53 protein-coding genes and 3 tRNA genes (2 of these 56 running past the window's edge) are annotated in these 57,671 nt (G+C 38.2%); 36 read left to right on the top strand and 20 right to left on the bottom strand.

Features of this window, described 5'->3' with window-relative positions; translation table 11 throughout:
- The 8 genes from hisD to H3R33_RS08315 all read right to left on the bottom strand — a co-directional run.
- Positions 1-983 carry the 5' portion of a histidinol dehydrogenase gene (gene hisD, locus H3R33_RS08350; protein WP_198185387.1) on the bottom strand. Its footprint begins 316 nt before the window's first position, so the window shows 983 of its 1,299 coding nt (coding positions 1-983); its start codon is at positions 981-983; its stop codon lies beyond the left edge, outside the window.
- Positions 980-1,678, bottom strand: coding sequence for an ATP phosphoribosyltransferase (gene hisG / locus H3R33_RS08345; protein ID WP_155566318.1), 699 nt, complete (start codon positions 1,676-1,678; stop codon positions 980-982). Before hisG ends, hisD begins: the two co-directional genes overlap by 4 nt.
- Positions 1,679-1,793: 115 nt before the next feature.
- Positions 1,794-3,059: a UDP-N-acetylglucosamine 1-carboxyvinyltransferase gene (gene murA / locus H3R33_RS08340; protein ID WP_198185388.1), complete on the bottom strand. Its 1,266-nt coding sequence runs from the start codon at positions 3,057-3,059 to the stop codon at positions 1,794-1,796.
- A 14-nt stretch (positions 3,060-3,073) separates the two neighbouring features.
- Entirely contained in the window at positions 3,074-3,628 is a 555-nt protein-coding gene (gene dcd, locus H3R33_RS08335) for a dCTP deaminase (protein WP_198185389.1), read from the bottom strand.
- 96 nt (positions 3,629-3,724) lie between these two features.
- Positions 3,725-3,865: a hypothetical protein gene (locus H3R33_RS08330; RefSeq protein WP_162988518.1), complete on the bottom strand. Its 141-nt coding sequence runs from the start codon at positions 3,863-3,865 to the stop codon at positions 3,725-3,727.
- A gap of 42 nt (positions 3,866-3,907) precedes the next feature.
- Entirely contained in the window at positions 3,908-4,918 is a 1,011-nt protein-coding gene (gene glk, locus H3R33_RS08325; RefSeq protein ID WP_198185390.1) for a glucokinase, read from the bottom strand.
- 161 nt (positions 4,919-5,079) lie between these two features.
- The gene (locus H3R33_RS08320) at positions 5,080-5,643 is read right to left on the bottom strand and encodes a hypothetical protein (protein WP_198185391.1); all 564 of its coding nucleotides are present in this window, start codon (positions 5,641-5,643) and stop codon (positions 5,080-5,082) included.
- 92 nt (positions 5,644-5,735) lie between these two features.
- Complete coding sequence (locus H3R33_RS08315) at positions 5,736-6,644, bottom strand: hypothetical protein (protein ID WP_198185392.1); 909 nt, start codon at positions 6,642-6,644, stop codon at positions 5,736-5,738.
- A 184-nt stretch (positions 6,645-6,828) separates the two neighbouring features.
- Between H3R33_RS08315 and H3R33_RS08310 the strand changes: the two genes are divergently transcribed.
- Positions 6,829-7,938 carry a hypothetical protein gene (locus H3R33_RS08310; protein WP_122122968.1) on the top strand — a complete coding sequence of 370 codons (1,110 nt, stop codon included), beginning with the start codon at positions 6,829-6,831 and terminating at the stop codon, positions 7,936-7,938.
- Between the two features lie 76 nt (positions 7,939-8,014).
- Complete coding sequence (locus H3R33_RS08305) at positions 8,015-9,157, top strand: hypothetical protein (RefSeq protein WP_198185393.1); 1,143 nt, start codon at positions 8,015-8,017, stop codon at positions 9,155-9,157.
- 18 nt (positions 9,158-9,175) lie between these two features.
- On the opposite strand, the gene xth is transcribed toward H3R33_RS08305, so the two are convergent.
- Positions 9,176-9,943, bottom strand: coding sequence for an exodeoxyribonuclease III (gene xth / locus H3R33_RS08300; protein ID WP_110439356.1), 768 nt, complete (start codon positions 9,941-9,943; stop codon positions 9,176-9,178).
- A 337-nt stretch (positions 9,944-10,280) separates the two neighbouring features.
- Here xth and H3R33_RS08295 point away from each other — a divergent pair, with 337 nt between their 5' ends.
- From H3R33_RS08295 to serS, 8 genes are all read left to right on the top strand, one after another.
- Positions 10,281-11,456 (top strand): deoxyguanosinetriphosphate triphosphohydrolase, encoded by a 1,176-nt coding sequence (locus H3R33_RS08295; RefSeq protein ID WP_110439357.1) that lies wholly within the window; start codon positions 10,281-10,283, stop codon positions 11,454-11,456.
- A gap of 119 nt (positions 11,457-11,575) precedes the next feature.
- Positions 11,576-13,381: an arginine--tRNA ligase gene (gene argS / locus H3R33_RS08290; RefSeq protein ID WP_198185394.1), complete on the top strand. Its 1,806-nt coding sequence runs from the start codon at positions 11,576-11,578 to the stop codon at positions 13,379-13,381.
- Positions 13,378-14,535, top strand: coding sequence for an SPOR domain-containing protein (locus H3R33_RS08285; protein ID WP_198185395.1), 1,158 nt, complete (start codon positions 13,378-13,380; stop codon positions 14,533-14,535). The genes argS and H3R33_RS08285 overlap by 4 nt, the downstream gene beginning before the upstream one ends.
- A gap of 27 nt (positions 14,536-14,562) precedes the next feature.
- Complete coding sequence (locus H3R33_RS08280) at positions 14,563-15,420, top strand: ScpA family protein (protein WP_232342207.1); 858 nt, start codon at positions 14,563-14,565, stop codon at positions 15,418-15,420.
- Complete coding sequence (scpB, locus tag H3R33_RS08275) at positions 15,417-15,992, top strand: SMC-Scp complex subunit ScpB (RefSeq protein WP_198185396.1); 576 nt, start codon at positions 15,417-15,419, stop codon at positions 15,990-15,992. Before H3R33_RS08280 ends, scpB begins: the two co-directional genes overlap by 4 nt.
- Before the next feature lie 83 nt (positions 15,993-16,075).
- A complete protein-coding gene (gene tatB / locus H3R33_RS08270) occupies positions 16,076-16,618 on the top strand; it encodes a Sec-independent protein translocase protein TatB (protein ID WP_198185397.1) in 543 nt (180 codons plus the stop codon).
- Positions 16,615-17,397 (top strand): twin-arginine translocase subunit TatC, encoded by a 783-nt coding sequence (gene tatC, locus H3R33_RS08265; RefSeq protein WP_155564955.1) that lies wholly within the window; start codon positions 16,615-16,617, stop codon positions 17,395-17,397. The genes tatB and tatC overlap by 4 nt, the downstream gene beginning before the upstream one ends.
- Positions 17,397-18,677, top strand: coding sequence for a serine--tRNA ligase (serS, locus tag H3R33_RS08260; protein ID WP_198185398.1), 1,281 nt, complete (start codon positions 17,397-17,399; stop codon positions 18,675-18,677). Before tatC ends, serS begins: the two co-directional genes overlap by 1 nt.
- A 71-nt stretch (positions 18,678-18,748) precedes the next feature.
- Here the strand turns inward: serS and H3R33_RS08255 are convergent, their stop codons facing one another.
- The gene (locus H3R33_RS08255) at positions 18,749-19,606 is read right to left on the bottom strand and encodes an ATP-binding protein (RefSeq protein WP_198185399.1); all 858 of its coding nucleotides are present in this window, start codon (positions 19,604-19,606) and stop codon (positions 18,749-18,751) included.
- Positions 19,607-19,723: 117 nt separating this feature from the next.
- Between H3R33_RS08255 and yajC the strand changes: the two genes are divergently transcribed.
- Complete coding sequence (yajC, locus tag H3R33_RS08250; protein ID WP_370552701.1) at positions 19,724-20,170, top strand: preprotein translocase subunit YajC; 447 nt, start codon at positions 19,724-19,726, stop codon at positions 20,168-20,170.
- A 34-nt stretch (positions 20,171-20,204) separates the two neighbouring features.
- On the opposite strand, the gene H3R33_RS08245 is transcribed toward yajC, so the two are convergent.
- The gene (locus H3R33_RS08245) at positions 20,205-20,813 is read right to left on the bottom strand and encodes a superoxide dismutase (RefSeq protein WP_110439365.1); all 609 of its coding nucleotides are present in this window, start codon (positions 20,811-20,813) and stop codon (positions 20,205-20,207) included.
- Positions 20,814-20,968: 155 nt separating this feature from the next.
- On the opposite strand from H3R33_RS08245, the gene H3R33_RS08240 reads away from it, so the two are divergent.
- A complete protein-coding gene (locus tag H3R33_RS08240) occupies positions 20,969-21,820 on the top strand; it encodes a squalene/phytoene synthase family protein (RefSeq protein WP_110439366.1) in 852 nt (283 codons plus the stop codon).
- 93 nt (positions 21,821-21,913) lie between these two features.
- Here the strand turns inward: H3R33_RS08240 and H3R33_RS08235 are convergent, their stop codons facing one another.
- Entirely contained in the window at positions 21,914-22,957 is a 1,044-nt protein-coding gene (locus H3R33_RS08235; RefSeq protein ID WP_110439367.1) for an SDR family oxidoreductase, read from the bottom strand.
- A 284-nt stretch (positions 22,958-23,241) separates the two neighbouring features.
- Positions 23,242-23,739, bottom strand: a complete 498-nt coding sequence (locus H3R33_RS08230) for a hypothetical protein (RefSeq protein WP_110439368.1) — start codon at positions 23,737-23,739, stop codon at positions 23,242-23,244.
- Positions 23,740-24,234: 495 nt separating this feature from the next.
- Between H3R33_RS08230 and H3R33_RS08225 the strand changes: the two genes are divergently transcribed.
- The 4 genes from H3R33_RS08225 (at position 24,235) to H3R33_RS08210 (ending at position 29,436) form a co-directional block, all read left to right on the top strand.
- Positions 24,235-24,711: a hypothetical protein gene (locus H3R33_RS08225; protein WP_198185401.1), complete on the top strand. Its 477-nt coding sequence runs from the start codon at positions 24,235-24,237 to the stop codon at positions 24,709-24,711.
- 150 nt (positions 24,712-24,861) lie between these two features.
- On the top strand, positions 24,862-26,112 hold the full coding sequence (tyrS, locus tag H3R33_RS08220; RefSeq protein ID WP_110439370.1) for a tyrosine--tRNA ligase: 1,251 nt from the start codon (positions 24,862-24,864) through the stop codon (positions 26,110-26,112).
- Between the two features lie 234 nt (positions 26,113-26,346).
- Positions 26,347-28,059, top strand: coding sequence for an aminodeoxychorismate synthase component I (pabB, locus tag H3R33_RS08215; RefSeq protein WP_198185402.1), 1,713 nt, complete (start codon positions 26,347-26,349; stop codon positions 28,057-28,059).
- 117 nt (positions 28,060-28,176) lie between these two features.
- On the top strand, positions 28,177-29,436 hold the full coding sequence (locus H3R33_RS08210; RefSeq protein WP_198185403.1) for a mechanosensitive ion channel family protein: 1,260 nt from the start codon (positions 28,177-28,179) through the stop codon (positions 29,434-29,436).
- 71 nt (positions 29,437-29,507) lie between these two features.
- On the opposite strand, the gene H3R33_RS08205 is transcribed toward H3R33_RS08210, so the two are convergent.
- The 4 genes from H3R33_RS08205 to H3R33_RS08190 form a co-directional block, all read right to left on the bottom strand.
- On the bottom strand, positions 29,508-30,311 hold the full coding sequence (locus tag H3R33_RS08205; protein ID WP_198185404.1) for an energy transducer TonB: 804 nt from the start codon (positions 30,309-30,311) through the stop codon (positions 29,508-29,510).
- 4 nt (positions 30,312-30,315) lie between these two features.
- On the bottom strand, positions 30,316-30,732 hold the full coding sequence (locus tag H3R33_RS08200) for a biopolymer transporter ExbD (RefSeq protein WP_122122984.1): 417 nt from the start codon (positions 30,730-30,732) through the stop codon (positions 30,316-30,318).
- Complete coding sequence (gene exbB / locus H3R33_RS08195) at positions 30,729-31,457, bottom strand: tonB-system energizer ExbB (protein ID WP_110439375.1); 729 nt, start codon at positions 31,455-31,457, stop codon at positions 30,729-30,731. Before exbB ends, H3R33_RS08200 begins: the two co-directional genes overlap by 4 nt.
- Before the next feature lie 341 nt (positions 31,458-31,798).
- Positions 31,799-32,368 (bottom strand): biliverdin-producing heme oxygenase, encoded by a 570-nt coding sequence (locus H3R33_RS08190; protein ID WP_155564968.1) that lies wholly within the window; start codon positions 32,366-32,368, stop codon positions 31,799-31,801.
- 268 nt (positions 32,369-32,636) lie between these two features.
- On the opposite strand from H3R33_RS08190, the gene H3R33_RS08185 reads away from it, so the two are divergent.
- The 5 genes from H3R33_RS08185 (at position 32,637) to argC (ending at position 37,611) form a co-directional block, all read left to right on the top strand.
- The gene (locus H3R33_RS08185; RefSeq protein ID WP_198185405.1) at positions 32,637-34,931 is read left to right on the top strand and encodes a TonB-dependent hemoglobin/transferrin/lactoferrin family receptor; all 2,295 of its coding nucleotides are present in this window, start codon (positions 32,637-32,639) and stop codon (positions 34,929-34,931) included.
- 159 nt (positions 34,932-35,090) lie between these two features.
- A tRNA-His gene (locus H3R33_RS08180) sits at positions 35,091-35,166 on the top strand.
- A gap of 432 nt (positions 35,167-35,598) precedes the next feature.
- The gene (gene rplM / locus H3R33_RS08175) at positions 35,599-36,084 is read left to right on the top strand and encodes a 50S ribosomal protein L13 (protein WP_110439377.1); all 486 of its coding nucleotides are present in this window, start codon (positions 35,599-35,601) and stop codon (positions 36,082-36,084) included.
- A gap of 5 nt (positions 36,085-36,089) precedes the next feature.
- On the top strand, positions 36,090-36,587 hold the full coding sequence (rpsI, locus tag H3R33_RS08170) for a 30S ribosomal protein S9 (protein ID WP_110439378.1): 498 nt from the start codon (positions 36,090-36,092) through the stop codon (positions 36,585-36,587).
- A gap of 112 nt (positions 36,588-36,699) precedes the next feature.
- Positions 36,700-37,611, top strand: a complete 912-nt coding sequence (gene argC / locus H3R33_RS08165; RefSeq protein WP_198185407.1) for an N-acetyl-gamma-glutamyl-phosphate reductase — start codon at positions 36,700-36,702, stop codon at positions 37,609-37,611.
- A gap of 219 nt (positions 37,612-37,830) precedes the next feature.
- Here argC and H3R33_RS08160 read toward each other — a convergent pair whose 3' ends face one another.
- Positions 37,831-41,880, bottom strand: coding sequence for a Hint domain-containing protein (locus H3R33_RS08160; protein WP_198185408.1), 4,050 nt, complete (start codon positions 41,878-41,880; stop codon positions 37,831-37,833).
- A gap of 481 nt (positions 41,881-42,361) precedes the next feature.
- Here H3R33_RS08160 and H3R33_RS08155 point away from each other — a divergent pair.
- The 6 genes from H3R33_RS08155 (at position 42,362) to H3R33_RS08130 (ending at position 47,781) form a co-directional block, all read left to right on the top strand.
- Positions 42,362-42,445, top strand: a tRNA-Leu gene (locus H3R33_RS08155).
- Positions 42,446-42,489: 44 nt separating this feature from the next.
- A complete protein-coding gene (locus H3R33_RS08150) occupies positions 42,490-43,662 on the top strand; it encodes a phosphoserine transaminase (protein WP_198185409.1) in 1,173 nt (390 codons plus the stop codon).
- A gap of 42 nt (positions 43,663-43,704) precedes the next feature.
- On the top strand, positions 43,705-44,850 hold the full coding sequence (locus H3R33_RS08145; protein ID WP_155580038.1) for an ATP phosphoribosyltransferase regulatory subunit: 1,146 nt from the start codon (positions 43,705-43,707) through the stop codon (positions 44,848-44,850).
- A 73-nt stretch (positions 44,851-44,923) separates the two neighbouring features.
- A complete protein-coding gene (locus tag H3R33_RS08140; RefSeq protein ID WP_155566350.1) occupies positions 44,924-46,213 on the top strand; it encodes an adenylosuccinate synthase in 1,290 nt (429 codons plus the stop codon).
- Between the two features lie 472 nt (positions 46,214-46,685).
- Positions 46,686-47,480: an AzlC family ABC transporter permease gene (locus H3R33_RS08135; protein WP_155564977.1), complete on the top strand. Its 795-nt coding sequence runs from the start codon at positions 46,686-46,688 to the stop codon at positions 47,478-47,480.
- A complete protein-coding gene (locus H3R33_RS08130) occupies positions 47,473-47,781 on the top strand; it encodes an AzlD family protein (RefSeq protein ID WP_110439386.1) in 309 nt (102 codons plus the stop codon). Before H3R33_RS08135 ends, H3R33_RS08130 begins: the two co-directional genes overlap by 8 nt.
- Before the next feature lie 35 nt (positions 47,782-47,816).
- Here the strand turns inward: H3R33_RS08130 and rpoH are convergent, their stop codons facing one another.
- Both rpoH and H3R33_RS08120 read right to left on the bottom strand, forming a co-directional pair.
- Positions 47,817-48,725, bottom strand: coding sequence for an RNA polymerase sigma factor RpoH (gene rpoH / locus H3R33_RS08125; protein WP_122122994.1), 909 nt, complete (start codon positions 48,723-48,725; stop codon positions 47,817-47,819).
- Between the two features lie 373 nt (positions 48,726-49,098).
- Positions 49,099-50,088 (bottom strand): RluA family pseudouridine synthase, encoded by a 990-nt coding sequence (locus H3R33_RS08120; protein WP_198185410.1) that lies wholly within the window; start codon positions 50,086-50,088, stop codon positions 49,099-49,101.
- 21 nt (positions 50,089-50,109) lie between these two features.
- On the opposite strand from H3R33_RS08120, the gene H3R33_RS08115 reads away from it, so the two are divergent.
- The 9 genes from H3R33_RS08115 to holA all read left to right on the top strand — a co-directional run.
- Positions 50,110-50,481 carry a hypothetical protein gene (locus H3R33_RS08115; protein ID WP_155566354.1) on the top strand — a complete coding sequence of 124 codons (372 nt, stop codon included), beginning with the start codon at positions 50,110-50,112 and terminating at the stop codon, positions 50,479-50,481.
- Between the two features lie 223 nt (positions 50,482-50,704).
- Positions 50,705-50,839: a hypothetical protein gene (locus tag H3R33_RS09170; RefSeq protein WP_255412382.1), complete on the top strand. Its 135-nt coding sequence runs from the start codon at positions 50,705-50,707 to the stop codon at positions 50,837-50,839.
- Between the two features lie 188 nt (positions 50,840-51,027).
- Positions 51,028-51,103 (top strand) — tRNA-Glu (locus H3R33_RS08110).
- Positions 51,104-51,357: 254 nt separating this feature from the next.
- Positions 51,358-52,113 (top strand): aspartyl/asparaginyl beta-hydroxylase domain-containing protein, encoded by a 756-nt coding sequence (locus H3R33_RS08105; RefSeq protein ID WP_155566355.1) that lies wholly within the window; start codon positions 51,358-51,360, stop codon positions 52,111-52,113.
- A gap of 156 nt (positions 52,114-52,269) precedes the next feature.
- Positions 52,270-53,514 carry a LarC family nickel insertion protein gene (locus tag H3R33_RS08100; protein WP_198185411.1) on the top strand — a complete coding sequence of 415 codons (1,245 nt, stop codon included), beginning with the start codon at positions 52,270-52,272 and terminating at the stop codon, positions 53,512-53,514.
- Positions 53,515-53,667: 153 nt separating this feature from the next.
- Complete coding sequence (locus tag H3R33_RS08095; protein WP_198185412.1) at positions 53,668-54,162, top strand: DUF3576 domain-containing protein; 495 nt, start codon at positions 53,668-53,670, stop codon at positions 54,160-54,162.
- Between the two features lie 24 nt (positions 54,163-54,186).
- Positions 54,187-56,799, top strand: coding sequence for a leucine--tRNA ligase (gene leuS, locus H3R33_RS08090; RefSeq protein WP_198185413.1), 2,613 nt, complete (start codon positions 54,187-54,189; stop codon positions 56,797-56,799).
- Complete coding sequence (locus H3R33_RS08085; RefSeq protein WP_155566358.1) at positions 56,799-57,515, top strand: hypothetical protein; 717 nt, start codon at positions 56,799-56,801, stop codon at positions 57,513-57,515. Before leuS ends, H3R33_RS08085 begins: the two co-directional genes overlap by 1 nt.
- A gap of 34 nt (positions 57,516-57,549) precedes the next feature.
- Positions 57,550-57,671: the 5' end (the start) of a DNA polymerase III subunit delta gene (gene holA / locus H3R33_RS08080; RefSeq protein ID WP_198185414.1), read on the top strand. 943 nt of this gene lie beyond the right edge of the window; only the first 122 of its 1,065 coding nucleotides appear in the window; the start codon lies at positions 57,550-57,552; the stop codon falls past the right edge of the window.

The following is a 57,671-nucleotide window of genomic DNA, read 5'->3' as shown; positions in this document are numbered from 1 at the left end:
AGATGTTCAGGGGCAATCCGGTTGATAAGGGGAATGGCTTCTTCCCAGGATTTTACAACAAGAATAGCACCATGATTTTTCCAGCTTGTTTTCGCTATTTCTTTTCGTGAAAGACTTTTCAATTGTTCATTGACAGCTTGCGAAACTTGATGGGCAAATTCCTCATTATCAGTAATAAAGATTGATTGTGCCATGGTATCATGTTCCGCTTGTGCCAAAAGATCCAGGGCGATATGTGTTGGATTATTATGCCGGTCAGCAACAACCACAACCTCGGAGGGGCCTGCGACGCTATCAATACCGACCAAACCGAAAACCTGTCTTTTTGCTTCGGCGACATAGGCATTGCCAGGACCAACAATATAGTCAACGGATTCAATGGTTTGTGTCCCGAAGGTCAGGGCGGCAATGGCTTGTGCTCCACCAACACGGTAAATTTCGGTAACACCTGCCCTATAAGCCGCAGCCAAGACGAGAGGGTTTAAATGGCCATCCGGGGTCGGGACACACATTGCCAACCGTTTGACTCCAGCAACCTTGGCCGGGATAGCATTCATTAAAACGGATGAAGGATAGGCAGCGGTACCTCCTGGAACATATAATCCGGCGGAATCCATGGCATTCCAGCGATACCCAAGATTAAATCCACAATCATCCCGGTAATCAAGATCGGGAGGCAATTGTTTTTCATGGAATTTTTGAATTCGTTGGGCGGCTAGATCAAGTGCATCAAGCAATTCCGGATCAATTTTCTTGCAGGCTTGCTTTATTTCCTGTTCTGTGATCCGTAATTCCGTGGGAGACAGTAACAAACGGTCAAAGCGTTTGGTATATTCACAAAGTGCATCATCGCCATCATTTTTTACAGCCTGTAGAATCTCTGTTACGGGTTTTGTTGCTTGTGAAGTGTCTGCTGTTCGCGCGGCAAGAAGATTACAGAAAAATGTTTTAAAATCCGGTTGATTTGTTGATATGATTTTCATGATATATCTTCATTGTTTGGAAGGGTGACAAGTTGGCGAAACCGTTCAATTAATGCATTAACGCGGGCAGATTGTGTTTTTAAGGCGGTGCGATTGATGATGAGACGGCTGGAGATTTGTGTAATCGTTTTAATTTCCTGTAGACCATTGGCCCTTAGGGTTGATCCTGTATCGACAAGATCCACAATCAAGCTGGATAATTTCAAGACAGGCGCAAGTTCCATGGCACCATGCAAATTAATGATATCTGCTTGCACGCCTTTACTGGCAAAATAACGTTGGGTGATATTCGGATATTTGGTTGCAACACTTATCTGTGACCAACGCGCGGGGTCTTCCAGATTTTTATTTTTTGTATCCGCTAATTGCGCGATAGATAAACGACAGCGTCCTATATTGAGATCAAGAGGTGCATAAATATCCGAATAATCAAATTCCATCAGGACATCGGAACCACAAACACCCAGAGAAGCCGTGCCAAAAGCTACAAATGTTGCGACATCGAAAGAACGGACGCGGATAATGTCAAGTCCAGGGTCATTTGTCTTAAAGCGAAGAAGGCGGCTGTCTTTATCAAAGAAAGCGGGTTCTGGTATAATATTGGCTGTTTCAAGAAGAGGGAGACAATCCTTTAGTATCCTTCCTTTAGGAAGGGCTAAAATAAGAGGGTTTGATTTCACGCCAGGTACAGACATTTAAAGTGTAAGCAAAAGTGGATCTGATTATAATAAAATTGTTAAATAATTTAAGGTTTAACTATAATCAGATCATTAGTATAAAACAAGTTCTCTTCTATGAGGAATGAAAATATTATTTAGTCTTGATTCTTTCAATTTGAGCACCGCAGGCAGACAGTTTTTGATCGACTGCTTCATAACCGCGGTCTAGATGATAAATCCTGTTCAGGCTTGTTTCTCCGGCTGCGGCCAGACCGGCTAGGATTAACGAAAACGAAGCCCGTAGATCCGTTGCCATAACAGGCGCGCCGGATAGGGAATGAACACCACGAATAATTGCTGAAGAACCATGAACATTGATTCTTGCACCCATACGGTTCAGTTCTGGGACATGCATGAAACGGTTTTCAAAAATTGTTTCCGTAATCATGCTCGCTCCTTCAGAAATTGAGAGAAGGGCCATGAATTGGGCCTGCATATCCGTCGGAAAACCTGGATAGGGTTCTGTCATGATATCAATGCCTCTTAAATCACCCGTGCGCCGGACAAGAATGGCGTTTTTTTCCGGAAACACCTCTACCCCAGCCTCTTCCAACGCATGAATAACAGATCCCATGGCATGAATGTCGGCTCCGATCAGGCGCAGTTCTCCACCTGTAATACCGGCTGCACAGGCATAGGTACCGCATTCAATTCGATCAAACAGGATGGAATGTTCCGCGCCATGTAAATGATCCACGCCATCAATGATCAGATGACTTGTTCCTTTACCCTCTATTTTTGCACCCATCGCGATCAAACAGTCAATAAGATCGCAGATTTCAGGTTCACGGGCTGCATTCAACAGTTCCGTTCTGCCTTTGGCAAGGCAGGCAGCCATGATTGTATTTTCTGTAGCGCCAACAGAAACAAATGGAAATACAAAGCGACCTCCACGTAATCCCTTGGGTGCAGTTGCAATAACATATCCCTGATCAATTTCGATTTCAGCGCCCAAGGCTTTGAGTGCATCCAGATGAAGATTAACAGGACGGGTTCCGATTGCACATCCTCCCGGCAGGGAGACCTTGGCCTTACCACAACGTGCAAGAATGGGTCCTAGAACAAGGATAGAGGCTCGCATTTTCGAAACGATATTGTAGGGAGCTTCGGTGTTTGCAATATCCCCTTGAAAAGTGATATGATGTGGATCCTTGTCATTATAAGTGATAGTAAGACCATGTTGTTGCAGAAGTGCGCACATGGTACGTATATCAACAATACTTGGAATATTTCTTAGTGATAAAGGTTCAGGGGTAAGCAAGGCACATGCCATGATTGGCAAAGCTGCGTTTTTTGCCCCCCCAATGACGATATCACCATATAAGGGTCTGCCCCCACGGATTAAAAAGCGATCCATTCTTTTTTTTTCATTTATAAGCGAGGGGTAGCGACACCCATCTGTTTCATGTATTTGCCATTTTTATCGGCATAACTGACTTCACAAGGTTCACTGCCCTTGAGAAAAAGAAGCTGGCAGATTCCTTCATTCGCGTAAATTTTGGCAGGAAGGGGAGTGGTATTACTGATTTCAATCGTAACCTGCCCCTCCCATTCAGGTTCCAGGGGAGTGACATTTACAATTATGCCGCAGCGTGCATATGTTGATTTTCCCAGACAGATGACCAAGATATCTTTTGGAATACGAAAATATTCCACGGTTCTGGCCAGAGCAAAGCTGTTGGGCGGAATCACGCATACATCTGTTTTACGGGTTACAAAACTGCTTGGCGTAAAATTTTTAGGATCTACAATGGCATTGTCGACATCTGTAAAGATTTTGAACTCATCTGCAACACGGGCGTCATATCCGTAAGATGATACACCATAAGAAATTATTCCCAGACGATGCTGTTTATCAGCAAAAGGTTCAATCATTCCTTTTTCTTTAGCCATCTGTTTAATCCAGCGATCAGGCATAATTGGCATAAAGCTACTCCCTACCCTTTATATCTTTGCGTTTTAATTAAATAAATTTGAAATGATAAACAAGTATTTTGTAAACAAACCTTTACAAAAATTATTTTACGTCAGTGGTTCTCGCTCTTTTCTTTCACGCTGTTGCTGTTTTCTGCGTTTTAGATTCTCGCGTAACGCCGCGGCTTCCTTGTCGCGACGTTGAGTTATAGAATCTTTCAAAATTATTTTTTTTGGCTCACTATTCATAATGAATCAATTTACCTAATTTTTTGAAAGAATCAACAAAGCTTATTTTAAATGTTGGACTGCAAAAGCCGCAGCCGCTCCTAAAAGCCCTGGTTGTGGATAGGTAAGAATTTCAACAGGGATATCAGCCAGCATTCTTTCAAAGCGACCCTTATCAACAAACCGTTCTGCAAAACCCGAATGGGGAAGATAATCGGCTAGAAGAAGACCGATGCCACCACTAATTACAACACGGTTGGCCAATTGTACCAGAGCCATGTCGGAGCAGAAAGTTCCCAAATTCAGACAAAACCGTTCCAGTGCAGCCGTGGCAAGATGGTCGGTACCCTTTAATGCGGCCTCCCATAGATTGCTATCGCTGTGATGGGTAACAGGCAGTCCGGCATTTGCGCCAAGCGCATCATAGATATTGCCCAATCCGGGACCAGAAATGATCCGTTCTGCGGAAACCCTGCGATAATGTTGTTTCAGGTACCGTAAAATACTGATTTCGATATTGTCACAAGGGGCATAAGAGGAATGCCCGCCTTCACTTGGAATAACGGTATATTTGTCTGTATCAAATGCAAGAGAAGCCACTCCCAGTCCTGTTCCAGGACCGACAACTGTGGTTATTCCTTGAGGACTTTCTTTTCTTCTTGGGCCACAAACATGTTTAAGATGGTCCTCTTGACAGTTGGCGATCGCATGTCCAATTGCTTCAAAATCATTTATCAGAACAAGCTTTTCCAGATTTAGCTGTTGGGGAATAAGGGCGGGCCGAATGATCCATGGACTGTTTGAAAATTTGAGAATATCACCTCGAATCGGACAGGCAATTGCCATGGAGGCTTGTTTAGGCAAAGGACGGCCAACCTTTTGTCCAAAGGCATCCCATGCAAGTTGCAAAGTTGCATAATCTGCTGTTTTTAAAATGGTTTCGCTGTCAATGGTAACGACCTGTCCATTTTGTATCTTGGCAATTGCAAAACGTGCATTTGTCCCTCCGATATCTGCAACGACAATTTCAATGGGAGCATCAACAGGAGTGGAGTTATTCTTGGAGTTGGACATAATAAAAATCTCCATTTAAGAGGATTAAAACAAATAATATTAACAATATTTTTGTTCACATAAATTTGAATTTAATTTAAGGATTTTTAATATTTTTTTCAACTTTTTGTTAAATTCGTTAAGGCATTTTTTGGGTAAAGATTAAAAACAATCTCTTTAGACTATTGCGAAGCGGTTGTGCTCGGTAAGGTTAAGTTAATCTCTGGATGTGTTGTTATTATAAGCTGCATAGCTTGATTGACTTGTTTCAGGGATAAAGATTGCGATGAAATGGGTGTGATCAGACGAGCCTTACGTACAGTAACAAGATTATTCACAAATTTTTGTCGGTTTTCCAAATCTATTGTCGCGGAATAATAGCAGTTTTCCTGATCTCTTTTCTGAAGAATGAGATTGATGCCCTGTTTTTCTGTTTTATCATTCAGGTAGAAAATAATTCCCGTATTTGGCCAAAGTGGCGTTACGGCATTGAGCGTGATTTTTTCAGCTGAAAAGGAAATATATAAGATTGGTGCAGCTCGGGACATTCTCTCATTCCACCAAGCAAGTGTCGGTGGATTAGATTGGGGATAATATAACCATTCCCCAAATTTTATGTTTTCGCTGGTTTGCCGGGTTATTTTTTGTGTTTTCAGAGTTTCAGAATATGTTGTCACAGAATAGGATGTTGTAAATAAACTCACACCCAGAACAAATAATTGACATGTTTTTGATAAAGAAATCATGGAATACGTTACCCTTCATAAATTAATTCTAGAGTAAAGGTTTAAAACCGAAGTTTAAAGCAAAAACTATGATTTGTTCTGGTTTACATAAATTAAATTTGATCCTTCATCATGGATTGAGCCTTTTGCAAATCCTCCTGGACCTTTTCTTTCAACTTGGGAACGCTTCCTTTAGGACTCATGATGCATAGTCGCCAATTTTTATTTTTATCATGTTGGTCAGGGTCACCGCTTCCCCAGCACCAGCCTTTATCTTTCATCTTTTTTAAATAATCGTTACGTGTTGTACACACTGATTTTCTGGTTGGGCTATTTAATGGTTCTGAGGCGTGATCAATACATTTTTTGACATAATAATCAGCCTGTTGAAAAAGAGGCACTAAATCTGGAGACATCCCGTCAGGAGGGCTAACAGGTTCAGGATTTGTTTTTCTTGTGACTAGGGGAGGGGGGGCTTTCAGATTTTTTTCCTTGATTACATTCATGAAAGAATTCAATGCAGATCGTTCACCATTCATGTCAATTGGAATTGAGGTTGAAATCGAAAGATTCAAAATCATTGGTGAACTGTGTTGCAAAGCATTAATGAATTTTGTGATGTTATCTGTGTAGATAGCGGTAGAATAGGTTACCCAGCCATTATGATCCCTTGTCTTGTTTAGGGTCACGGAAACTTCCCTGATGTTCCAGGTTATATAAGAAAGCTTGAATTCCCGATAAGTATTTTTTTTGGCTGTTACATCAAGGGTTATTCTGTGTTCGGAAGGTGTAATATATAAATTTAAATTGGAAGTTGAATTTCTGTTCCAGTTAAGGGAGGCATGATTTTTACCGACAATCACATTCCAGTCATGAAAATCTTTTTCTTTAATGATGGAATGAATTTCCTCATTTTTTATTGTGGAAGGATAAGTTTTAGGATCAGGGGAGGATGAGGCCGTTGAAATATTGGCAAATGTTGAGAGTGGAAAAAAAGTTAAAAGGTAAAATAATTTACGCATTGGAATACCTGATTGCCTCGAAAAAGAATTAATTGCATTATAATATGAAAGTGGTAAAGCAAAGCAAAGAATATTTTTATTAAATAATGTTTTATAACTTCCATTATTTTATTACAAGTAAGGAACAGTAAGATATAATTCGTATTTTTTCTAAATTGTATTCTGTAAGGATGGTATTGTTAAAGTGAAAGCACAAAGTTTAAAAGATCTGGCGGCACGTTCCCCAGTGACTGAAAATTTATATAATCAGCATGGCTGTAATGATGTCATGACGGCATTTAATATCGCTAATCACTTACATTTATACGGTTTTTTAGAAGAGGCAGCAGCTTTTTATCAAGAGGCGATTAATTATCGTAAATTAGAAGCCGAAGCACATCCACGTGAAGCTATATTATTGCAGGTTAAACTGTTGTGTTTGGTAAAGGCCGGTATAGCTCTGGATGAAAAAGATTGCCAAAGGTTGCATGAGCTTTCCCCATCCTTGATGAATTATATTAGGGGTGTTGAAGAATATAGATGCGGAAAAATTGATGCTTTACAGGCGATAAAGAAAATTGATCATACTTTTGAACAATTTCATACAGGTGAAGAAATTGATGCTATTAATGTTGGTTTAATTCATGATGCATTGAAATCTGATATTTTCCCTGAGAGAATGGTTAAGAATAAGATTCCTCAATCTATTTTTTTTTACTGGGATCAGAATTTACCGGAGGATGTTAAGGAAAACATTGAGCATCATCAGAAGTTCCAGCATTTTAAAGTAGAGGTTTTTGACAGGGATAGGGCTTGTGAATGGTTATATGGCTATTACGGGCGTGATGCCAGGGAACTTTTTCTAAAATCCAGACATCCTGCAGAGGCTGCGGATATTTTGCGCGTTCATGTCATTAATCTATTGGGTGGGTTTTGGGTAGATGCGGATTTGAAAATTGTTTCTGAAAATCAGTTTATTGAAATGATTCCGGCAAATTATGATGCGGTTTTTTTTCTGACTGAGGGAAATTTTGTTCATAATGATCTTTTTGGAGCCCAACCGCATAACGTTTTTTTAGAAGATTGTTTGTTGTCTATCTATCACAATTGTTATAAATATGATGGTTTATTTATTTCTTATAAAACAGGTCCGGGTGTTTTTATGAGAGCATTAAATAGAATTTATTCGCGTTGTATAAAAGAAAGAAAATTGAAATATCCTTCTTTGAAAATTATGGATTCTTCATTTTTTTCCAAATTAACTGAACAATATCCAGTTGCATACAAACAAAAAGGGACCTGGAGTTCAGTTTGATAGTCAATAGTGGTCTCATATTTGAAATATTAAGCAATTTTAGAATTGAATATATAATTAAGGTAAAGTTAAAATTATGACTGATGATATGAATTTGGATGTTGGTTATGAGGAGATTTTATCTGTTTGTCCCCAAGCTTTGGATGTTTTCAAACATCATGGGGCAAAAGATTTAAATCCCTTGTTTGATATTGCAAACATTCTCTCGACAAATCATTTTTATTCCGAGGCAGCTTTTTTCTATAAAATAGCGTTTGATACCCACTCCAAAAGTCCAACCCAATATCCATTGGCTCATGTTTTACTTATGGCCCGTCAGGTTGCTTTACTGAAAGCAAGTCTGCCTTTAAAGCAGGAAGAACTTGAACAGTTAAAAAATCTATGTATTCCTTTATATAATTTTGTGGTTGGATGGAAACAATATAGAGAAAACAATGATGCTTTTAATGCCATTCGAATTATGCAAAATTGTTATGAGGAATTTCATACCGGTGAGGAAGCCGATACAATCTATCTTACAATTATGATGAATATCTTTAATCCCGCATCATCGATAGGAATTAAAAATAGAGAAGTGGGTAGGGCCGATTTTAGTGTTATTCCCAATAATTTATTTTTATATTGGGATCAGAATCCTCCGGAGGAAATAAGTAATAATTTTAAATTTCTAAAAGAACTTGGTCATTTTAACCTAAAAATTTTTGATAAGGCGGAAGCAACAGAGTGGTTATATCAAAATTACGGTGTAGAAGCACGGCAAATCTTTCTTTCTGCTCGTCATCCAGCTGAAGCAGCGGATTTTTTAAGAGTTCACGTTATTAACTATTATGGTGGCTGGTGGCTGGATGCTGATATTCAGATTCAATCTGTTGAAAAATTTTACTCAATAACTCCTGCTATTTATGATCATGTATTCTTTCTAACGCATAATAATGTAGTTCATAATGACTTTTTTGGTTCTGTTGCGAAAAGTCCTATTCTAGAAGAATGTATGTTGAGTCTTTACCGGAATAGTTATTTGCATCAGGGTTTATTCATTGCCTACAAGACAGGCCCAGGAGTGTTCGCGCGTGCACTGAACCGTCATTTTTATCGTGCTTTGCGTGGAGAGGCAAAATATCCATCCTGTATATTATTGGATCATCAAAAATTTGCCGAGGTTATAAGGGAGTTTGATACACCTTATAAAGGAACAACTACAAGCTGGATGGCTGTTTGAAGAATAGCTGATTGTTTATTAAAATTCAATGACAATGGGGGCGTGGTCAGAAGGTTGGGTTTTGGCTCGTTCCTCTTTATCAATCCAGCAATTTTTTAATTGTTCAGTTATTTTTGCTGACAATAGAACGTGGTCAATTCGAAGACCTGCATTTCGTTGCCATGCAGCTTTGGTGTAATCCCAAAAACTATATTCGATTGTATCAGGATGGAGAATGCGAAATGCATCCGACAGACCCAACCATAAAAGCGTATAAAAACCTTTTCGGCTTTCCGGACGGATCAATGCGTCATCGGAAGAAAGTATATTGGTGGTTAAATCACTGTCGGTGGGGCAAATGTTGAAATCACCTGCAAAAATACAGTTTTGTTTGTCGTTCAATAAGGATTGGGCATGTTTGATTAATGCATTGATAAAATCCATTTTGAATTGAAATCCCTCTTCGCCGCCGGAATTACCATTTGGCAAATATAGATTGCAGAGATGAATGTCTCGACTCTCAATCTCGAGATATCGAGCATGGTCTTTTGTATTCTGTAGATCAGGTAAATCCGTATGAAGCAATTTATAGGGATGGCGGCTTAAGGTGGCAACCCCGTTATAGGCTTTTTGTCCATGTACGATAACATGATAGCCTAAGGCTTTAAAACTTTCCGATGGAAACTGTGCGTTCTGGCATTTGATTTCCTGTAAAAAGAGCCAGTCAGGTTGTTCTTTTTGAAGCCATTTTTGAACATGGGAAAGTCTTTGGCGAATAGAGTTAACATTCCAGCTAGCAATCTTCATCAGGATAATCCTTGGTATGAAAAGATACAAATTGAATTCCAGTCAAATTAATCTCATTATATCTTGATGGCAAGGGTGGACAGATGATCCTTTTCGTCTCTAAGCTTTGATTTTTTGTGATTGGAAAAAATAAAATTCCGGATGATTGGATTATGTAAAATCGAGAGTGCTGTATTTTAATCTAATACATATATGATTGTAGTCATTGAATTTTGGTCGTATTTTAAAATAAATTGAGAGCTATATACCATTACAATTTTATAATGATATAATTAGAATAATAAATGATCAGGATAATTTAAATTGATTATGTTGGATAAATTTAGGCGTGGCAATCATGAATTTAGCACCTTATGCCGTTCAGGAAAAAACAGCTCGGGGACGATTTTATCCTGAAACGGAGGCACAAGGTCGTAACCCCTGGCAAAGAGATCGGGATCGTGTAATCCATTCTACAGCTTTCCGTGTATTGCAATATAAGACGCAGGTTTTTATCAATCACGAGGGTGATTTTTTTCGAACTCGTTTGACGCATTCGTTGGAGGTTGCGCAAATTGCCTGTTCTGTTGCTCGCGCTTTGAAATTAAATGTGGATTTGACAGAATGTTTGGCGCTGGCACATGATTTGGGACATTCACCCTTTGGACATGCTGGAGAAAGGGCTCTGGCAAAGATGATGCAGGATTATAACGGTTTCAGTCATAATGACCAGTCATTAAGACAGGTAACGTTATTGGAGCAACAATATATTGCCTTTAATGGACTCAATTTGACTTGGGAAAGTTTAGAGGGATTAGCCAAACATAATGGGCCGGTTGACAATCCCGACCCTTATTTAGAACGGATTAATCGGTCATATCCCTTGGATTTGTTCAATTATGCATCAGCGGAAGCCCAAATAGCATCAATTTCCGATGATATTGCCTATCATAGCCATGATTTGGATGATGGTTTACGTGCGGGATTGATAGAATTTAAAGATTTGGAAGATCTTCCCGTTGTTGGAGAGGCTTTATATGAAGCAAGAAAACAAATGGAGCAATGTAAATTTAAGGATAGTCTTCAAAAGCGTTTGAGATATGAAGTAATAAGACGGGTTATCGATTGTCTGGTTCGTGATTTGAAAAAACAGACTGCTGACAACTTAAGCGGTTTGAACCCGAAGACGCCAGAGGATATCAGAAATTGTACATATGGGATCGTGCAATTTAGTCCTAAAATTATGGAAGGCAATCAAAAAATTCGTAAATTCTTGTATCAGAATTTATATTCGCATTGGCGTGTCAATCGTATGAGTCGAAAGGGGGAATTGTTGGTTCAGCATTTATTCGAGATTTTATCTGAAAATGTTGATTTGTTACCCAAAAAATGGCAAATACGTGCCTTGGAGGCAGGAAAAAGAAAACAGAAATCAGGTATTTTACGGGTTATTACGGATTATATTGCTGGTATGACAGATCGTTATGCAATAGAAGAGTATCAAAGACTGACCGATTTATCTATTTTGTCGTAAAAATCTAAATAATTTGTTGGATGGTTCAAAGTCTTGTTTAGGGTATAATCAATTTTATTTTCAGGATTGCTGAATAATTGGGTATGGATAAGGTGTTTATAAAGAAAGATAATTTTTGTATGGCTGAGCAGAATTTATATGTTTCCTTTTATCATTGTGTTATAAAGGCCTTGCGACAAATTTTACCTGATTTGTCAGAAGATTTGATAAAAAGAATTGAATTGACACCTACACGTGATGTTTCACATGGGGATATGGCGACGAATGCAGCCTTGATTACGGCAAAAATTGCCAAGCGTCGGCCACAGGAAATTGCCAAGGAATTGGCTGAACGCCTTCAATCTGTTTCTGGTATTGAAAAGGCTGAACCTGCTGGGCCGGGATTCGTGAATTTGAAATTGGCCCCTTCTGTTTTTCAAAATCTCGTTTCAACGATTTTGCAGATACAGGAAGCGTATGGAAACAGTCAAATTGGAAATAATATCAAAACCAACATTGAATATGTATCTGCCAATCCGACAGGGCCAATGCATGTAGGTCACTGTCGTGGCGCGGTCGTTGGGGATGTGTTGGCCAATTTGATGGCTAAGGCTGGTTTTGACGTTACCAAGGAATATTATATCAATGATGCAGGTAATCAGGTTGTTGCATTAACATGGGCAGCCTATTGGCGTTATGTCCAGGTTCTTGAAGGAGATTGTTCCCCGACTGATTTTGAAGAGCGTTACAAGGCGTACATGCCAACCGGTTTACAATACCAAGGAGATTATCTTATTCCAGTTGGACAGGATCTTGCTCAGCAATATGGTAAGACATTATTGCAGGGCATAGAACAAAAACCGTTTCCAGCATGGTTTGAAAAAGTTAAACAGTGCGTTTTGACTCACATGATGCATGATATCCGCCAAGATCTGAAAGCTTTAGGTGTTTTGCAGGAAGAATTCATCTCAGAACGTGCAATTCTTGAATCTGGTATAGCCGATCAGGCAATTCGGATATTGGAAAAAAAGGGACTGGTGTATACAGGTATACTGGAGCCTCCCAAAGGGAAATTGCCAGATAACTGGGAGGCTCGTCCACAAACACTTTTTAAATCAACGGCTTATGGTGACGACGTGGATCGTCCCTTACGGAAATCTGATGGCAGTGCAACATATTTTGCTAATGATATAGGTTATCATTATGATAAAATAAAAAGAGGTTATCAGATTCTATTGGATGTATGGGGTGCAGATCACGGTGGGTATGTTTCCCGTATGAATGCGGCAGTAAAAGCTCTAAGTCCAGTGGATGTGTCAACTGATTTTGAAGTTATTTTATGTCAGATCGTTCGAGTTGTTCGTAATGGTGAGGTTGTAAGGATGTCCAAACGGGCAGGCACTTTTGTAACATTACGCGATCTGATCGATGAAGTTGGAAAAGACGCGGTGCGGTTTACCATGTTAACACGTAAATCTGATGCGCAAATGAATTTCGATCTTGAACAGGTTGTTGCTCAAACCCGTGACAATCCTGTTTTTTATGTTCAATATGCGCATGCAAGATGCCGTTCCGTTTTGCGTTCTGCTGAAGAGATTTTTGGTCAAGAACGATTAACGGCCTCCGATCTGGCAAATGCGGATCTGTCCAATATCAGAAATGAAGAGGAATTAGCGGTTATGCGGCGACTTGCACAATGGCCCCGTACAGTTGAAAGTGCCGCCTTGATGCGTGAACCACATCGTATTGCCTATTATTTGATGGAGCTTGCATCAGATTTTCATGCATTGTGGAATGCCGGACGGGATGATGCGACTTTACGCTTTATCCAAAAAGGTGATGTTCATGGCACGTTGGCCAGAATGGCGTTGATTGAAGCTATTGCAAGTGTAATTCGTTCTGCTATGCAGGTCTTGGGAATAGAACCAGTTGAGGAAATGAGATGATGGATCAAAATTCACCTGAACCCCCTAGAAAAAGATCATTTTTTGATGATGATTCCATGGAAGCCTCTCGTTCGGGTCAGGGTAGAGAGAATATGATACGTGGACAAGACCCGCGTATGAATCCTGCCCGTGAAGATGATGGACGATTGTCTCCACGTCAAAATCGTCCTGATCCAAATGGCAGGGAAAGAATGGCATCACGTTATCATGAAGAAGACGATGAAGAAGACGAATATGATGAGGATTATGATCGTCGCGGACAGCCACGTTTCGCATTTATGCAGAATTTATTTCATGGAGATTTCTCGACACGTCGATTAGCCTATGCCGCAGCGGGAATTGGCGGTATTTTATTGCTTTTCATTGGAGGGTGGATGATGTCTCATGCAGGACATCAGGGTATTCCCGTTTTTGAACCGCCTCAAATTGCTGCCAAGGAAAAACCTTTACCGGAAAACAACACAGAAACTATTGGTATGGATAAGGCTGAAGGTCAAATGGAAGCGAATGGAAAACCTGTTCTTGCGCCTGGACCTGAACAGGCTGACCCATCGGCATTAGCTGCACAATATGGAACAGGCAATTCAACAGCCTCTAATAATCGGACTCCCGCAATGACCAATATGAATGGCAATGTTATGGATAATGGAGTATCGTCTCCCAATAATGTACCTTCGGTTGCAGCTCCATCGACGGCAACGTCATCAATGGGTAATGACTTGCCAGAGAATAAAAACAAAAAGCAGGCACAATCAAAGGAAGATGAGGGTAATGTCTCTGATGAACAATCGGATGAGGCAGAAAAATCTGTTGTGCCTGTTCCTTCAAAAAAACCTATTCGGCATCATCGTCAAGATAACGGTAAAAAAGTCCCTTCTGTAAAATTGGAAGAAAAACGTGTAGGAAATGGTCATTTTATTGTGCAGCTGGCTGCATTAGGGTCAAATGCTGCAGCACAAAAACAATGGCAGGTCATGCGCAAAAAAGCCCCAGAGTTATTGGGGCAATATTCTCCCACCATTCAAAAGGCTAATGTTAAGGGTAATACGATTTATCGAATAAGAATTAAGGGTTTTACCTCCAAGACTCAGGCAAATAGTTTTTGTAGCCAATTGAAAACGAAAAGTCTTTCTTGCACGTTGGCCAATTTTTAATCTGGTTTTCATAAATCTGGTATAATAATGCGGCAATCGGATCTTGTTCATGAGACGGAAATGGAAAATCATTCTTCTTCATGGAATGATGAGACTTTCATTGTTCGGCTTGATGGATTTGAAGGGCCGTTGGATATGTTGTTGCAATTGGCTAAAACCCAAAAAGTTGATTTAACTCAGATATCAATTTTGCCACTGGTTGAGCAATATCTACAAATTATTGAATCTGCAAAAAAAATAAGATTGGAGTTGGCAGCCGACTGGTTGGTTATGGCGAGTTGGTTGGCATGGTTGAAATCATGTCTGTTATTGCCGCAAAAAACTGATCATTTTGGCGATACTGAACAGGCGGTTGATTTACTTCAAGAACGTTTGCAAGGACTGGAACAAATCAATAAAGCGGCATTGTGGATGCAGGAGCGACCTTTATTGGGGAGCGAGGTTTTTGCCAGGGGATATTATGAAGATCTTACTTCAGTGGATTCCTCTGGATTGATATTGGATAGTGCACGTTTTATTGACGCATATATTCGGATATTCCATCGTAAAAATAAAAAAAGGGAGTGGCGAATTCGATCGTTTCATTTTTGGACGGTCAAAGATGCTCTAAATCGTTTGAAACGTTTACTCAAATCTCATCATGTACCTGGATGGCATGCGTTGGATGCTTTTCTACCCCGTTGGGAGGCGGTTAATAAAAAGGATCAATCACCCGTCCAACAACAGCAACAATGGAAAGCTGCCTGGTGCGGAATGTTACTGGCCGGATTGGAACTGGCAAAGCTTGGTGAAATAAAGCTTGATCAGCAAGAGCAGTTTGGTCAAATTCTATTGCAATCACGAAATGACGGCCAATCCTATCATCAAAATTTGGAAGCGGAATGAGGACAGACTTGGAAGATTTAAAAGGGTTGATCGAAGCATATATATTTTCGCAAACGGAGCCTGTTTCAGAACAATCAATTGAATCTTTGCTGGAAAAAAATTCAATAAATTTAAATCCTGAAGGAAAGGCAACTGTTAGCATCCTTGACATTATTCATTCACTTCAAGAGGATTATGCGTATCGTGGCATTCGTCTATGTAAAGTTGCCGGTGGATGGCAATTTCGGACAGCTCAGGAATGGACGGCATATCTGGTAAAAATCATTGCCAGGCCAAAGCGTTTATCTCGTGCAACAATGGAAACCTTGGCCGTCGTTGCTTATCATCAGCCTTGCACTCGGACAGATATCGAAAAAATTCGAGGGGTCGGTTTAAGCCAAACTGTTTTGGAAACTTTATTGGGATATGGTCTTATCAAACCTTGTGGACATAAATCTGTACCAGGACGACCAACTTTATGGAAAACATCCAAAGAATTTTTAACTTATTTGGGGTTAAATGATTTAAATGATTTGCCAAAAAAAGAGGAGTTATTTGGAGATATTCCGTACCATTCTTTAAATGATGAATAAATAAGTGGTAATTCTTTGCTAAACAAATCATATAAAACCAAATCATGATGCATATTATGGAAATAAAGGGGGCAATATAAAGCATGTTTGATTTTTCTTGGGCAGAACTGATATTGATTGGGATTGTCAGCATGATATTTATAGGACCAAAAGATTTTCCAAAAATTGTCCATTGGTTTAGTGACGTAGTGAAAAAATGCAGGGGCATGGCACGTGAATTCCATAGTCAGGTGGATGAGATGGTTAAGGATCCAGACCTTAAGGAAGCCAAAGATCAGTTGATGAAATTACGTCGTATGAATATTAAAAGTGCAATATTGGATGTAATCGATCGAGATAGAACACTTCAGGAGAATTTGAATTCCCCCTTGAATCAAACATCTATTCAATCTTCGAAACCTTATGAAATTCCTTTTTCAAATAAAGAGCCTGAGATTATTCCCGAATATTCAGTGTCAACCGATCATAAGGAACCTGATCTGGAAGCTTTGGCAAAAAAAGATCCAGCTCCAATTTTTTTTCCTCCTGCAATTGCGCAGCGTTTACAGGTTAAAAGATCGGCTCCACCTGTTCCAGCGATGATTCCACCACAAATTGTCAATTACAGGGAACAGGGATGGCCATGAATATTCCCGAAGAAGAGTTGATCAATGATAAATCAATGTCTCTGATGGAACATTTTATTGAGTTACGTCGTCGAATGATTGTCTGTCTGGCAACTTTTTTGATTGCTTTTGGGTTTTGTTATTACTATTCGGAACAAATCTATATGTTCTTGGCCCACCCCTTGGCGCAAGCCATGCGACAACAGGGAGAACAACCCCATCTTATTTATACGGCCTTATATGAGGCATTTTTCACTTATATCAAGTTGGCATTTTTCGGTGCAATTTTTTGTTCATTTCCTATGTTTGCCATTCAAGCATGGATATATATCGCCCCGGGATTATATCGAAATGAAAAAAGGATATTTGCGCCTTTTTTGGTTGCAACACCGATTTTGTTTTTACTGGGTGCAGCGCTCGCTTATTTCTTTGTCTTTCCTTTTGCCTGGAAATTCTTTTTATCTTTTCAGGTTGGGGGGGATCATAATATGCATATTGAATTGCAAGCCAAGGTTTCCGAATATCTTTCGTTAGTTATGCGGTTAATCATGGCTTTTGGTATTGCATTTGAGCTTCCTGTCATGTTGACATTGATGGCAAAAATAGGTTTTGTGACTTCATTAAAGTTAAAGAAATTCAGAAGATATGCATATGTTATTGCTTTTGTAATTGCTGCAGTTCTTACACCTCCCGATGTAATTACACAAACTTCCTTGGCTATCCCTTTAATTATTTTATATGAGATTTCAATTTTATCTGCCCGAATGGTGGAACCCAAACCAGAAAAGGAATTATTATAATGCATGATTTTCGTGCTCTGCGTTCTGATCCTGTGGCTTTTGATAACGATTTGGCCCGTCGTGGATTATCGGCAGCTAGTCAGACATTATTATCGTATGATGAGGAACGGCGCTCATATTTGAATGAGCTGCATCAAAAACAAGCTGATCGAAATAACATTTCAAAACAAATTGGTCAGTTAAAACGGAATAAAGAAAACAGTTCCGTTTTGGAAGCGCAAGCCATAAGGTTGCGTCAGGAAATAGATTCATTGCAGACGCGTGCGGATAAACTGGATCAACAAATTTTTGAGGTTCTGGCAAGTTTGCCTAATCGTTTGGCTGTGGAAGTTCCGACGGGAAAAGATGAAACTGAAAATGTTGTTGTACATTATTGGGGAAAAATACGTGAATTTGGTTTTACTCCATTGCAGCATTTCGAGTTGGGCGAAAAATCAGGGTTGATGGATTTTAATGCAGCTACCAAGTTAGCGGGCGCACGGTTCAGTATTTTACGTGGAGCGTTGGCAAGACTTGATCGTGCCCTGGGACAATTTATGCTGGATTTTCATACAACTGAACATGATTACGAGGAATATGTCGTTCCATTACTAGTCAATGAACAGACCATGTTTAACACGGATAAATTGCCTAAATTCGGGGATCAGTCTTTTTGTACAAAAGATGATCGTTGGCTAATTCCAACAGCAGAGGTCCCTCTGACAGGAATACAGGCAGGTGAAATAATCAATTATGATCAATTACCTGTTCGCAGAACTGCTTTAACCGCCTGCTTCCGAAGTGAAGCAGGAGCTGCTGGTCGTGATACAAGAGGATTAATTCGACAGCACCAATTTTATAAGGTTGAAATGGTCAGTGTGACCGCACCTGAAGAAAGTGAAAAAGAGCATGAACGGATGACCCGTTGTGCCGAAAAGGTTCTTGAAAAATTGGAATTACCCTATCGTCGTGTCTTGTTATGTTCTGGTGATACTGGATTTGGGGCAGCAAAAACCTGGGATCTGGAAGTTTGGCTGCCAGGCCAACAAGCCTGGCGCGAAATCTCATCTTGTTCCAATACACGTGATTTTCAGGCGCGTCGCATGAACGCTCGCTATCGCCCACAACCTGAAGAAGGTAGAAAAACAACTCCGGTATTTCTGCATACTTTAAATGGATCTGGTGTTGCAGTTGGACGGGCTTTGGTTGCTGTTATGGAAAACTATCAAAATGAGGATGGTTCAATATCTATTCCTGAAGTGCTTCGATCTTATATGGGTGGTATTGAAAAAATCGGATAATGAAATATAACAAAAGGGAATAAAGTCCCCCTTTTGTTTTCGGATTGTCAAATTGTAAAAAGAAAAAAGTGTTATCCACTGGATAATTTGGCTGTTAAATCCTCTATAAATTGCCAGGCAACACGGCCATTTCTGGCACCACGAGTAACTGACCATTCGTTGGCCTGTGCTATGAGATCCTCTTTTGAAATGGGTAATTTTCTTGCTTTTGCATATTCTGTTACAATCTGATCATATAAAACTTTGGAGCAATTATGAAATCCGATCCATAATCCAAAACGATCAGAAAGAGATACTTTTTCCTCAATGGCTTCAGAAGGATTAATGGCGGAAGAGGATTCATTTTCAATCATATTCCTTGGCATTAGATGTCTACGATTGCTTGTGGCGTAAAATAACACATTTTCTGGGCGTCCGGCAATTCCACCGTCTAATACAGATTTGAGCGCTTTATAATCACGGTCTTCTGATTCAAAGGAAAGATCATCTGAAAAAATGATGAATTTGTAAGACAGAGGTTTCAATAACCGTAAAAGAATGGGCAGGGAGTAGATATCATCCCTGGGAATTTCAATAATTTTCAAAAGAGGGCAAATGGTTGATAGTTTGCTGTTTACTTCATGATAAACCGATTTGATCAATGAAGATTTTCCTGTTCCCCTTGCCCCCCATAAAAGAACGTTATTGGCGGGAAGATTTTTGGCAAAATGATATGTATTCAGAAAAAGTGTTTCTTTTTGGTTTTCGATCCCTTGTAACAGATGAAAGTCGATAAAAGACATATTCTGAATGGGTGTCAATTCATTATTCTGGGCGGACCAGATAAAACAGTTATGTTTATCAATATTTTCAATTTTTGGCTGAGGAGGGGCAAGTCTCTCTAGGGAAATCGCGATACGTTCCAGTAAGGGGATAAGGGATTGAGTCATCTTTTTTCCGGTTTTCATGATCTTGTAGTATGCGAGATACTTTATATAGTGTATGAAGGTGCCTATAATGATAGATGATCAATATACGTAATGTGAATAAGATAGGAAAGCAGTTTGATGATCAATTTTATGGATTTATTTATTACTCCTGCCTATGCACAAAGTGCAGGTGGTGGTGGAGGTGGTACTGCCACAATCATGAGTTTACTGCCTTTTATTGGAATATTTCTGGTATTTTATTTTATTGTTATTATGCCGCAGCAAAAAAAAGCCAAGCAAGTTCGTGAAAAAATGAAAGCATTGCGACGGGGTGATAAAATTGTAACCGCGGGTGGTATTGTTGGTAAAATTGTACGTAACCAGGAAGATTCAGATCAAATGGAAGTGGAAATTGCGTCAAATGTTCGAGTAATGGTTGTTCGTAGTACTGTTACGACTGTTTTGGAAAGTAAGGTCCAAACAGAAAATACCCAATCCAAGATAAAAAACCAAGGTAAAAAAGAAGCCAAAGAAAATAAGGCTGTTACATTGGATAAAGCTGATGAAACGGTAAAAGCGGAATAAAAAACCGGCGGAATGCCGGTTTCATTGATACAGTTTATTTTGCGTTTATTTGGGCTTCTGCAAAATCATAATTTGCGAGGTTATTAAGGAAATTATCCACAAAATCAGGGCGGCGATTACGGAAATCAATATAATATGCATGTTCCCATACATCAATGGTTAATAGAGGTTTTCCCTGGCCCTCGGAAATCGGGTTTTTACCATTTGGTGTTTTGGTAACGATTAATTTATTGTCAGAAGTCAAAACCAGCCAAGCCCATCCCGAGCCAAATTGCGTGGTAGCGGCCTTTTTGAATTCAGCTTTGAAATTTTCAACTGAACCAAAATTTTTACGGATTAACTCTTCAAATGCAGGAGACATTGAACCACCATCAGGACTTAGGGAATTCCAGAATAAAGAATGGTTGTAATGTTGACCTGCATTATTCAAAACAGGTGTTAAGGATTCATCCTTTGCTGCCGTTACAATTAATTCTTCTAATGATTTCCCTTCAAGTGCAGGGTTTGCTTTGATAAGATCATTCAGGGTATTAACATAAGCTTGATGATGCTTGTCATGGTGAAATTGCATGGTTTCTTCGCTCATTCCTGAACGAGCCAGAGCATTATAGGGAAAGGGAAGTTGTGGTAATTCAAAAGACATTTGGTTCCTCGATATATTGCAATAATTTTAAAAAATTATATAAGACCTTTTTGGTTCTTAATTCTCTTATATAGAGATTATGCGGAATTTTACAGAGATTAATTGATAAATTTTTTAGGCACATCTCCTTCATAAATTATATATATCTTTTGGAAATGATTAAAGAAAAATCTAAACCCCTTTCTTTTTGCGGCCAATATATAAGGAAGTCTGATCCAGATCACTTCTTTTGCGCGCTTTTTATGCCTTCTGATTTACGAGAACAATATTTTCGTTTATTGGCATTTTATACCGAGATTACTCGGGCCGTGACCCTATCCTCTTCATGGGATGTGGCAGGGCCAATGGCGGGTTATATCCGTTTGCAATGGTGGCGGGACTTGTTGGCAAACAAATCCGACCGGGATCATGAAATTGCGCCTTATATCAAGGATTCTCTGGATCGAAATTTGTTTTCTGCTGAAGATCTTTTAAAAATCATTTCCGCTCGCGAAGAAGAATTGGAGGGTATAAAAAATTGGAATCATTGGGATTCGATAATGGTGCGGTCTGTTGGACAAATTCAGCGGATTCTTGCAAATCTTTTTAAAATAAGAGAATTACCGTTGGTTGAAGCGGTGATTGCAGCGGGTATTGCCAGTGAAACCGTTCATATTTCAAAAAATTTACCGAATATATTTAGAAAAGGGCGTTGTCCTTTGCCAGCAGAGATAATTCATGATTTCTCGTTACAGCGGTCAGAAAACGGAATTAGCGTAACATCATCAGAACTTAATGCAATCCGTGATATTTTAATAGAAAAGGCATATTTTTATTTGCGAAGAAGCGAGAAGGCTTGTTTGTTAGATCGTCATTACAGATCCGTTATTTTACCTGTTATTTTGGCCAAACGGGATCTACACAGGTTTGAACAATGGGATCATTTGTCCCGGAAACGTGGAATTGGAGATAAGTTGTCCGTTTTAAAGGCAAATTATTGGGTTAAATTGAAAATAAGCGAGACTTAGAAAGATAATTTTTTATAAAAAAGGTTCATTATAAAATTAATGAACCTTAAAAATAATGGATACTTAGAGATTATAAAGTAGAAAATAATAAGATTATCCAGGTTGTCCTGTTCCTCCCACAATTCCCCAGCTTTGCCCTGTTACATAAGATGATTCAGTAGAGGCAAGTGTAACATACAAGGGAGCGATTTCTGCAGGTTGCCCAGGTCGTTTAAATGGACTTTCACCACCAAAGTTGGGAATAGCTGATTGGGGCTGAGCCCCGCAAATTTGTAGGGGGGTCCAGAAAGGTCCTGGATCAACACAGTTGACACGTATTCCTTTGGGAAGAAGCTGTTTGGCCATTGATTTTGTAAAGTTGCTGATACCTGCTTTGGACATGCCATAATCCACCAGAATTTCTGGAGGCATATATGATACGAGTGAAGAGGTGGTGATGATGGAACTGCCAGGTGGCAAATGTGGAATGGCAGCTTTGGTGATCCAGAAAAGTGCATAAAGATTGGTTTTCATTGTCCAATCAAATTCTTCTGTTGTTATATCAGTCAGTTGTTCAGAATATTTTTGCCTTCCAGCCACATGGGCAAGAATATCTATTTGGCCCAATTTGGCTAAAGCATCTGCAACAAGTTTTTTACAGAAATCCTCATTCCGGATATCACCGGGTAATGCAACAGCCTTACGTCCGGCTTTTTGTATAAGATCGATGACCTCCTTTGCATCAGGTTCTTCTTGTGGTAGATAATTGATGGCAACATCCGCTCCTTCACGTGCAAAGGCTATAGCGGCAGCGCGTCCAATACCGGAATCACCTCCTGTAACTAGTGCGTGTCGTCCTTTTAAACGTCCGCTTCCCTGATATGTTTTTTCTCCGCAATCAGGAACAGGTTGCATCTTGGACTGTAAACCAGGCCAAGGTTGTGGCTGTTTAGAAAAGGGAGGCGTTGGGTATAGGGACATTGGGTTTTTTAGAGGAGGGACAGATTTATTTTCAACATGTTCAGGCATGGCATGAATACTCCTGTTTGTCGCTAAAGCGGCAGCTCCAACAGCGACACCGGTAAGGACTTGGCGACGAGAGTTGGTATGAAATACGGAAGAATTCGCATTATTCTCAGACTTTTCTTTTTCAGACATATTTATCACCTAAAGAAATTTGAGAAATATAAAATAATAAATTAATAATTAAATTTTATTACTTGGATAAGTTTATTAATTATTATTGGCAAAATTATTTTATATTATATAACTCATTATAATTTCTATTCTATATTTTAAATATTTTAAATTCAATATATTTTAATTTATTACTTAATTATATAGCAAATAATGAAATGCTATGAGATATAGTTATTCTATGAATTTTAATGAAAAAAGATAACTGAAGAAAAGAGAGTTTCTCCAGTTATTAAATGTTATCTTTATTTGCTTAAAGATGCCGGTTTATTGGGTTGATCAGGCTGACTTTCGATTATATCTTTTATATGTTTCAGTTCCCGATATATATCGCTATTTTTGTCTTTGGCCTTTGTTTCTAATTCATTGAGTTTTTTATAAAGGTCACTGTTCTTATCATTAACTTGTGTTTTAAGATATTCAATTTCTTCATTTAAATCTTTCTTTTTATCATGTGTATAGGTTTTAAGTTGTTCCAGATTTTTGTGTAGATTGCTGTTTTTGTCTTGGATTTGCTTTTCCAGCGTATCTAGATCTTTATCGAAATCTTGGTTTTTTTCATGAGCGTAGGATTTTAGAAAATCAAATTTTTGATGCATCATGTTATCTCCCGTTGGGGAGTGATTAATGGTCGTTTTTGATTCGTCTGTGACTTGGGTAGTTTCAGCCAAGGCTGGACAGGATAAAAGTAATCCCAGAAAAGCGCTATAGGACAGTAAAAGTCTTTTTTTTATAATCCTCATAATTACCATACCCATTTTGATATAAGTTTATCTTTTAATAATATTAATCCCGGTTGTGATGTTTTGGGTCAATCTTACCTAATAAAATGATCATTCTTGATTATATATCTTACCGGAATTATGATCAACCTTACCCAATAAATTGACAATACTTATCAGACCTTATCGAAATCAGGATTAAAGCCACCTATCGTGTTATAATCATTATCGTAAACCTAGCTGTCACCTGCATTGGCATAGGAAAAAGACAAATGGTTTAAAAAATTACTGAAATAAAAATTTAGTTAATTTATAAATGAATGTTGGATTTCCAAAATTTTTAGGCTTAAATAAAATATTAAATGTTATTAATTGTTATTTGAATATAATTGTTCAAGAAAAGTTTTTTTGTCCGATCATTCGGATGCAAACCATAAAAAGATAATCAAAAAACATTCACCATTTGTCTAAAAAAATATTATAATCTAGGCGATTATTAAGGGATATGAACGAATTATGAAAAAATACCAACTTTTCTTATTCATGATTGGGATAAGTCTATATGATTCATCAAGTCATTCAATTTATGCCAAGCCTTCTGTGACAACTAAGGAAACCCCGAATGAAGAATGGAATATCCATCAATCGGAGAATAAGTATAATACTAATACTGGCATTTTTCCATCCTATCATAAAAAAAGAGGTTTATACCCTTCCAAACATCAGATGCATAATCCGCTACGTAAAAAAGGTTGGCATACTCATCCAGATCCCTATATCGAGGAGGGGGGTGTCTATACCAATTCTGAACATCCTGCCTTGACAGATGATCAATCGACTATGCGTGAATATACAAGTGGAACACCTAATCATTATGTTTCACCCCCGTCTATTTTGTTAGGGTTAAAACATTCACGCCAGTCTCAGCAAAAGGTCAGGATCACTGACCCGTCAAATGGGTATGCACCGCCCATTTCATTACCCCCTTCATAATTCATAAAAAGAGTCTCTTTAGTTTTGAGGAACATTTAAAGCGTGTTCTTTGATTTTAAACTAATTCATGATACATAGAAAAATCTGATTTGCCGAGTTCAAGTCAACGTTGATTAAATTTTTGACCAAATCTGATTTTGAGATAATATTATGACCCCAAAAAGTTCGTTTATACAGGAAGCACAGGCACGAGGATTTATTTTTCAGGCGACTGATCTGAAAAGCCTGGATGAGCGTATGGCAAAAGGTTCTATTTCTGGATATATCGGATTTGATCCAACAGCTGACAGTTTGCATGTCGGGTCTTTGGTACAGCTGATGCTGTTGCGTTTATTGCAAAAACATGGACATCAGCCCGTTGCTTTAGTTGGTGGTGGAACAGCCCAAATCGGAGACCCCTCTTTCCGGGAAGAGGCACGCAGCTTGATGAATCAGGGTACAATTGACCGGAATTTAGATGGGATTGTCCAGAATATTCATCAAATTTTACAATTTGGATCAGGCGAAAACAAAACAATTACGGTTGATAATGCAGAATGGCTGAAAAAGCTTTCCTACATTGACTTGCTAAGGGATGTTGGCATTCATTTTTCAGTTAACCGTATGTTATCCTTTGACAGTGTTAAAACACGTTTGGAAAGAGAACAAGGGTTATCATTTCTTGAATTTAACTATTCCATTTTGCAATCATATGATTTTCGCGAATTAAATCGTCGTTATGGAACTGTTTTACAGATGGGTGGTTCAGATCAATGGGGAAATATTGTATCTGGTGTAGAACTTGTACGTCGAATGGAGGGAAAACAGGTATTTGGATTAACAGCCCCCTTATTGACAACAAGTTCAGGGGCCAAGATGGGGAAAACAGCCAAAGGAGCCATTTGGCTTAACAAGGAGAAATGTTCGGTTTTTGATTTCTGGCAATTTTGGCGTAATACGGAAGACCAGGATGTTGGTCGTTTTCTTAAACTTTTCACAGATCTTTCCATTCAGGAATGTGAACGTTTAGCCGCTTTGCAAGGAGCGGAAATAAACGAGGCGAAAAAAATGCTGGCAACAGAAGTGACCGCAATTTGTCATGGTCGTAGTGAAGCGGAAGCTGCACAGAAGGCGGCTAGAGACATATTTGAGCAGGGTAAACTGGCTCAAGACGGATTACCCGAAATAGTCTTGCCCACCGAAATGCTACAACAGGGTGTTCCTGTTTTTCGTTTATTTGTTCTTGGAAAGTTAGTGAATAGTAATGCGGAAGCCAGAAGATTAATTCGAGGGGGTGGAGCAAGAATTAATGATGAAAAAATTAGTGATGAGGGACAAATTATTACTGATGATGCGTTATGTGATGGGGTTATTAAGCTGTCATCAGGTCGTAAAAATCATATATTGATACGTTGTCGATAGTATAAGGATGCTATTTTTAATATTACCGTTTAGAACAATCGTTTTTTGTCTTAACCTTTTAAAAACCAAATATCGGTTTTAAAAGATTTATTTTCATGATTTGGTTTTTATACAATTAAATAAATCATTTTCTATCAATGATTATAAAATAAATATACATCGCTGTATTATTATAGAATTAGATTAAAAAATTGATAATTTTATAGTGATTATCTTTTTTCGTTTACGGTTTTTATGAAATTACAGTTTGATTTTTTAAACTATCCTTACAATTTCGAAAATGTTTTGAGGATTATACAAACACGTCAGTTGGATAAGGTTTTATCCTGTATACAGGAAATAGAGGAATGGGTAGGAAAAGGATATTATGCAGCAGGATTTATAACGTATGAAGCCGCGTCTGCCTTTCGTTCTTATTTGATAACGCATCCTCCTGAAAAAATGCCATTGTTATGGTTTGGTATTTTTGAAAAACCGATAAAAAGAAAATTCAAACCACAATCTAAAAAAATTGATTTTGGATTAATGAATTGGCAACCTGATTGTTCATGGCATGAATATCAACAAGCTATTGCAGCTGTTAAAAATCATATCGCTGACGGTGATACCTATCAGGTGAATTATACACTGAGAATGGGAACGGATTTCCAGGAAGACCCATATGAGTTCTATCTGCATATGTTGCAGGCCCAACAATCAAGTTATAGTGCATATCTGGATATTGGATTGTTTCAAATTCTTTCGGCATCTCCGGAATTGTTTTTTCAGGTAAAAGAAAGGAAAATTACTGCTAAACCGATGAAAGGAACAGCCCCAAGGGGATTAATCTTAACGGAAGACCTTGAAAACGGGAAAATATTGAATAATGAAAAAAATCGTGCTGAAAATTTGATGATTGTTGACTTGCTGCGTAACGATTTGGGACAAATTGCAGAGCAGGGAAGTGTGAAGGTTTCATCTTTGTTCGATAAAGAAAAATATCCTACAGTTTGGCAACTCACTTCAGAAATAACTGCACGATTAAAGGAAAAAACAACATTATTGGATATTTTTAGGGCGTTATTTCCATGTGGTTCTATAACTGGTGCACCGAAAGCAAATACAATGAAAATTATTCGAAAGCTTGAAAAACAGCCCCGTGAAGTTTATTGTGGTGCTATTGGGATGGTAACCCCTGATCAAGAAGCGATATTTTCCGTTCCTATTCGAACGTTGGTTGTCCAAAATAAAAAAGCTGTATATGGTGTTGGAGGAGGAATAACTTGGGATTCCACTTCCAAGGATGAATATCGTGAGGTTATTCATAAAATACAGGTTTTGTATGATCGCCGGATACCCGATCATTTACTTGAATCAGTCTTGCTAGAGAATGGATGTTATTTTCTTTTACCTTTACATCTGGACCGGCTGAAAAAATCGGCTGAATATTTTGATTTTTCCTTTAACCAGGCAGAATTGTTAAAAAGCCTGCAACATCTCTCCTGTCAATATGAACGAGGATGCTGGAAGGTAAGAATATTGTTAGATCAAAAAGGGTTAATTCAGATAGAAATTAATGCTATTCAGTCTTTACATCACGATTTGATCGCAAGATGGGCGAAAGAACCTGTTTTGTCAGATAATATGTTTCTATACCACAAAACGACAAAAAGGGATTTTTATCCTTCTGTTACATTGGATTGTGAACAATTACTTTTTAATGAGAGAGATGAAGTTACAGAATTTGTCAATGGAAATATTCTTTTGTGTAAAGGGGGGAAATGGGTTACGCCACCTGTCTCTTCTGGCCTCTTGAGAGGAACGATGTGTCAATATCTGTTGGATCAGGGCATGGCGACAGAACAGGTGATTTATAAACAGGATATACAGGTAGGAAGTCAGATCGCTTTTATAAACAGTGTTCGTAAATGGCGTAAAGTGATCTGGAAAAATTCGTTAAACGATTAAAATACTACAGATAAGATATTAAGATATCGAAGATATATTTGGGTTAAAATAACCAGATTTTTTAATGAGATTATTAATGAAAAATTATTTTATCGCACAATTAATCAAGAGGTTAATATGCAACAACATATTATAGATTTTTTACAGCAACATGGTTTTAAATTTAATCAGTTTACTTTGTTTTTAACAGCTGTATCTATTATCATCCTTACGGCGGCCATTGTTCATGTGATTTTACATCGGATTGTGTTGGTCCGATTGGTTCAATTTGCACAAAAAAGCACGCGACTATGGAGCAAGGTCGTTACAGAGAATCAGTTATTTAGCCGTATGGCTTTTACTGTGCAGGGGTTGATTGTCATACTGCAGACCACTTTTTGGGTGCATCAGGGTGTGAAAACGCTAGTTTTTCTTATGATTGCCGCAAAAGTTTGGGTATTGGTCTGTGCACTTCTGTCAATATTTTCATTTCTGGATATTGTTTTAAAATTTGCAAGTAAGCTGGATATAGCGGCACGGCTTCCGCTTGGAGGTATATTTCAGGGATTTAAATTATTGGCCGCACTGCTTTTTGGTATTTTTATTCTTTCCGTACTAATTGACAAATCGCCACTTATCCTGATCAGTGGACTGGGAGCCATGGCAGCTGTCATCATGTTGGTTTTTAAGGATTCCATTCTGGGCTTATCAGCGGGAGTTCAGTTATCTGCAAATAATATGATGCGTGTAAATGACTGGATACAAATGCCCAAATATGGTGCGGATGGAATTGTAATGGATATTGGTTTGACAACTGTCAAGGTTCGCAATTTTGATAATACAATTACGATGATTCCTACCTATGCGCTTGTTTCCGATTCTTTTACCAATTGGCGTGGAATGCAGGAATCTGGCGGTAGACGGATCAAACGTTCTGTGTATATTGATGTTACAACCGTTCATTATATGACACCTGAGGAAAAGGAAAAAATATTAGAAAGCAAGTTGCTTCAACCCTTTGCAAATTCAGAAAAAAATAAGGACAGGGTTGATCATAAAGAATTCATTATGGATTTAGGCAAATATTTATCCAAAGGCCAGTCAATCACAAATCTGGGTCTTTACCGTATCTATTTGGATTTATATTTGAAAAATCATCCTCGTATTCTTAATCAGATGACCTATATGGTGCGACAGATGGCCCCCGATGCAACAGGATTGTTACCGTTGGAGATTTATGGATTTAGCAATACAGTTGTCTGGAAGGATTATGAAGCCATTCAATCGGAAATTTTTGAACATGCCTATGCGGTTATTGAGGAGTTTTCATTAAGTGCATATCAAAATCCATCAGGAAACAGTTCATCTGTGACAGTTTATCAGGGAAATGCTGCATAATGATTGATGTATAGTAAGACAAGAATTTGTTGAACAGATCAACATTTAGATATTGTTTAACAAATTTCTTTTTATTGTTTTATATGAAATTCTATAGGAATATCCAAATTAATTAGTAAACCTTGGATATCATCGGGTGGAGGAGGAAGTTTTTTAACTCGGTGGGATAAAATAAGGACTTCTCGATCCAGGATCAAATATCCGGAACTTTTTGCAAGACTGCTTGTTAGGATGATTCCCTGGCGATTTATGGTAATGTGCAAAATGGCGGTTCCCTCTAGGTCATCAGCTTGAGCTTCGGGCGGGTAATGTTTGAAACGTTCGAATTTATTTAAAACCATTCCCTGCCAGTTAGCGGATGTTGAAGAAGTGTGTATGACTTGTGCGTTATGATCCTTTTCTGGTGGATGATCGGTATTATTATTTTTTGATGTGGATGTTGAATTTGATCCAGATTGAGAAGTATGTTGTGGAATAATATGTTGGGAAGGTTGCTTTATTTTGAGTTTAGAGAATTTTTCTATTCTTGGTATATCAGGTAGAATATTTGAGACAGAAAATTTTGGCAATAATTTTTGAATGGGTGTCAAGGGTTCTGTTTTGGCAAGTGTTGTAGGTTTATTCAATAATGGTGAAGTCGGAGTTTCTGTTCGATTGGGGGATAAGTCAAGTACAAGAGCATTGCTTTCAGTAACAACGGGTTTGTTGGGAACTGAAGAATTATTGTAAAAAAGAAAAAAAGGAAAAATAAGAATTAATAAAGAGACGATAAAGGAAACAATTATTATATAACGGTTTTCTTTAGATCTGAGATCATTTCGATTGGCTTGCCATTCTGTAAAGGAAATTTTGTCAGTAATCGTGGAGGTTTTCATGCCATTATTGTTTGTTTTGTAAATTTACCAAAGAAATTTTATGATAACCCGCGGCACGGAGTTGATCCATTACCATAATGAAAGAGCCGTAATCAATTTTGGTATCCGCATAAAGAAAGATATGTTCTTCCTTATTGCCGTTTGTTGCAGTGTTAATACTGGGATTGATATCCTTTAATAAAATAGTTTTATCATTTAAGGTTAGGGTATGATCTGTTTTCAGTGTTAGATAAACAGGGTGGTTGGGTTGTTCCATGTTTTTTGAGGAAGAGTAAGGCAAAGTGACCGGAATTTTTACTGTTGTCAAAGGTGCTGTAATCATAAAGATAATTAGGAGAACCAAAACCACGTCAATAAATGGTGTGACATTGATATCGCACATTTCTTTTGAATCGTTATCAGCATGACGCATACGGATCATGATATTTTTTCTCCCATCATTTTTGGTTGAAAGGGTATGATCTGTGTATTCTTATCTTTTATTTGCAACTTGCTTATGTCACGAGAAACCAGACGCATGAAAATGGTACTTAAGTCTGCAATTTTTGATCTGCAATTAGCGTTTGAACGAAGAATCATATTATAGAATATTACGGCAGGAATAGCGGTAACCAGACCAACAGCCGTGGCAAGTAAGGCTTCTGCAATTCCCGGGGCAACAGCTGTTAGACTTGTTGTTTGGGTGGAAACGATCCCTGTGAACGATGTCATGATTCCCCATACTGTTCCAAATAAACCTATAAACGGTGAAATCGCACCAATGGTTGCCAAAAAACCGGTTCCTTTATTTAAATAATGACCTTCATTGCTTTCAATTCTTTCTAATAACAATACAATCCTTTCCTTCAGCCCTTCCGAATCATGTGTCAAAACATTGGAACACTGATATTCATCCGTGATAGCCAATAACATTGTCCTACCAATTCCTTTTTTGGAAAGATCAATGTCAGGCATCAATTCTTTGGCATTTTGTAAACGGAACTTATCAATCAAAAGGTTATGGTTGAGGCGGAAAATCTCTATATATTTCGCTATAAAAATTGTCCAGCTGATTAAACAGGCAAGTAAAAGCATGATCATGACAAACTGCACAACAGGATTTGCATTTTCAAATAGTTGCCAGGGTGAAAAAGATAAAGTGGTCATTAGTTATCTCCATATAGATGATGAGAGATAAAATATGATCCTATAAATGTATCTGACATGATGTTAATCCAATAAGATCCTGTATATTTAATAAATTTTTTAACAGGCAATTCAACTTAATGAATTTTATCTTATATTAAGTGATATTAATTATCAATATTAAGTGATATTAATTATCATTATCAAATTATGGAGCTGGTATTAAACTGGATGAGAAAGCCTAAGATTAAATATTTTTCTGTATCGTAAAAAATAGAAAATTTTTATGTAAAGATGGTAATAAGGATATTTGTATTTAAAACCGGGTTATGTAATAAATAACCCGTTTTATGTAATTAAAGTTATGTCGTTACAAATTTAGCATAGGCAAGGATTTGGCTAAATGCGGTGGTGGCACTTTTAATGGTGGTATGAATATCCAATTTTGCCTGGTTAATTGAATTTTGAAATATTTTCCAGGATGCGCCTCTTCCATCTTGATCTGGTGCCATATGTCGTGCCCCATAATTTTCAGATAAACCAATTTTTTCCACGCGTTTTAAAAGCGTATTTGCCCCAAGTTTAGATCCTTCGACAACATAAAGAAAACCTACCGCCTCAGAAGCATTCGTTGTGTTTGGTGAAGTAAAGGTAGTGGAAGGGATATCAATTTTTAAATCTTTCAAATCCTCTTTCACTTTTTCAAAGCGGTTGCGATTGATGAGATCGGGGATAATGGCTGTTAATGTTTGGTCATGATAATAACTGTTGGCATCACGATGAATATAATATTGAAGTGAGAGAAATTTCTTGTAGAGTTCAATGTTGTTGAATAATCCAAGGTTGGTAAGATAATGATCCAATTTTTCGTGAGTTTCCCGTGTTTGTTGACGTAAAGCTTCTGTTAAAGTAAGGGTTCCTGAGTCTGTCATGGTTGTGTTTCCATTATTGCATGAAAATTAATCAGTTAAGTTGGCTAAATTTATTTAACACCATAATTTTTAGACATATACCAATTAATAGTAATTATCAATATCAATTGATATTAAGAATCATTATTAATTCATTGACATTAAAATTCAGTTGTGTCATCAAAAAGTTAATAATAATCATTCACAATAACGATTGATGAATTCCATGCAGACTATTCAAAAAAAACATTTTTTTTTTCCATTTTCATATAAATTTCCATGGTTTGTAATGTCCGGTTTTTTAGGTTTGACCAATATATCAGCCTGGGGGCAATCTTCTAATCCCATTAATCAGGATTTATTGCCGGACCTCAAAACGCAACAGAGAGATGAACAAAAAAGATCGGATAAATTTAACCAGAAAAACAATATTAAAGGGACTTCGCTAAAGCTTTCTCCGATCCAAGTCAAGGGAAAATCAGACCCGATATTGTCTTATACAAAAATTGATCCCGATAAAGATTATAGCTCCCAAGGAAAATCAAGAGTTTTAACGACAACAACAACCTTTAAAACTTTCAGGGATAAACAGATTGATAGTTTGGAGGATTATTCGCGTCGTGTGGATGCGGCAATTAACTATAATTCAAATAATTATAGTATTAATATGCGGGGTCTTGATCAAAGTCGTTTATTAACAACGATTGATGGTATTCGTATGATGTGGGCAAATGATGGTGCATTTGCAAGTGCATTTACGACTCAACAGGGTGGTTTATCAACCTTTGATTTTAATTCTTTGGGTGGAATGGATGTTATTAAAAGTGCAGATTCCAGCTTTTTTGGAACAGGTTCTTTGGGTGGAGTGGTTGCCTTACGAACTTTTAATCCAGAGGATATTCTAAAATCAGGACAAAAATTTGGCGGGATTACAAAAACTACCTATGATGGCGTCAGTGCAAGCGCTTTGTTAAACCAGATTTTTGCCACACGTTACAAAAATACACTATTTTTACTGGAAGGAGGCTATTCCAATGGTAGTGAAACCGGAAATATGGGACATACTGGGGGGTATGGAAATACACGTACAAAACGTAATCCTGCCTCTTACGATCAGGGAAGTTTTGTAGGAAAGGTCATTCATTATTTTTCAGGCGGTCATCGGCTAGGAATTACAGGAGAATGGGTCGATCGCAATGTTGATGAACATACATTGACTTCCCAACGGGTAAAAGAGGAATTTTATCGTACACAAAGTGAAAATCAACGCTCCCGTTTTTCTGTCCATTATGATTACAAGGCAAAGGACCCAGCCAAGGATTTATTTGGCGAAGGGCAGTTTATTGCCTATTGGCAGGATAATAATGTTATAACGAATATCTCAGATCGTTATGATTTAATGCCGAAGCGTGATTCGTGGCAGAAACTGGACATGGATGTTCAATCTTATGGAGTGGTTGGACATGCAACAATGAACGTGTTTACAGGCTCGATACATCATGCAATTACATATGGGGGTGAAGCTTATCTAACAGATACAAGTCAGTATCAATCAGGATGGAACGCTACCAAGAATCCATTCCTGCATAATAATTTTTCGGATATGCCAAATGTGCACGGGACTGATTTGGGGGCCATTTTACAAGATCGTATTGGCATTGGAAAAAATGAGTGGCTGCATATCATATCAGGTGTAAGGTTTGATTATTTTAAACGGGATCCGCATAACACTTCGAAATATCAAAACAATCCAATTTACAATGGATTACCCAAAGGGGCCAGTGGCTCTCGTTACTCTCCAAAGATTTTGGTCGAAGCCCGGATTATTCATCAATTGGTTGCTTATGCACAATATTCACAATCCTATCGTGCACCCAGTGCAAATGAAGAGTATTTAAGTTATGGAACGCCTCCCATGTATCAGGTCATTGGTAATCCCGATTTAAAGGCTGAAACAGGTCGTGGTTGGGAAGTTGGACTTAAATATGGCAATTCAAAACGAGGCTTCAATATTGCCTTTTATGATAATTACTATCGCAATTATATTGATATGATCGGTATCAATCCTTGCACCGGAACACAAATGTGTTTTGGCTATGATAACCTGTCTCGTGTTCGTATTTATGGAACAGAGGCCAGTATGAACTGGGAATTCGATCCCAACTGGCATACGTGGGCCTCTTTTGCATATGCCCATGGACGTAATACAGATATAAATTATGCTTTAAGTTCAATAGCGCCTTTCCGGGGAATCATTGGGTTTGGATATAAAACAGATAATTGGGGAACGGATTTATCAAGCACTTTTGCAATAGCCAGGGACAATGCCAAATTTTTGAATAATACGGGTGTTCTTTCCAAACAGTGGAATACGCCAGGTTATGTTGTTTTTGATTTGACCGGATGGTACAGACCTTCTTTTTATCGTCCCTTGCGGTTTCAATTTGGTATGTATAATATGTTTGACAAAAAATATTATAATGCATCTTCTTTGCCGGTTGGACAATCCTCTCGTAGTCTACAGAAGGCATATTTCTCTCAACCGGGACGTTATTTCAAGGTGACTGCACGTATAGATTTCTGATTTGATTTTTTTAAAATTTTGAATTTTTGCATAGTATTCAGGTCTTTATATTTTTGTAAGAGCCTGATTTATTATGCATAAAAGAAAATTAAATAAAATTTTTGAAAATGAATTGACGAATTACACGGAATTATAGTAAAGACATTTCATCACACAATGGCGGATGTAGCTCAGTTGGTAGAGCGCCGGTTTGTGGTACCGGTTGTCGCGGGTTCGATCCCCGTCATTCGCCCCATCCGACAATTTATTGTGACAATAAAATTTTTTCGTAAAACATGGTTTGAATTTGGCATTTAATACCTTTTATTTGCAGGCAATTAAATCAATTAGGACTGGTTGTGCCAATTATTACAATACTTTGATTAATATTCACTGTAATAAGAAGATTAAGATACAGAAAAATCTAGCGGAAATAATTTTTCATTATTGTATTGCTTGTCTAATCAATGCTGGATCATTGTACTATTGTAGTAAGTAATAAGAATTTATTTGATTTTTTGTCAAAGAGAAGAGAAAATAATGTGGTATTATAATACCACATATTTAAAGTCGTTGAAAAACAAATAAAAATTAGTAAATATTAAAAAAAAACTTGACGAAAATCATACTTGAGTTAATAAACAAAAGTCAAATTACAGTTTTGCTTAATTAACGGAATCTAGAGTTAATGAAAACAACCATTTCGCTTAAACCAGCGGAAGTAACCAAGAATTGGGTTCTGATCGATGCGAAAGACATCGTTTTGGGACGTTTGGCTGCTATCGTTGCTAATCGCCTTCGTGGCAAGCATAAACCACAATATACACCCCATGTCGATTGTGGTGACAATATTATTGTTATCAATGCTGATAAAGTCGCCTTAACAGGCAAAAAAGTAGAACAGAAGATGTTCTATTATCATACAGGTTATCCCGGTGGGATCAAAGAACGTACGATCAGACAACGTTTGACGGGTAAAAATCCGGAACATCTTGTCATTAAGGCAGTTGAACGTATGATTAGCCGTGGTCCATTGCAGCGTAAACAGATGAAACATTTATATGTTTACGCCAGTGATGCTCATCCACATGAAGCACAGCAACCGGTTAAGCTTGATATAGCTGCGTTGAACCGAAAAAATAGTGTTAATAAAACTACAAAAGTTGGAGCCTGAGGAATATGTCAGAGACTCAAGAACGCACAGGCAGCTTGGCTGATCTGAAAGAGGCAGTTGTTGATACTGTTTTGGCACAACAGGAAGTTATCGTTCGTGAACCAAAGCGTGACCAGTTTGGTCGTGCCTACGCAACCGGTCGTCGTAAGGATGCCATTGCACGTGTATGGGTAAAACCCGGTAAGGGCGAGATTATTGTTAACGGACGTCCGGTAACAAGTTATTTCGCTCGTCCAGTTTTGCAGATGTTGTTGAATCAACCTTTTCAGGTAACCAATCGTGAAGGTGAATTTGATGTTTACTGCACTGTAACAGGGGGAGGTTTGTCAGGACAGGCTGGCGCGGTTCGTCATGGATTAAGTCGTGCTTTATGCAACTATGAACCTGAATTACGTGCCGCATTAAAAGCGGCAGGCTTCTTGACACGTGATGCGCGTGTTGTTGAACGTAAGAAGTATGGTAAGGCAAAAGCCCGCCGTTCCTTCCAGTTCAGTAAACGTTAAGCCTTACAGCTTTATGAAATCAGAGGCGAGGAAAGGCATTATGCTTTTCTTCGCCTTTTTTATTTAAGCATATGTTTAATTATTAAAAACCGATTTATTTGGAATGACAGTCATGACAGAAATGCCTAAAATTTTTATTGATGGGGAATATGGAACTACGGGGTTGGGTATACGACAACGTTTGGCGGATTTTCCAGTTGAATTATGTTCTGTCCCTATTGAGCATCGTCATGATATTGATAAACGTCTTCAAATGATGGCGGCAGTTGATTTGGTGGTTTTATGTCTTCCGGATGAGGCTTCACGTGAGGCTGTTGCTCTTGTTGAGATGATGGAAAGTAAAAGACCGCGTATTTTGGATGCCAGTACAGCATTTCGAACAGATCCGGAATGGGTTTATGGATTTGCTGAATTGGATCCGGGGCAAGAACGAAAAATTGCAAAAGCCGATAAGGTTGCCAATCCTGGATGTTATTCCAGTGGAGTAATTGCTTTGCTTCATCCTTTGGTAAAGGAGGGTATAATTCCCGTGGACTATCCATTAACCATTAATGCTGTAAGTGGATATAGTGGAGGAGGGAAAAAGCTGATTGCATTTTATGAACAGGAAAAGAACGCACCTCCTTTCGAATTATATGCTTTAGATTTGAATCATAAGCATTTACCGGAAATTTGTCATTATTGCGATCTGGTGCAGGAACCTGTATTTGTTCCATCCGTAGGAAATTTTGCACAGGGAATGATTGTTTCGATACCTTTGCATGTTAATTTGTTAAATGGTACGGTCAAACAGCTTAAAACATGTTTGAGGGAACATTATTTTCAACGAAAAAATATTGTTTTTGTTGAGGATGGTTTGACGCGTCTTCCCGCAAACCAGCTGGCCTTTACCGATCGTATGGAGCTGAGGGTTCATTCGAATAATAGAAATGATCAGGTAATATTGACTGCAAGTTTGGATAATCTTGGAAAAGGAGCATCAGGGGCGGCCATCCAGAATATCAGATTGATGTTCGGTATATGAGGTATTTATCAATCAATATCATTGGAACAATAACCATTTGTATATAAAATTTTAATTGAAATGTTGATAAATGCAGATAATGATAATTTTTCGATGAAATCGAGGATAAGAATTATTCTAGAAAGATGTCTGGCAAATTTTATAGTAAGATCAGGTTATGAAATACAGTATTGAAACGTATTAGATAACCTGATTCTGTAATAATCTGAAACATGCTGTTCAGTTTCTCAGCTGATTTTTATGATCCAACTGGTTTTGTGAGATATACGGTCCAGCGGCGATGACCTTTACGGTAAGGATCTTCCGGCCCTTTTGCAGAACATGCTGGTCCAGGGGCAGGAGAGCATAGCCGTCCGTCCAGCGGCAGGGTATGTTTTCCTGATTATGCCACCCTTCAATTTTCCTGGTTTCCAGGTGGGCTTTGACATAGTGGTTCTCCCTGTTGTCAAACAGGGTGATGGTTTCGATCAGGACGCCGAGATTGCGCCTGTCATCAACGAAGGGACCGATGGCATCGCACGGGCGACTGCTATTTGAAACGATATGGACATGATGAACGGGACTGGGGAGAACAAAGACATAATTTCCATTTCCCGTTACCGGCCATTGTGGATGGATAACCTCGCCTCTGTCAGTAATGATATGAAGATTTGTGGAGTGGGTGATTGTTTCTGGCGCAACCATGTTCTTCATGCCCAGATGCAATGCCCTCTGTTTCAAATGGGCATGGACAGGTTCAACGGCCTCACGACTTGTTTCCAGAGGGGCTGCGGCATCCTGTGCCCAGTCTTTTGTCTCCTGTCTTAACTGAACCACCTTTTCAGGATTGTGGAAATTTTTATGGTTGTCCGTATTGAGGTAGCTTTCGGACAATACGCCATCCGCCTTGATAACGCCATGTTTCTCCAGCTCGAGATGATAATAGGTATATTCGGTTTTTGAATAATCGTAACGGATGGAGTGATGATTGACCAGCATGCGGGCGGGGATGAACTTTTCATCAATATAGAGACAATGTTCCGGCGTGATGCGCATATCCTTGTATGGGATGTTGTCAGCCAGGGCGTCTTTGACGATATGGATTGCATAACCCGCCACATCATCGGGCCTGTTCCTGCGGACACTGTGGTGACCCGACCCGGCCCAGGTCACGGGTTTGAGAACCCTCGTGGAGCCTTCATATGCGTAAACCATGTCTCCGGCACGGATCTCTTCTATGGCCTTCAATCCGTCTCTTGTCTCTATCATCGTCCCACAAAGGTAACAGGGTTCTTCCTGAGCATTATCCCTGTAATCCAAAATATATTTGCTATTACTTGATATCGTCGGATTAATTAGTTTTCCGTTACCCGCGACATGGATTTGGGTTGTACCACTGGCTACGGTAAATTGTGTATTGTTTGGAGGGTTATAGCTTTTGTCATTATAAACAACATTATTATTGCCATCAATATATCGACATTCATTATTTGCGATATTTACGAGACCTGTTACGGTTCCAGAACTCTCAAAGAATTTGTCGTCCTGTGAAGTGCCCTCCATTCGATGGTCGCCCAGATTGTCCCATTCGGAATACCAGAATTCCGGTGAATAATAAGTATTGTTTATTGACTTTCCACCTTGTTCAATCCCTACATAACCATCATAAAATTTTGAATTTTTTATGGTGCCGCCATTTTGGACAAGGAGTCTCGGGATATTGTTTCCCAAAATTTGCGCGCCGTCAAGAACTGCACCTTTGGTGACAATAACCTTGTATACATTGTAAAAATTAATTTTTTTATTACCACGGTAGATTTCATGTCCGGCACTATCCCGATAGACATTTACTGTTTGGGGTACACCTGATGAATCCAAAACAGGTTTTCCATTTTGGTCCAGAACGTTTTCTGTGTATACATAGACACAATTGTTACTGCTACCGTTATTTGGGCCAATAATGTTCAGGCTGTCATTTTGAATAACGGTACTGGCGAGGTATTTATCAAGTTCTGGACCAGTAGGCACCCCCTTTGTTTCAAATTGTGCTGTATTTACCACATTTATAGTCATGGTATTACTTGAGTTGTTCAATGGAACATTCGGTATATGGGGATTTCTGACAATACTTCTGTCATTTACGTTTACATCAGCAGATCCATTATCACTGGATAGAAAGGTGTTGTCATGTTTGGTATCAAGATAGCTTCTATTTGTATAACTGATTCCCTTTAAATCATAATATCCTGTTTTAGAGGAAAAATTGACGAAAGAATCCCCATCGGATACGGTAGTTCCACTTATGTTGACGGGGCAGGAAATAAAAGTGTTGTTGTTGGAATGACTATTGCCAGTAAAAATTACGTTTTGATTGAAAATATTGGAATCTTGCAGTGTTCCACCATTATTGTATAATGTTCTTGAATTGTCACTGGCAAGGAAATTCAATCCAGAGACAACAGCCCCATTTTCAATGTAAAAATCGGAATTTATGATATTAACAGGACCTGAATAGGCTTTATTGGGATCATTGGTTAGGTGATCCTTGTCGTGTAAACTGAAATAGGGGCCATTTGTGCCGGTTCCCCGTTGATAGACCGTTTTACCATTGTCAAGTTTAACGGCATGCCATGGAATGGTTCCATCCAGGATCGGGTTATTGTTACGGACGGTATAATTTGCAAAATCGACATTGTTATCGAATTTCAATGGATTTTTACTGGTATCAGCAGATAGGTCAGGATCCACACCCGGATAATTATAGTTTGGCGAACTGTTTGGATCATTATTTTCCCCCCCGCCAAAATAATCCAGATAATAACTATTGTAGCTTGATATACTTGGATCAATGAATTGCCCTCCATAACCGATATGCAGTTGCATAAATCCATTGACAACCGAAAAGCGTTGGCTTTGGGATGGATTTTTAGTGGGATCGTTTACGGTAAAACCATTTTGATCGAAATAGACATTGGCATTATCACTAATGTCTAAAAGATTCTGGTAAGAGTGTGCAGATTCATAGAATTTATCATTTTTGGAGATCCCTTCCATGCGGCTGGTGACATTATTTCTGCTGTACCAGAATTCGGGTGAGTAATAGGTGTTATTGAGTGATTGACCCCCATTCTGAATCCCGATGTAGCTATCGAAAATGTTGGAATTTTGAAGAATGCCTCCGTTTTCAACCAGGATACTGGGAATTGCTCCGCCAAAAATTTGCGCATGATCCAGTACCGCGCCTTTTCTGACAATTATTCTTGAGACATTATAGATATTGACAGGACCGTTTCCCCGATAGAGTACATTATTTTTTGAATCCCGGTATGTTGTTGCTGTTTGTGTCACTCCATTGGCGTCTGTAAATGTCTCGTTGGTGACATATACAACGTTATAATCACTGAAACTTCCGTCACCGATAATGGATTTATAATTATTTTTGATTATTATGTTGTTCAAATATTCATCAATGTTGTTTGCGGAATAAAAATCCTGTTTTCCGAATCTTGCTCCTTGATCAACATTGATCTGCGTACTTCTCGTGTCGGCTGGAACCTGCGTATCGGCGGTGACAGTGGGATTGGTGACTATGGTAGAGTCTTTTATATTGATTGTTGTTGTTCCACCCTTACTAAAGAAAAAATTTCCTGATGAGGGGGTCTGTTGGGAGGCTATACCCGTTAAAGTCCAGCTACCCACTGATAGGATATAGGCATTGGTAAATGAATCGTTGTCTGACCGAGTGTTGCCGGCCATTGTGGTGGGGCAGCTATAGTAATTGTTATTACTGGAAAAACCATTGTTGATGTTGACATTTTGATTGAAAATATTGGAATCTTGCAATTTACCATTTTGATCAACGGTAAGCGTATATTGATTCCCGTCAGTGGAAAAGTAATTGAGTCCTGATACTACTGCGCCATTCTCGATATGCAAATTGCTGTTGATAATGTTTACAGGGCCAGAATAGGCATAGTTTGGATCAGTGGTTGTGTGATCAGCCGTATACAGGCTAAAGTATGAATTTGTACCGCCCTGATTATATCCGCCCTTACTATATATAGTTTTTCCATTATAGTTAACGGCGTACCAATCACCGGTATTCAGGATGGGATTGTTATTGTGTATGGAATATCCTATCGAATCAAAAGTGCTTATTTGATCTTCGGTGACGTTATTTTTATTTGCCAAATTAACAGGATAATAAATATAGTTTACAAAATGATTTGTTTTAAATTCATTTTCATCTGTTAAATCTTTGCGTTTGTCGTCTTTTACATGTTTAACCATAAGTAATCTCTTATTTTTACTTTATTTTTTCGTTCCTGAAATATTATTATTAGTATAATACAACATAATATACAAACATGTTATTTATTAATAAGTAATTTTTACATATAAAAAATGATATTTAAAGTAATAACCATTAAATTTATTTAATATCATTTAATGAACTATTGATTTTTATAATTTTTTAAATTTTGCTAAAGCAGTGAATATTTTTGGTTACTTTAAAAGTTTTGCAAGGTTTGTTTTTTATTGGAATTAATTTTTTTATTAAAAAAACTCTAAAAAAATTTAAATGAATATAAGTTAAATAAATGATATATAAGTAACCAGTTTCATAATTTTTTGTATAAAATTTAATTATAATGTGAATATTATGTATTTTAAATGAAAAAATCTTTGAAAAACACTTGCAATTTTTTTAATTTTTTTTAAAAACAAGATTGTCTTTTGGTGGTGTTATCTGCTAAGAGAAAATAAGCAAGCGAGAGTGACGGAACGGTAGACGTAGTCGACTCAAAATCGACCGCCGCAAGGCGTGGGGGTTCAAATCCCCCCTTTCGCACCAATTCACGTTATCTGTTAACGTGCAATGAATGGTTATTAACGCTTATGTCAAGATTGTCCATATCTCCCAAACCCCAAAAAAAACCTGAAAATCCATGTTTTTCATCTGGTCCTTGCGCAAAACGTCCCGGATGGAATATCAATGTTTTGCAAAATGCTCTGGTAGGGCGGTCACATCGTTCCATGGAAGGACGGGCCAGATTACATGATGTCATTCACCGCTCTGCTGAAATACTTGATGTTCCTGAAGGATGGAAATTGGGTATTGTACCCGCTTCAGATACCGGGGCTGTTGAAATGGTTTTGTGGGCTTTGCTAGGGTCTCGTCCTGTTGATGTGCTTTCTTATGACAGTTTTTCTGCGGAATGGGTTACCGATGTTGTTGAACAGTTAAAACTGTCCAATATTAATATTATTTATGCAGAGTATGGTGAATTGCCAAATCTGGATGAAATTCAGTGGGGTAATGATGTTGTAATGGTGTGGAATGGAACGACTTCGGGTGTTAAAATTCCCAATGGAGATTTCATTCCTGACCATCATGATGGATTGGTTATTTGTGATGCGACCTCGGCTGTTTTTTCGATGGATCTACCATGGTCGAAACTTGATGTGGTAACATGGTCCTGGCAAAAGGTTTTGGGTGGGGAAGCCGCGCATGGAATGCTTGCTCTATCACCACGTGCAGTGAAACGTCTTGAGGAAACGGAACAGTTAAGACCCTTGCCTAAAATCTTCCGTGTATTGAAACAGGGAAAATTGAACGAAAAAATTTTTGAGGGAGATACGATCAATACCCCGTCAATGCTTTGCGTTGAAGACGCGCTGGATGGTTTGAGATGGGCTCAATCTGTCGGGGGATTGGCAGGATTGAAACGTCTTAGTGAAAATAATCTGAGGATTGTCAGCCAATGGGTTGCTAAAACGGCATGGATTGAATTTCTTGCAAAAGATGAGAAGTATCGCTCACATACCTCTATTTGTTTAAAAATTGTGGACCCTTGGTTTGTCGCGTTGGATAATAAAAGTCAGAAAACGGTTTTATCGAAACTGACTGGTCTTTTGGCTGAGGAACAGGTCGCTTATGATATTGCCAGTTATCGTGATGCTCCTCTGGGATTGAGGTTATGGGGTGGGGCAACGGTGACTGCTGCATCTATGGAGGCCCTGTTACCTTGGCTTGATTGGGCGTTTGCGATGGTAAAGGCGGATGGCTGAATCATACGGGAAGATGATTAAAGGTAAAAAGCAACTATACATATGATTGATGATCTGGAAATAAGTAACGCATTGCTCCCCGTTGGTTTTTGCGATGTCTTGCCCTCTGATGCTGAGACAGAAGCGCATGGTTTGCAAAAAATGATGAATATTTTTGCTAATTACGGTTATGATCGGGTCAATCCACCTTTATTGGAATTCGAACAGAGTCTTCTTGCGCATGCGGGCAAAGGAATTGCAGAGCAAACTTTTCGGATAATGGATCCAGAAACACGTTATATGATGGGCTTGCGCGCAGACATTACACCTCAGATTGCCAGAATTGCTGCGACACGATTGATCAATTCACCACGTCCTTTGCGGTTGTCGTATGCTGGTCTCTGTATTTGGGTTAAAGGGGCAAGACATTCAGCAGCCCGTCAAATTTTACAGACTGGCATTGAATTAATTGGCATCGATAATGCACAGGCTGATGCCGAGGTGATTCTTGTGACTGCACAGGCATTGCAGGCGCTTGGGATTCAGGCCTTCAGTTTTGATTTAATGATGCCGCAGCTGGTACAGGCAATTATTAGCCCGGAAAATTTTACCTCTGCACAATTGGGTGCGTTAATGCGTGCATTGGATCGTAAAGATGTTGCTGCCGTAAAATATTATGGTGGGGATTATTCGGATATTTTGACAGCTATGTTGCAGGCGGCAGGACCTGCGGATCAGGCTATTGGCGCATTGCGAAAATTAGATTTCCCAGCAGAGGCCCAACGGTTGTTTGAACGGTTGTTGGCTTCTGTAAAAGCGGTACGAAATCAAGATCCGGATATTGAATTAACTATTGATCCTGTTGAATTTAGAGGCTGGGATTATCATACAGGATTATGTATTTCCGTTTATGCTGATGGTATTAGTGGTGAAGTTGGTCGGGGTGGAAGATATCTTTCCAATAATCAGGAACCTGCTTGTGGTTTAACCCTTCGTCCAGATATTTTGTTGCAAAGAGCGGAAAGACCTTTGAGCAAATCAAGAGTTTTTGTTCCCTATGGTTGTCATAGAATTGAGGAGTTGAGCAAACTGCATGAAGAGGGATATGTTACATTAATGAGTTGTGCGGTTGAAGGCGATCCTGAAGAAGAGGCTCATCATTTAAATTGTCAATATATATACAAAAAAGGAAAGTTGTTTCCTTTGTAATTGGTGTAAGCGCTTTAATCATTTAATATTTGTGTAATTTTATAAATAAGGTTGTTTAGATAAGGAAGTCTATATGTCCAGTGTTACCATTGTCGGTTCCCAATGGGGAGATGAGGGAAAAGGAAAGATTGTTGATTGGCTGGCCAGTCAGGCAGATGTTGTAGTAAGATTTCAGGGCGGACATAACGCTGGACATACCTTGGTTATTGATGGAAAAAGTTATAAATTATCATTATTGCCTTCCGGTGTAGTCAGGCAAAAAATTAGTATTATTGGCAATGGGGTTGTTGTTGATCCACAGGCCCTGTTAAATGAGATTGCCAGGTTTAAAGATCAGAATATCGAAATTACTCCAGATATTTTAAAAGTAGCCGAGAATTGCCCTTTGATTTTGCCTTCTCATGTGGCCTTGGATCAGGCTCGTGAAAAAGCACGTGGAGAACATAAAATTGGAACAACCGGTCGAGGTATCGGACCCGCTTATGAAGATAAGGTGGCGCGTCGTGCCATTCGCTTGTGTGATTTGACAGAACCGGAAACGCTAGATTGGCGTTTGGATGAGTTATTGGCCCATCATAATGCCTTATTGGTATCATTGGGTGAAAAAACATTTTCAAAAGATGAAATTCTATCCTATCTCAATACTATTGCTGTAAAGGTTTTACCTTTTATGGCACCCGTTTCAGAATTAATGGCAAGTTATATTAAGGATAATAAATTTGTGCTATTTGAAGGGGCACAGGCCATAATGTTGGATGTAGATCATGGAACCTATCCTTTTGTAACCAGTTCAAATACTGTGCCTGCTCAAACGGGGATTGGTAGCGGTACAGGTTCACGGACAGGCGGATACATACTTGGAATTGCCAAGGCCTATACGACAAGAGTTGGTGCAGGGCCATTTCCAACCGAGCTATTTGATGAAACTGGAAAATATTTAGGTGAAAAAGGTTACGAGTTCGGTACGGTAACAGGACGGCCAAGACGCTGTGGATGGTTCGATGCTGTACTGGTACGTCGTGCAGTTCAAGTTGGTGGATTGGATGGTTTGGCCTTGATGAAACTAGATGTTCTGGACGGCTTAAAAGAGGTCAAAATTTGTGTCGGGTATCAATTGGACGGTCAGAATATAGAGCGTTTTCCATATACTTTGGAAGCGCAAAAAAGATTGAAACCCATTTATGAAACGATGTCAGGATGGAATGAAAAGACCTCTGGTATTCGGTCAAAGGAAGAATTGCCGGCAGCAGCAAGAAATTATATTGAACGTATTGAAGCATTGACAGGGGTTAAGGTTGCTGTCATTTCAACCAGTCCTGAACGTGAAGATACAATATTATCCGAGAATTTTTTGCCAAACTAATTTTAAGATAATTTATTGTCTTTTAGTGACCCATGACAAGGGGTCTTTTATAATTCTCATTTTACGTTTCTTAATTCGTTCTATAAATATTTATTTGTGAATAAAAGATTTTTATTAAGAAAATTTTAATGAATTTTATTCAAAAAAAGATTTGAAAATTAATATTTATATGAAAAAGAAACAAAAACCACCTTTTAATATATGTTCAAGAAATGATTTAAGGATATATTATAGATAATTTTATTTTATTGCTTAAATATAATGATCGAAAAGATAGATTGTAACTAAGAATCATTTGAAACAAATTTATCTGATCGTAAAATTAATAACAGTATGTTTTAAATTTTTTTGTCTTTTGAAATTTGTTGTAGATTTAATATATTCCAAAAGAAAAATTTTTAAAAAAACTGTTTTATTAACAGCTTAATAGATAATTATCAAATATTATTTTGACCAATTCAATGTGATGCACATGGTTATCCAAATATTCAATAAAAAAAATAACGGGTTAACATCTGATTCCAATAAAGAAAAACGCGTAGGATCAAATATACGCAGGGAAATTCTGAGAGCTTTAAAGACAGCTTTTCCTTTAATGTTAAGTGTCATTCCTTTCGGTTTGTTATTGGGGGCGCAGGCAAAGATACATGGATTGTCAACGCTTGAGCTCTGGTTAATGTGCAGTTTAAATTTTGCTGGCGGATCTGAATTTGTCGCGATTAATTTATGGCAAAAAACACCGCCATTATTATTGATTGTTGCGATGACCTTACTGGTGAATTGCCGTCATATTTTAATGGGCGCCACCATGATACAGTTTTGCAAGCATTTTTCATTAAAAAGGATTTTACCATCTTTTTTCTTTTTATGTGATGAATGTTGGGCATTGTCATTGCAGGACTGTTATCACAGGTTAAAAAAAGTCATTAGTCCATCTTTTAGCTATATATTTTATATGACTGTAGGAGTTTCTTTGTATCTTGTCTGGGTTACAAGTGCCGTGATAGGAATTTTATTGGGGCCTTTATTTGGTAATCTTTTGCATTATGGATTTGATATGGCGTTTGCAGCCATATTCATTGTTTTACTTCGTGGTATGTGGCTGGGATGGCGAAAAGGCATTATCTGGGCAAGTAGCCTTATAACTGCCTGTATAGTGTATATGTTTGTGCCTGGGGAATGGTATATTATTGCGGGTACTTTAACCGGAATAATATTTGTCTTTTTGGTTCCCAATCACATGCTGCAGGCATCAAAAAATGTTTAGTACCTATATTAATGAACACGCTTTTCTGACGATTATATTCATGGGGATGGTAACATATCTGACACGAATTGGTGGATACCTTGTTTTTAGTAAATATGATCATCCCCGATTAAAGAACATATTGGAGATTGTTCCTGGATGCGTAATGATTTCCTTGATCGCACCTTATTTTGTTACAGGACGGATGGCAGATATGATTGCATTAATCTTTACGGTAACGGCGGCTATTCGATGCTCTTTTTTGGTTACACTGATTATCGCGATAGGATCAGCTGGATTATTACGATATCTTCTAGGTTAAATACGCCATAATCCAGCTTGTTGTGTTTTATATTTTTAGGCAATAGCTACCTGGTTTATCGAGTTTTTAAATCCAATATCTGAACCATGTGCTTTTTGAATAATTTCTTGCAATTTTTCAAAAGCACGGGTTTCAATCTGACGGATACGTTCTCTGGAAATTTTATAGACTTTTGAAAGTTCTTCCAAAGTTGCAGGTTTATCTTTTAACCTACGCTCCGTTAATATTTCACGTTCTCTGGGTTTTAAGCCTTCCATCGCTTTTTGTAGAATATTATGACGTTGGGATAGTTCTTCACGTTCGGCATAGCTCTCTTCCTGGTTAATGGCGTCATCAACCAGCATATTCTGCCATTCGTTATAATCACTGTCGTTTCCCATAGGGGTATTTAGGCTGTGATCTTGAGCGCTTAACCGTTGATTCATGCTTTGAATCTCGGATGTAGTTACCCCAAGTTTCTCCGAGATTGTTTCCAATTGTTCCGGGGTTAGGTCAGTGTCACTAAAGGCCTTAATCTGGCTTTTAACGCGACGTAAATTGAAAAAAAGCTTTTTTTGAGCAGCGGTTGTCCCTATTTTAACCAAAGACCAGTTGTGAAGAATATATTCCTGAATGGCCGCTTTAATCCACCAAATTGCATAGGTTGTAAACCGGAACCCACGGTCTGGATTAAAACGTTGGATGGCTTGAAGCATACCTATATTTCCCTCACTTATCAATTCATTCAGGGGCAAGGCATAGCGTTTGTATGTTGTGGCTATTTTAACGACTAATCTTAAATGTGCGTTGATCAATTTATGTGCAGCCTGTATATTTCCCTCCTCTTTCCACTGTTTCGCATAGGTGAATTCCTCTTCAGCTGTTAAGAGGGGAAATTTGCGGATATTCTGGATATATTGTGTAATGTTGTTTTCTGGCGTGATATCTAACATTGAAGGAACCATTGATTTGTACCTTTATGATGTTATGGTCTGCGTAAAACAGAACACATGTCTTGTTGATCTTTATTGTATTTTTAATTAATGCAGTTGACCCACATTTATATTTTATGAAGTTTGTTTTGTTTACGAACATTGTTATATCAGACTAATTTAGTCCTGTCAAAAAAAATAACATAAAAATAAAGTATATTTTCATCGATAAATTCGATTATATGTAATAAAAACTGAATTGGTTAATATTTATAGAGTTTGAAACATGTATTTTACAAAATTTTAATTTTTATAATTAATAATTTATTAATAAATTTTTAACAAGTTATTTTTTTCTTTGCAAGAGTGTTTATTTCGAATCGAAAAATAAGGATTTATTATATCTTTATTTTTCCGTAGTTATTTTCTTTATTAAACGTTCCATATCCAGGGGCAATGATGTTTCAAACTCATGATATTTATTGCTTATGGGATGATTAAATCCTAAAAGTGTCGCATGCAGGGCTTGTCTGGGAAAATCAAGAAGTTCATTTCTTTGATTTATGGGTAAGATTTTTGCAATGGCGGGAATCCGCTTAAGATATACGGGATCACCTATTAAGGGGTGACCTAGTTTCGATAAATGCACACGAATCTGATGAGTGCGTCCTGTATCAAGTTTACACTGAATAAAGCTTACAGCTGGATTTATTATTTTTTGAATTTTATAATTTGTTTTGGCATATTTCCCACCTTTTTTGACAATTGTCATTTTTTTACGATCATAGGGATCACGACCGATATTTCCCTCAACAGACCCTGGACTGGGGTTTGGTATTCCCCAACAGATGGCATGATATAACCGGTTTATGGTTCGATCTGCAAAATCAGCGGATAGTTTGCTTAAGGCTTGTTCAGATTTTGCGACAACCATTACTCCAGAAGTGTCTTTGTCCAGTCGATGAATGATTCCGGGACGTTTTTCTCCTCCTATTCCTGACAGGCTGTCTCCACAATGCGCCAAAAGAGCATTGACCAAGGTACCATTTTCATTTCCCGGGGCTGGATGTACAACCAATCCAGCCGGTTTATTGATTACGATAATATGATTGTCTTCAAATAGAATTTCTAGGGGAATGTCCTGAGGTATTAATGAATACTCTTTTACTTCAGGGATTTGCAATTCAATTTTATCATTTGTTTTAATGGGAGTTGATGGATTTTTAATAGGGACATGATTGCGTTTACAATGTCCTTGTTCAATGAGTGCTTTAATTCTTGATCGTGAATAATTTTGATAGGTTTTGCTTAAAAATCGATCAAGTCTTAAATTATTGTATTTTTCTTGAACTGAAGTTACAAGCAAAGTTGAGTCGATCGTGTTTGAACCATTCATACAGAAAGTACCTTAATGTCAATGAATATATCCCTTGAAAACAAAGATTCTTTATCACGAAAAAATAAAGGATTGTTAGCTTTAGTTGTATTTTTGGGAATTCTGATAATAATAGCCACAACGATACTGGTTTTCGCAATTATCAGTCGTATAGCTCATAAAAAAAACGATTCTGTCATGATTTATGAAAATTCACTAAAAATTACACGTCCAATCAGTGTGTTGCAAGAACCTAAAGGGACACGGATAGAAAATGTCACACGTCAGTCTGACAGGATGGTATTGATAACATTGAGAGGTGGAGGGCCTGATCGTTTGATTTTCTGGGACATTGATCAACAAAAAAAGGTGGCGGAAGTTAAAATTATCGATTCGGAGATTGATGATAAATAGTTTGTTAATTGAAAAAGAATTTTTATGAAACACCTTGCATATATTCGGATTTATAATATGAATAGTTATTTCAATTATCAAATAAAAAAACAAGAAATAATATATGTATGGATTTTTATACTTTGTTTTACTTTATAAAAAATATAATATTTTGATATTTTAATGACAATTGAGAAAAATAGTATATAATTGAATTATAACAATCATTTAAAGGAGAATTGTTATGAGTAAACATGAAGTATCAAAAAAAGAAGCTCACAAAGCTGCCGAAACGCTAAGGGATCCTAAAGCTAGTAAATGTGATAAATCCGAAGCAGGTTCTGAATTATCAAAGAAAAAAAATCAAGGTAAAAAATAGATAACTAGATAATTAATCCAATTTATTTTGATTTTTATATGCTAAACTCAAATAACGATTGTAGGTCTTTGAAAATGGACTATTTAACAGTCGTTATTTTTTTGTGATTAATTTGGATTTTTTGGTGAGTTTTAGTTGCTTTTTAGGGCAGGATGACGTAGATAAAAGAAAAATATAGAAGGTTTCTGGTCCCGTTCGTCTAGAGGCCTAGGACACTGCCCTCTCACGGCAGCAACACGGGTTCAAATCCCGTACGGGACACCAAAAGAGAATATCAATCTGGCAATATGTTAAAATAATTATTGTTGTAAGATTATATAGATATTAAAAAAAGTACTAGAAGATTTGCTTCAAAAATAATTGAAAATATTTTTAATACGAAATTATCTGTTTTGTTTAAATAAAATCTTTTTTCGCATTATAATATAAAAACAGTTTTTTCATATTGTGAAATGGAAAAATATTAGATTACTGAAAATAATTTTTGTAATAGATCCATATAATATTTTGGTAAAATTATGCAAAAAAAAATTATAAAGCCTAAAAGACCTTTTATAATCAAAATGGGGAAAAAACTTCGTCCTTATTTTAATAAAGTGCTTTCCCGTTATTCAGAAATTCCGGATCAACCTGTATATGATATTTCGGTTCTACCGTGGATATCTGTAATCGAAGCTAATGCAGATATAATTCGTAAAGAATGGGAACAGCTTGTTCAGAAGTATCAAAATGAATCTGTTAACGCCCCCTCACTGCGAGATATATCTCCTGACCATGCTAGAATTGCCGCGGATAAACGTTGGAAATCCTTTTTTTTGCAGGGTTACGGGTTACGGGTGATTGAAAACTGTAAGTTAATGCCTAAAACAGCAGCTTTGATAGATAAGATTCCGAATTTAAATTCAGCGTTTTTTTCTATTCTTGAACCGGGTGCCGTTATCCCCCCGCATTATGGTGTGACCAAAGGTTTGCTTACGTGTCATCTTGGGGTCGCTGTGCCGATAGATCAAAAAAATTGCTGGATTGATGTTGATACGCAACGTTTATACTGGATCCAGGATAAATGCATTCTTTTCGATGATACCTATAGACATAGTGTTGAAAATGATACAAATCAAACTCGGGTTGTTTTATTATTTCAGGTTCTAAGGCCGGAAAGAGGATTTGGTAAGGTTGTTCAAGATCTGTTTATGATGGCGATCCGGCGTTCTGCTTTTGTAAAAGAAGCCTATGATAATTTTATGAAAATCAATAAACAACAAATATTACATTAGTTATTGATTGAGGCATTTGTTTTTTTATTAATGTTCAAATGATTTAATCAATGAAATGGGGTTGCAGAAAGGATTATTGAATAATAAGTGAATTGTTATAATTTTTAATTAGGTTATAAATTATTACTGTAAATATTCTGGAGAAAGTGTAGATTTGTGAGAATCGGTTTTTTAGACTGTTTTGCTGGTATGAGTAGCAGCCGATTTATAGGGGCTTTGGCAAGTGCCGGTGTTCCTGAACAAATTTTACAAGATGCAGTTGATGCCCTTGATATAGGCGCACGTCTAGAATTAATGCATGTCAAGCGAAGCAATATTGCAACGATCAAAGCCTATATTAGTTTTGATACTTCAGAAAATGGCTTGAATTTTTCTCATGATTTCTTGCGTTCTTTTCAAGATGAAAAAGTCAATAATAAACAGTTGCTGGGAACAATTCAGGCCTTGATTTCCAATGCGTCCCTACCTGTAAAAGCGAAAAAGCTTATTTTGGAAACTTTTCAGAATTTGGCTGAAGCACAAGCCAAAATCTCAGGTCTGCCAATCGAAGAAATCAGTTTTCATGAGATTAAAGCGCTGAACACGATTGTTGGAGTAACAGTTTGTTGCGTTGCATGTGTCTGGCTGAAGATAGATCAATGGTATGTTTCCCCCTTGAATGTAGGATCGGGAATCAAAAAAGATTCCAAGGGATTTTTACCTATTCCAACCCCTGTAACGCTTGAGCTTTTGGGAAATGAGGTTCTTATTTATGCCTTGGGGCCACAAAAGGAATTGTTAACCCCAACTTGTGCCGCATTGTTGAAAGCGTTAAAGGCTAGTTATCAGCCTTGCCCTCCAATCTTGATTTCTCGTATAGGGTATGGAGGGGGAAGAATGGAATATGATAATCTTCCAAATTTTTTAAGACTATGTGTGGGAACCACAACAAAAGGAAAAAATACACAATCAGTTATTGGGGAAATTGTTATTGTAGAGGCAGAATTTGCCAAATCATCGCAAGATGCATTAATTGAATTACAAACCCATCTTTATGCGAATGGGGCAAAATTTGTCTATACTGTGCCAATTTATTCAGTCTTTAATCAAATGACCGATAAGGTTGTTATTTTCTGTCTCCCGGAACATGCCGATGAGATGCGTCGTTTCTTATTTCAAAGATTAAAAACGGCATATGTGCATTGGCGTATTGAGAAATATGAAAATTTGATTCATTATGATGAAAACGTTAATACCCCATGGGGAAAAATAAAAGTTATTGTGGGACAACTGTTAAATAATCAAATTGTTTCGGTTGTTCCTGATAAAACAACATGCCGCTCTATTGCCAAAGCACATGATTTATCAACAGTTGAAATTGAGGAAACGGTTAAACGGTTGTTTTTTTCCGGGAAAAGTTGATTGAAATTATGAATAAAGATTTAAAAAACGTATAAAAATCTGTATAAGAAAACCTATTATTATTGTAATATTTCCGTTTTATTGATGTACAAAAGGCAAAATGCGAATAGGAATAAATTCACAAGCTGCCTTAATAATCATTGGAGAGGCTACATGACGAAGAATTTAATTGCTTCATTCTCTTTTTCCCGTTCTTTGGTAATGGTCAGTGCTTTAAGTCTGGGGCTTGTAGCTTGTTCCAGTCATAAAAAAGAACGGGATCTGATTTTGCCCGAAAACCATCTTGTTGGTGTGGATCGTTCAGCCACAGGTGGGGATGATAGTCTGGCAGGTGGTGTTAACGCTTATTTATGGCGTGCGGCATTGGATACGTTGGCTTTTATGCCCATGCTTTCAGCTGATGCTGTGGGGGGAAGCATTATAACGGATTGGTATCAGCCTGTTCCATCCAATTCTGAAAGATTTCAAGTTGTTTGCACTGTACTTGACCGACGGTTGAGATCGGATTCGATCAGTGTTGTTGTTCATCGTCAGATAAAGGAAAACGGACAGTGGGTCGATGCGCCTGTAACCTCTCATACAGCTTCAGATCTTACCAGTAAAATTCAGGTGCGCGCACGTCAGTTGCGTGCTGATAAACTTAAGTAAATTTAATATATTTGATAGACTAACATGAATAATTCCACTCCATCATCGTATGATTTTCAACGTGTAGAATTTTATTGGCAACAGCAATGGGCAAAACGTCATTTGTTTGATGTACCCAATGTACCTAATTCTGAATTGCCAAAATATTATGTCTTGGAAATGTTTCCATATCCATCCGGACAGTTGCATATGGGGCATGTAAGAAATTATACATTGGGGGATGTTGTCGCTCGATACAAGCGGGCAAGGGGCTATAGCGTATTACATCCTATGGGATGGGATGCTTTTGGTCTTCCAGCTGAAAATGCTGCCAAAAGTCATGGTGTTTCTCCTGTTAAATGGACTATGGAAAATATTGCCGCCATGCGGGAAGAACTCAAAAGATTGGGCTTCTCACTAAACTGGGACAGAGAATTTGCTACGTGTCAGCCCGAATATTATGGTCAGCAACAAAAATTGTTTTTAAGCCTGCTGGAAGAAGGCTTGGTTGAGCGTCGCGAAAGTTGGGTGAATTGGGATCCTGTTGATCAAACTGTGTTGGCTAACGAACAGGTAATTGATGGCAAGGGATGGCGTTCTGGAGCTCCAATTGTAAAAAAACAGCTTTTCCAGTGGTTTTTGAAAATTACGGATTTTGCCCAGCCTTTATTAGATGGATTGAATACACTAAATGACTGGCCTGATCGTGTGAAAGCGATGCAAGAGCGGTGGCTGGGAAGATCCGAAGGGGCAAAAGTGCGTTTTGAGGTTCTGAATTTGCCAGCAGATTTTGAATCTAGTTTGAACGTTTTGGAAATATTTACAACCCGTCCGGATACCCTGTTTGGTATGGCATTCGTTGCTATTTCACCTGATCACCCGATGGCGGCTAAATTGGCAAAGACAAATCGCGAAGTGGCTGATTTCATAGCCGAATGTCATCAGTTGGGCACTTCAGAAGAGGCGATTGAGAAAGCTGAAAAAAGAGGGGTCGATACTGGCTTGAAAATTCGGCACCCTTTTATGCCTGATAAGGAATTTCCAATCTGGATTGCCAATTTCGTATTGATGGACTATGGAACGGGTGCAATATTTGCCTGTCCCTGTGGTGATCAGCGGGATTTGGATTTTGCACGTAAATATAAAATTGATTTCAAGACAGTTGTTGTTCCTAAAGGAGAAACCTCTGAAACCTTTAAAGTTACCGAGACTGCATATACAGATCAGGGAATTGCTGTAAATTCTGGCTTCTTGGATGGATTGCCAACAGTCAAAGCCAAGGATGTGGCAATAGCGGAATTGGAAAAATTGGGCATTGGTGAAAAAGTGGTGAACTGGCGTTTAAGGGATTGGGGAATTTCCCGTCAGCGTTATTGGGGTTGTCCAATACCTGTTATTCATTGTCCAAAATGCGGAATAGTCCCTGTTCCTGAAGGCCAGTTGCCGGTTCAGTTACCAGAGGATGTTGATTTCTCTTTATCCGGAAATCCGTTGGATAATCATCCAAGCTGGAAACATGTTGAATGTCCCCATTGTCATGGAGCTGCCCAGAGAGAAACCGATACATGCGATACATTTGTAGATAGTTCCTGGTATTTTGCACGATTTACAGCGCCTTATGCCGAAACCCCGACAGAAAAGGAGGCTGTTCATCGTTGGATGCCGGTAGATCAGTATATTGGCGGAATTGAGCATGCGATATTACATTTGCTATATGCGCGTTTCTTTACACGAGCCATGAAACAAATGGGGTATGTGAGTGTTGATGAGCCTTTTAAAGCTTTATTTACTCAGGGTATGGTGATGCATGAAAGTTATCAAGATGTACAAGGCGAGTGGATTTTTCCTGACCAAGTAAAAAAAACAGGGAATAAAGCTGTTTTACGTGATACCGGCGAAACTGTTAAGATTGGTCGTGTTGAAAAAATGTCAAAGTCCAAAAAAAACACGATTCCACCATCTGCAATTATTGAACGTTTTGGTGCTGATACGGCACGTTGGTTCATATTGTCAGATAATCCTCCCGAAAGGGACATGGAATGGACAGAGGAAGGGGTAATGGCCACTTCCCGTTACCTGCAACGTTTATACCGTTTGGTTTTAACGGTATCACAACAGGTTCCAGTGCTGGTTGTTTTACCTGATACATTTTCGGAAAATGCGGATCAATTGCGACGCTTGACCCACCGCACCATTGTTGCGGTAACAGAATCATTGGATAATTTTGCAATGAATGTTGCGATTGCAAGATTGCGCGAATTAACCAATGCTCTGGCTGATGCAGAAAAAAAATCGGGTGATCCGGGAATGGATTTTGCCCGTCGTGAAGCTGCCATGATGTTAAGTCGACTTTCCAGTCCGTTAATTCCGCATATGGCGGAAGAAATGATGTCTCATCTTTTTGAGGATCACAAATTGTTGGCTGAAAGTGAATGGCCTAAAGCGGATGAAGCTTTGTTAACCGCGACAAAAGTGGTTATTGCTGTGCAAATAAAGGGCAAGTTACGGGGAACGATTGAGGTTGCTCCGGATATGGAAAAAGAAAAGATAATCCAATTGGCACAGCGGGAGAAAACAGTTTCTAAATTTTTGGAAGGAAAAACGGTTTTAAAGACAATTTATGTGCCTAATAAAATCGTTAATTTTGTGGTAAACTGATGAAATCATTAACTATATTCCTTAAAAAATCCAGTGTTCCCTTGGGGTTTGCAATTTTATTGGCAGGATGTGGTTTTCATCCTGTCTATAAAAAAACGGCTACATTGGATACCAATAAGGAATTGAAAAAAGTTTATATTCCTGTTTTGAATGATCGTTTTGGTCAGCAAATTCGGCAATTTTTACAACAGAATATGGCAGGGGATGGGCCTGAAGATCCAAAAACATATGAGTTGGATGTAACCCCGTCTTTAAGTGAAGAAGCGATTGATATTCATTATGACAATTCTTCGGGTCGGGCAAGAATGACCGGGAATGCGCATTGGATATTGAAAACCATATCTGTTAATCCAGTCATTTTGGCACAGGGTGATGCGCAGACAATGGATGGTTATAATATTACCTTTGAACAATATTTTGCTCAGACGTTGAATGACGAAACCGCGCAAACTCGTGTTGCTCAGAATTTGGCGAATGAAGTTACACAACAAGTTGCTGTCTGGTTCAGGCATAATGATTCTTTTCAAGAAACAAGTAAAGTTCCAAATACACCCAAGGCGCAGTATATGTTACCAAGCATGATGCCTGGAACAAGCGGAGCACAGACTCAATCAGCGGGAAGTGATGGAATGCCAGCAATGGCTACCGGTCGAAATACCATGATTCCTGTTGGAATGGATAACATGACAGAAGATGAAATGCCTTCAGATAAGTAATGGATAAAAGATGAAATAAGGGTATCAATATTTCATGAAAATCGATGCACGAAAAATTACAAGTATTTTTCAAGATATCAATCAATTTCGTGTATATCTGATTTATGGAGAAAATACAGGATTGGTACGAGAACGTGCCAGCCGCTTGGTAAAAAA

The sequence above is a fragment of the Commensalibacter sp. B14384M2 genome (genome assembly GCF_016101865.1).
Classification (GTDB): Bacteria; Pseudomonadota; Alphaproteobacteria; order Acetobacterales; family Acetobacteraceae; genus Commensalibacter; species Commensalibacter melissae.
This window is presented reverse-complemented; position numbering and strand designations above follow the sequence as displayed.

Bases quoted from the DNA above. Each gene is read 5' to 3' on its own strand.
- hisG (WP_155566318.1), bottom strand. From the start codon at position 1,678: ATGTCTGTACCTGGCGTGAAATCAAACCCTCTTATTTTAGCCCTTCCT.
- murA (WP_198185388.1), bottom strand. From the start codon at position 3,059: ATGGATCGCTTTTTAATCCGTGGGGGCAGACCCTTATATGGTGATATC.
- dcd (WP_198185389.1), bottom strand. From the start codon at position 3,628: ATGCCAATTATGCCTGATCGCTGGATTAAACAGATGGCTAAAGAAAAA.
- H3R33_RS08330 (WP_162988518.1), bottom strand. From the start codon at position 3,865: ATGAATAGTGAGCCAAAAAAAATAATTTTGAAAGATTCTATAACTCAA.
- glk (WP_198185390.1), bottom strand. From the start codon at position 4,918: ATGTCCAACTCCAAGAATAACTCCACTCCTGTTGATGCTCCCATTGAA.
- H3R33_RS08320 (WP_198185391.1), bottom strand. From the start codon at position 5,643: ATGATTTCTTTATCAAAAACATGTCAATTATTTGTTCTGGGTGTGAGT.
- H3R33_RS08315 (WP_198185392.1), bottom strand. From the start codon at position 6,644: ATGCGTAAATTATTTTACCTTTTAACTTTTTTTCCACTCTCAACATTT.
- H3R33_RS08305 (WP_198185393.1), top strand. From the start codon at position 8,015: ATGACTGATGATATGAATTTGGATGTTGGTTATGAGGAGATTTTATCT.
- xth (WP_110439356.1), bottom strand. From the start codon at position 9,943: ATGAAGATTGCTAGCTGGAATGTTAACTCTATTCGCCAAAGACTTTCC.
- H3R33_RS08295 (WP_110439357.1), top strand. From the start codon at position 10,281: ATGAATTTAGCACCTTATGCCGTTCAGGAAAAAACAGCTCGGGGACGA.
- argS (WP_198185394.1), top strand. From the start codon at position 11,576: ATGGCTGAGCAGAATTTATATGTTTCCTTTTATCATTGTGTTATAAAG.
- H3R33_RS08285 (WP_198185395.1), top strand. From the start codon at position 13,378: ATGATGGATCAAAATTCACCTGAACCCCCTAGAAAAAGATCATTTTTT.
- H3R33_RS08280 (WP_232342207.1), top strand. From the start codon at position 14,563: ATGCGGCAATCGGATCTTGTTCATGAGACGGAAATGGAAAATCATTCT.
- scpB (WP_198185396.1), top strand. From the start codon at position 15,417: ATGAGGACAGACTTGGAAGATTTAAAAGGGTTGATCGAAGCATATATA.
- tatB (WP_198185397.1), top strand. From the start codon at position 16,076: ATGTTTGATTTTTCTTGGGCAGAACTGATATTGATTGGGATTGTCAGC.
- tatC (WP_155564955.1), top strand. From the start codon at position 16,615: ATGAATATTCCCGAAGAAGAGTTGATCAATGATAAATCAATGTCTCTG.
- serS (WP_198185398.1), top strand. From the start codon at position 17,397: ATGCATGATTTTCGTGCTCTGCGTTCTGATCCTGTGGCTTTTGATAAC.
- H3R33_RS08255 (WP_198185399.1), bottom strand. From the start codon at position 19,606: ATGACTCAATCCCTTATCCCCTTACTGGAACGTATCGCGATTTCCCTA.
- yajC (WP_370552701.1), top strand. From the start codon at position 19,724: ATGATCAATTTTATGGATTTATTTATTACTCCTGCCTATGCACAAAGT.
- H3R33_RS08245 (WP_110439365.1), bottom strand. From the start codon at position 20,813: ATGTCTTTTGAATTACCACAACTTCCCTTTCCCTATAATGCTCTGGCT.
- H3R33_RS08240 (WP_110439366.1), top strand. From the start codon at position 20,969: ATGATTAAAGAAAAATCTAAACCCCTTTCTTTTTGCGGCCAATATATA.
- H3R33_RS08235 (WP_110439367.1), bottom strand. From the start codon at position 22,957: ATGTCTGAAAAAGAAAAGTCTGAGAATAATGCGAATTCTTCCGTATTT.
- H3R33_RS08230 (WP_110439368.1), bottom strand. From the start codon at position 23,739: ATGAGGATTATAAAAAAAAGACTTTTACTGTCCTATAGCGCTTTTCTG.
- H3R33_RS08225 (WP_198185401.1), top strand. From the start codon at position 24,235: ATGAAAAAATACCAACTTTTCTTATTCATGATTGGGATAAGTCTATAT.
- tyrS (WP_110439370.1), top strand. From the start codon at position 24,862: ATGACCCCAAAAAGTTCGTTTATACAGGAAGCACAGGCACGAGGATTT.
- pabB (WP_198185402.1), top strand. From the start codon at position 26,347: ATGAAATTACAGTTTGATTTTTTAAACTATCCTTACAATTTCGAAAAT.
- H3R33_RS08210 (WP_198185403.1), top strand. From the start codon at position 28,177: ATGCAACAACATATTATAGATTTTTTACAGCAACATGGTTTTAAATTT.
- H3R33_RS08205 (WP_198185404.1), bottom strand. From the start codon at position 30,311: ATGAAAACCTCCACGATTACTGACAAAATTTCCTTTACAGAATGGCAA.
- H3R33_RS08200 (WP_122122984.1), bottom strand. From the start codon at position 30,732: ATGATCCGTATGCGTCATGCTGATAACGATTCAAAAGAAATGTGCGAT.
- exbB (WP_110439375.1), bottom strand. From the start codon at position 31,457: ATGACCACTTTATCTTTTTCACCCTGGCAACTATTTGAAAATGCAAAT.
- H3R33_RS08190 (WP_155564968.1), bottom strand. From the start codon at position 32,368: ATGACAGACTCAGGAACCCTTACTTTAACAGAAGCTTTACGTCAACAA.
- H3R33_RS08185 (WP_198185405.1), top strand. From the start codon at position 32,637: ATGTCCGGTTTTTTAGGTTTGACCAATATATCAGCCTGGGGGCAATCT.
- rplM (WP_110439377.1), top strand. From the start codon at position 35,599: ATGAAAACAACCATTTCGCTTAAACCAGCGGAAGTAACCAAGAATTGG.
- rpsI (WP_110439378.1), top strand. From the start codon at position 36,090: ATGTCAGAGACTCAAGAACGCACAGGCAGCTTGGCTGATCTGAAAGAG.
- argC (WP_198185407.1), top strand. From the start codon at position 36,700: ATGACAGAAATGCCTAAAATTTTTATTGATGGGGAATATGGAACTACG.
- H3R33_RS08160 (WP_198185408.1), bottom strand. From the start codon at position 41,880: ATGGTTAAACATGTAAAAGACGACAAACGCAAAGATTTAACAGATGAA.
- H3R33_RS08150 (WP_198185409.1), top strand. From the start codon at position 42,490: ATGTCAAGATTGTCCATATCTCCCAAACCCCAAAAAAAACCTGAAAAT.
- H3R33_RS08145 (WP_155580038.1), top strand. From the start codon at position 43,705: ATGATTGATGATCTGGAAATAAGTAACGCATTGCTCCCCGTTGGTTTT.
- H3R33_RS08140 (WP_155566350.1), top strand. From the start codon at position 44,924: ATGTCCAGTGTTACCATTGTCGGTTCCCAATGGGGAGATGAGGGAAAA.
- H3R33_RS08135 (WP_155564977.1), top strand. From the start codon at position 46,686: ATGGTTATCCAAATATTCAATAAAAAAAATAACGGGTTAACATCTGAT.
- H3R33_RS08130 (WP_110439386.1), top strand. From the start codon at position 47,473: ATGTTTAGTACCTATATTAATGAACACGCTTTTCTGACGATTATATTC.
- rpoH (WP_122122994.1), bottom strand. From the start codon at position 48,725: ATGGTTCCTTCAATGTTAGATATCACGCCAGAAAACAACATTACACAA.
- H3R33_RS08120 (WP_198185410.1), bottom strand. From the start codon at position 50,088: ATGAATGGTTCAAACACGATCGACTCAACTTTGCTTGTAACTTCAGTT.
- H3R33_RS08115 (WP_155566354.1), top strand. From the start codon at position 50,110: ATGAATATATCCCTTGAAAACAAAGATTCTTTATCACGAAAAAATAAA.
- H3R33_RS09170 (WP_255412382.1), top strand. From the start codon at position 50,705: ATGAGTAAACATGAAGTATCAAAAAAAGAAGCTCACAAAGCTGCCGAA.
- H3R33_RS08105 (WP_155566355.1), top strand. From the start codon at position 51,358: ATGCAAAAAAAAATTATAAAGCCTAAAAGACCTTTTATAATCAAAATG.
- H3R33_RS08095 (WP_198185412.1), top strand. From the start codon at position 53,668: ATGACGAAGAATTTAATTGCTTCATTCTCTTTTTCCCGTTCTTTGGTA.
- leuS (WP_198185413.1), top strand. From the start codon at position 54,187: ATGAATAATTCCACTCCATCATCGTATGATTTTCAACGTGTAGAATTT.
- H3R33_RS08085 (WP_155566358.1), top strand. From the start codon at position 56,799: ATGAAATCATTAACTATATTCCTTAAAAAATCCAGTGTTCCCTTGGGG.